This window comes from Actinokineospora terrae (genome assembly GCF_900111175.1).
Lineage (GTDB): Bacteria > Actinomycetota > Actinomycetes > Mycobacteriales > Pseudonocardiaceae > Actinokineospora > Actinokineospora terrae.
The window spans coordinates 513510-570622 of sequence record NZ_FOGI01000004.1 but is presented as its reverse complement, the minus strand read 5'-3'; the positions used below and the strand labels follow the sequence as shown (position 1 = coordinate 570622).

Here is a 57113-nt window from a genome sequence, read left to right as displayed (position 1 = left end):
GTGACCCACGTCGCGCGGGTCACCCGGGTCCCCCGAGCGGTGACCCGGGTTCCCCGCGTCACCCGGGTGCCCCGGTGGGTACCGCCGCCCAGTTGCGTGTCGTCAGCCATTTGGGTGATGATCATTGCCGCGTCGTGGGAAGCGATGGTGTACATGGCGTGGCCTCCTGAGGGCGGTTGCGCGTCGAGAGAAGCGGAGGGGTGGTTTCGCAAGGGCCGTACAGGTGAAAGCTATGACTCGGATCGGTAACCGACAAGACGTCGGTGCCCCCCAAGGGCCGCCACCTGTGCGTTTGAGGCCATTCGCCCCTTGCCGATACGCCCAAAGAGCTACGACTCCGGCCGACGCTCGGCCCAGCAGCCTTACCAGGAGAGCACCAACCGCTCACTCGGCGCGACCGGCGCGGGGTGCTCCCGGAGCAGTGCGCGCACCCGGTCCCCGTCTCGGCCGGTCAGGGCCGTGTCGGCTACCGTATCCGCTGTGACGCTCGTCGAGACCCTGCTCGTCTTCGCGGCGATCCCGCTGGCCATCTACGGCGCGATCGCCCTTCTGACCCTGCGGGAGAAGTTCGCCAAGGCACCCCGGTACCGCCCCGGCCAGGAGTGGGAGCACGACCCGGTGTGGTGGACGGCGAACCCGGCCGGTCTTGGGTCCGCCCACCACGGTGCCGCCGAGTCCGGCGCGACCCCCGTGCACACAGCCAAGGGAGGAGCCCGCGGTGGCTGGTGACCTGGTCCGGCACGATCCGGACGTCCTCGTCGAAGACCCCGAGCACGGCTACGGCGCCGTCCGCACGATCAGCGGGCGCGTGTCGGTGGCCAAGCAGTACCGCCCCGCCGCCCCGGGCCTCCCGTTCTCCACGGTCGCCCTGACCCGCCTGGACGAGGCGCTGACCCTGTCGTCGCGGGCCACCGGCATCGGCTTCAGCGTCTACCTGGGCGACCTCGGCGCCGACACCAGGGCCCGCGCCGAGGAGCTGCACGCCGCCATCGGCACGCACTCCACCGACTCGGTCCTCATCGCCGTCTCCCCTGGCCAGCGCCGCGTGGAGATCGTCACCGGCACCGAGTCCGCCCGCCGCCTCACCGACCGCGGCTGCAACCTCGCCGTCATGAGCATGGTCGCCTCCTTCAAGGAAGGCGACCTCGTCGGCGGCCTCGTCAGCGCCCTGCGCATGCTCGCCGACCAGGCGGGCCACGCCCCCAAGCACTGAGCCCCACCCACGACGACGGCCCCGGACCACTAGGTCCGGGGCCGTTTCTCGTAGCCGAGGGGCGACGGCGCCGGACCCGTGCTGGTCAGGGCTGCTGGCCCAAGCGCGATCTGGGAGTCGGGCTCGATGGGGCGGACTTGTTTCCGCGGGGCCCCTACGACACCCGTGGCAGGACCGCAAAGCAGGGGCCGAAAAGCGTGGCCCTGTCCGCGAACGACGCTACGGGTGTCGTCCCCCCGCGGAAAACAAGTCCGCCCCATCGAGCGGTTGGCACCAGCGACTCCGAGGAGCGCGTGAGGGCCAGCGTCGCAGAGTCCGTACCGACGAACAGCGGCCCCGGACCGCGTTGGTCCGGGGCCGCTGTCGTTGTCACTGTCTAGCCGGTCATGAGCCGTCGAACTCGCGGGCGGCGAGGGCGCGGACGATGCCTGCTCGGCCTTCCGAGACCAGGCGGCGCAGGGCTGGGGGGTGTTCGCCTGCGAGCCACTGGTCGGCGGCGGTCACCGTGTCCGGGTGGACTGCCCAGGCGGGGAACAGGCCGAGGGCGACCGACTGGGCGCGTTCGCTGGAGCGGCGGGCCCAGACGCCTGCCACGTCGGCGAAGTACTGGGGGGCGTACGACTTCAGCAGGGAGCGCTGGGTCGGGTGCGAGAAGCCGCCGATGATGGCCTCGTTGATGGCGTTGGGCAGGTCGTCGTCGTGGATGGCGCGGCGCCAGGCCTCGGCCTTGCCCGCCTCGGTGGGGCGCAGCGACCGGGACCGCTCCGCCTGCCGCTGTCCGGCCGCTGTGGAGTCGCGCTTGAGCTCGGCGTCGATCTCCTCGTCCCCGGCCGCCCCGTGCGCCACGAGGGCGTGCAGCAGCCGCCAGCGCAGGTCCGTGTCGACGACCAGGCCCTCCAGTTCGGCGGAGCCGTCCAGCCAGCCGCGCAGCACGCCCAGCTTGGTCTCGTCGAGCACCGCGCCGGTCAGCGAGTTCACCAGCGCCAGCTGGTGGTCCGACCCGGGCTGCGCGGCCAGGGCCAGCTCCAGCACCCGGTCGGTGAACTGCTGCCAGCCGGTCGGCGCGAAGGCCGGGTCGGCGTAGGAGTTCAGCGCGGTCTGGGCCTGCAGCAGCAGCCGCTGGACCACGCCGACCTCGGTCTCGGCGTCGAGGCCGTGGCAGACCAGGGTGACGAAGTCGCGGGCCTTCAGCTCGGCCTCGCGGGTCATCTCCCAGGCCGCCGACCAGCACAGGGTGCGCGGCAGCGGCTCGGTGATGTCCCCGATGCGGTCGATCAGCGTGGTCAGCGAGCCGGGGTCGAGCCGCATCGTGCAGTAGGTCAGGTCGTCGTCGTTGACCAGGACGAGCTTGCCCGCCTCGATGCCGACGAGCTCGGGCACGTCGGTGCGGTCGCCGTCGACGTCGATCTCCACCCGGTGGGTGCGGACCAGCTTGCCGACGGTGTCGGTGGCGTCGTCGTACACGCCGATGGCGACCCGGTGCGTGCGCAGCTCGCCCTTGCCCGGCTTCGCCCCGCCCTGCAGGACCGCGAACTCGGTGAACCTGCCCTCGGCGTCGACCTCGAACCGCGCGCGCAGCGAGGTGAGACCCGTGGTCTCCAGCCACTGCGCGCTCCACCAGGACAGGTCCCGGCCGGAGGCCTCTTCCAGCGCGGCCAGCAGGTCCGACAGGGTCGCGTTGCCCCACGCGTGCTTGCCGAAGTACACCCGCAGTCCGGACAGGAAGTTGTCCAGGCCGACGTAGGCGACCAGCTGCTTGAGGACCGCGGCGCCCTTGGCGTAGGTGATGCCGTCGAAGTTGACCTCGACCGCCTGCACGTCCGGGATGTCGGCGGCGACCGGGTGCGTCGAGGGCAGCTGGTCCTGCCGGTAGGCCCAGGACTTCTCGATGTTGGCGAAGCTGGTCCACGCGTGCTCGTACTCGGTGGCGCTGGCCTGCGCCAGGACGCTGGCCCAGGTCGCGAACGACTCGTTGAGCCACAGGTCGTCCCACCAGCGCATGGTGACCAGGTCGCCGAACCACATGTGCGCCATCTCGTGCAGCACGGTCTCGCACCGGCGCTCGTAGGCGTAGCGGGTGACCCGGCTGCGGAAGACGTAGTCCTCCAGGAAGGTCACGCAGCCCGCGTTCTCCATGGCGCCCGCGTTGAACTCCGGCACGAAGCACTGGTCGTACTTGCCGAACGGGTAGGCCACGCCGAAGTTGTCGTGGAAGAACGCGAAGCCCTGCTTGGTCTCGGTGAACAGCCGCTCGGCGTCCATGTGCTCGGCCAGCGAGGCGCGGCAGTAGATGCCCAGCGGGATCGTGCCGTGCTCGTCGCTGAACTCGTCGCGCCACTCGGCGTACGGACCGGCCACGAGCGCCACCAGGTAGGTGGAGATCGGCTTGGTGGTCTCGAACACGTGCCGCGCGGTGCCCTCGACGCCCTCGACGTCGCTGATCGACTCGGCGGCGGCGTTGGAGACGACCTTCCACGAGCGCGGCGCGGTGACCGTGATCGCGTAGGTCGCCTTGAGGTCGGGCTGGTCGAAGCAGGCGAACATCCGCTTGGCGTCGGCCGTCTCGAACTGCGAGTACAGGTAGACGCCCTTGTCGACCGGGTCGACGAAGCGGTGCAGGCCCTCACCGGTGTTGGTGTAGAGGCAGGTGGCGACGACGGTGAGGACGTTGTCCTCGGCGAGCCCGGTCAGCTCGACCCCCTGCTCGGGGGTGTAGCCGGAGACGTCGAGCGCGACGCCGTTGAGCTCGGCGGACACCACGTTGTCGGCCACGATGTCGATGAACGTGCTTGCGCCCACCTCACGGCTGGCGAACCGGATGGTGGCGGTCGAGGCGAAGGTCGTCTCGCCTGGCTGGCCGACGCCGTCGGTGAGGTCCAACTCGACTTCGTAGGACTCCACCTCCAGCAGCGCGGCGCGCTGTTGGGCTTGGTCTCGGGTCAGGTTGGGGGCGGCCACGGCGAACACCTCGGCGAACTCGTCGGTCGGACTGGGGCGGGGGGACTGCGGGCACTGCCGGGCCACGGGCGGGTGATCTCCCCGTCGTGGCCCGTTGCTGACTTGGCACTGGGTGGAAACTGGCTGGAGCTGACTGGCGACTCGGTGCTGACAATCGCATCCAATCACGCTCCGGTGCCCGGCGGTGCCCCCATCCTCGGGGAAGCATTCCCAAGCGGGCCGCGTTGCACCGGCGGGGGAGGCCGCGCGCACCCGACGCACGCGGCGAAGATCCAACTCTGGAGACGTTTCATGACCGCAGCACAGCACGCCGACACTGGGAACAAGACCAGGGTCGACTTCTACTTCGACCCGATCTGCCCGTTCGCCTGGATCACCTCGCGCTGGATCCTCGAGGTCGAGAAGCACCGCGAACTCGACCTCCGGTTCCGCGTGATGAGCCTCTCGGTGCTCAACGCCGACAAGCCCGACCTGCCCGAGCAGTACCGCGAGCTGCTCTCGCGCGGCTGGGGTCCGGTCCGGGTCGCGATCGCCGCCGCGCAGCACCACGGCGAGGAGGTCCTGCGCGACCTGTACACCGCGCTGGGCACCCAGATCCACAACAAGGGCGTCAAGGACTACTCCGAGGCGATCGCCGCCGCGCTGGCCGAGGTGGGCCTGCCCGCCGAGCTCGCCGAGGCCGCGACCAGCACCGAGTACGACGAGGCGCTGCGCAAGTCGCACCACGAGGGCATGGACCCGGTCGGCCAGGAGGTCGGCACCCCGACCATCCACATCGACGGGGTCGCGTTCTTCGGCCCGGTCCTCACCGAGATCCCGCGCGGGGACGACGCCCTGCGGGTGTTCGACGGCGCGGTGGCGCTGGCGAGCTACCCGAACTTCTTCGAGCTCAAGCGCACCCGCACCGGCGACCTCAAGTTCGACTAGGTCCCGGGGGTTCGACCAGGCCCCGGCCCACCCACCCGGGTCACGTCCACCCGGGTGGGGCGCCCCGGCCGTGCGCGCGGCGGCCTCGATGTGACACTCTGACCCCGAAACGGTCGTCAGGTGTCACAAGTGGAGGTCGTCATGGCTGCCCCCGTCACCGTCCGCGCAGGTCACGTGCTCGGCGGCACGCTGGTCGAGTCCGCAGGGGAGCGGATCGAGGTGGTGAACCCGGCCACCGAGGAGGTCATCGCCACCGTCCCCGCGGGCACCCCGGCCGACGTGGACACCGCCGTGGTCGCCGCGGCGGAGGCGTTCCCCGCCTGGGCCGCCCGCGACCCGCGCGAGCGCGCCGCCGTCGTCCGCAAGGTCGCCGAGGGCCTCGTCGCCCGCCGCGCCGAGATCGCCGCGCTGATCACCGCCGAGATGGGCTCGCCGATCGGGTTCGCCACCAAGGTCCAGGCGTCCCTGCCCGCCGCGACCACCGCGGGCATCGCCGACCTGCTCGACGGCGGCTACGCCTTCACCGAGGAGATCGGCAACTCCCTGGTGGTGCGCGAGCCGATCGGCGTGGTCGGCGCGATCACCCCGTGGAACTACCCGCTGCACCAGATCGCCGCGAAGGTCGCCCCGGCGCTGGCCGCGGGCAACACCGTGGTGCTCAAGCCGAGCGAGGTCGCCCCGCTCAACGCCAACCTGTTCCTGGAGATCCTCGCCGCGGCGGGCGTGCCGGACGGCGTGGTGAACCTGGTGCACGGCACCGGTCCCGTCGTCGGCGCCGCGATCGCCGCGCACCCCCGGGTCGACATGGTCTCCTTCACCGGCTCCACCGCCGCGGGCAAGGCCGTGTCCGCGGTGGCCGCGCAGACGGTCAAGCGGGTCGCGCTGGAACTGGGCGGCAAGTCGGCCAACGTGGTCCTCGACGACGCCGACCTGGCCAGGGCCGTCAAGATCGGCCTGGCGAACACCTACATCAACGGCGGCCAGACCTGCACCGCGTGGACCCGCATGCTGGTGCCCGCCGACCGGCACGACGAGGCCGTCGACCTGGCCGTGGCCGCCGCCGCGAAGTACACCGTCGGCGACCCGCTCGACGAGTCCACCCGGATCGGCCCGATGGCCTCGGCCGCCCAGCGCGACCGCGTGCTCGACTACATCCGCGTCGGCGTCGAGGAAGGCGCGACCCTCGCCCACGGCGGCAAGACCGACGACCTACCCGAGCGCGGCGCCTACGTGCCCGCCACGATCTTCGCCGGGGTCCGCTCGGACATGCGGATCGCCCAGGAGGAGATCTTCGGCCCGGTGCTGTCGATCCTGCCCTACGCCGACGAGGACGAGGCCGTGGCGATCGCCAACTCCACCGTCTACGGCCTGGCGGGCGCGGTGTTCGGCGCCGACCAGGACCGGGCGGTCGCGGTCGCCAAGCGCTTGCGCACCGGCCAGGTCGACGTCAACGGGGGCGCCTTCAACCCGGTCGCGCCCTTCGGCGGCTACAAGCAGTCGGGCAACGGCCGCGAACTGGGCCGCTTCGGGCTGGAGGAGTTCCTGGAGGTCAAGTCCATCCAGCGCTAGCGGCTACGCGACCCGTCCCCGTTCCAGCGCGGGACGGGTCGCCTCCTCCGGATAAGGGCTCTGCGCAACGGCTTCGTCCACGGTGAGGGTCCCGCTGCGCACGCCGTCGAACAGGCTCGCGATCACCGCCAGCTCGGCCCGTTGCCCGCGAACGAAACCCGGGTCCACTGGCTCGCCGTGACCGGGCACGATGACCCGCGGTCCCAGGTCCAGCAAGGCGTCCAGCGCGGACGGCCACTTGAGCGGGTAGCCGTCCCCGCCGATCGACGGCGGGGCGCCCTGTTCGACGGTGTCGCCCGCGAACAGCACGCCCTCGTCGGGCACGTGCACCACGATGTCGTTGTCGGTGTGGCCGTACCCGGGGTGCAGCAGCGTCACCGCGCGGCCGCCGAGGTCGAGGTCGACGCGGTCGGCGACCTCGTGCGTGGGCAGGACGACCCGCGCGGCCAGCAGGCGCTCGGCGAGGTCGTCGCGGCCGGATTCCCGATATCGCGCGGCCCAGGACTCGGCCTGCGCGCGGGCGCCGTCGACGATCTCCGCGGTGCACCGGGGGTGCGCCCAGACGTCGGCGCCGGGGAACGCCGTCGTGCCGAGGAAGTGGTCCCAGTGCGCGTGGGTGATCGCGACCGTCCACGGCAGATCGGTGACCTCGCGGACCGCGGCGGCCCACTGCGCGCCGTGCGCCTCGTCGGTCCCGGTGTCGATCACCAGACACCCGGTGTCGCCGACGACCAACCCCAGCGTCTGGTCCAGTTCGGTGTAGCGGCAGGCGAACACCCGGTCAGCAAGTTCGATCCATCGCATCCCGGGTTTCTACACGATCCGGGGCAATCCGCCTGTAACCCCGACCACGCCGCCCGCGCCCGGTTGGGGCTCGACGGGCCGCTGATGGCACACTCAGCGCCGTGCGCGTATACCTGGGATCCGACCACGCGGGCTTCGAACTGAAGACCCACCTCGTCGAGCACCTCACCGCCGCGGGCCACGACGTCGTCGACGTCGGCCCGCACGCCTACGACGCCCTCGACGACTACCCGCCGTTCTGCGTGGAGACCGCGCGCCGCGTGGTGGCCGACCCGGGCAGCCTCGGCGTGGTGCTCGGCGGCTCCGGCAACGGAGAGCAGATCGCGGCCAACAAGGTGCCCGGCGCCAGGGCCGCCCTCGCCTGGAGCGTGTCCACCGCGCAACTGAGCCGCGAGCACAACGACGCCCAACTCATCGGTGTCGGCGCCCGCCAGCACAGCACCGAGGAGGCCACCGCCATCGTGGACGCCTTCCTCGCCACCCCCTTCTCCGGCGACGAGCGCCACCAGCGCCGCATCGACCTGCTCACCGAGTACGAGCGCACCGGCGAACCGCCCGCCCTGCCTGCCTGACTCGACTTGCAATGCTCGATGGGGCGGACTTGTTTGCGCGGGGTGGCGGCGTCCGTAAGCTCGCCGCGCGGGGAGGGCCGCTTTTCAGGCCCCGCCTTTGTGCTCTTCCCAGGACGCCGCAGGGGCCCCGCGCAAAACAAGTTCGCCCCATCGAGCCCACCGCACCACCTTCCGCTCGATGGGGTGAATCTCGCGTGCCCGAAGGGCATACGCTGCATCGCTTGGCCCTCCAGCATCACAAGGCTTATGCGGGTACGCCGGTTCGGGTGAGCAGTCCGCAGGGGCGGTTCTCGGCTGACGCGTCGCTTGTGGACGGTTCGGTGCTTGAGCTGGCCGAGGCGCACGGGAAGCACCTGTTCCACGTGTACGGGCCTGACCGTGTCGTCCACGTGCACCTGGGCCTCTACGGCACGTTCACCGACGGCGAGCCGCCCGCCCCCGACCCTGTGGGCCAGATCCGCATGCGGCTGGTCGGCGGGACACAGTGGACGGACCTGCGCGGCCCGACCCGCTGCGAACTGCTGACCGACGTCGAGGTCGACGCCCTGCGCGCCCGCCTCGGCCCCGACCCGCTGCGCGACGACGCCGACCCGGAGCGGGTGTGGGCGCGGGTCTCCCGCTCGCGGGCCGCGGTGGCGGTGCTGCTGATGGACCAGTCCGTGATCGCCGGCGTCGGGAACGTGTACCGGGCGGAGTTGCTGTTCCGCCACGGCATCCACCCGTCCGTGCTCGGCCGCGACCTCGACCGGGCGCTGTGGGACGAGATGTGGCCGGACCTGGTCGCGCTCATGGAGTTGGGCGTCCACAGAGGACGAATCGACACGGTCCGCGACGAGCACCTGCCCGAGGCGACCGGGCGCGCGCCCCGGCAGGACCGGCACGGCGGCGAGGTCTACGTCTACCGCCGCACCGGGATGCCCTGCCTGGTCTGTGGAACCCCTATCCGCACCGAGGTTCTAGCAGCGCGCAACAACTACTGGTGCCCGACCTGTCAGCCCGCGGTTTAGAAGAAGTCCCCGCCGCCGAAGTCGCTGCCACCACCGAAATCGCCGCCGCCGTAGTCCCCGCCGCCATAATCGCCGCCGTAGTCACCACCAGTGTCACCGCCGTAGTCACCGCCCGAGTCGGCGATCGCGTCAGCCTGGCCCGCGTCGTAGCCCGACTCCCACGCCGCCGCGTCCGGGATGCCCGCCATGCCGGTGAACATCGCGTCGAACAGCAGCACGGTCCCGATGCCCCAGGCGCCCGCCACCAGCGCGGGCTTCCACCACGGCTCGCTGTACCAGCCCTGCGGCACCGGCCTGCCCGCCACGCGGCCACCCGGGTAGTAGTGCGGCGTCCCCCGTCCGGGCATCGGCGACGCCTCGTACGAGTGACCCTCGACGGTCACCCTGCGGTCCTGCTCGACCTTGCCCGCGCGCTGCTGCTCGGGGTCGGCGGGCAGTTCGGGACCGGGGTCCAGGCCCATCGCCAGCCGGGCGGCGCGCACGTAGTACAGGCCCTCCATCGCCGTCTTGGTGACCAGCCTGGCCTGCTCCACGGTGCTCGCCTGCTCCATCTGCGACCCGGCGGCGGTGTAGCGCTCGGCCGCGTCGGCGATCGCCTGCTTGGACGGCTCGTCGGTGCCGGTCAGGTTCATCACCTGCCCGCCCAGCCGCTCGACCCAGCGCCGCGCGTCGGCCTTCGCGTCGTCGAGCGCCCGGGCGGCGCGGTTGCGCGACCACACGACTCCCAGGACCACCACCGCGAGGATGATGACCACCACGATCGCCCCGCCCATGGCGCCTCCTTCGTCCGCTTACCCGGGACAACGTGGAACGCCTCCGCGAGGGTTCCCGGGTATCGCTCAGAACACCTCGCGGCAGGACGGCTCGCGCTCGGCGAGCATCGCGTTCGACAGCGCCGCCGCCGCTCCCACCGTGTGTTCGCGCACCAGGCCTGCGGCGGCAAGAGTGCTCAATCGGATACCGCCTAGGTAGGCCGCGCCTAGATCCCGAACATCCAGCTCTAGGTCCGGTGCCGCTTCGGTGCTCGCCACGGTCATCTGACCACCGTTGGCGACTAGGTGCCACCGACCCGTGTTCCACGGGCAGAACGCGTCAGCCACCTCGACCACGACGTCCACCGGCGCCAGATATCCGCGTAGAGGCAACGCGCGTTCCAGGTCGGTCAGGCGGATGTGCAGCGCGTGAAATCGCTTCCGTAGTGCGATCCGGGAGTCAGGTAGCAGCAACGTCAGCGGGTCGTCTCCACTGCCCTCGTACTCGACCGTAGTCACGAGGTCGATGTCGAGCAGGTAGCGCCATAGGCCGGTGACCGCTTGGGGCGTGTTGGCGATGAACTCGTGCACGAACAGGGTCCCGCCCGGCCCGTTGTCAGTCCACTTCGGTTGCGCCCGGTAGACGGCGTACCCGTCCGGGTGCACGGCGAAGCGGAGCGGCGTGCGCCCCGCCTGCACTCGGGCGGAGTCGTAGAAGTGGTAGTCCCAGTTGCCATCGATGCGCGTCAGCGGCCCCACCGTGGTCTCGGCGAACCGCTCGTAGAGCCCGCGGACCACCGGCATGGCCTCCTCCCGCGGTAGCTCGCGCACCACGGTCGGGTCGGCGTCGACTCCGACTCGGAACGGCACCTTCGTCGGCACCGTGAAGTGGGTGATCTCGCTGGCCACCCCGTACCCGTACCGCCCGTAGATGGCCGATTCCGAAGCCCACAGCGCCGACACCGCCTGGCCGGACCGGGGCAGGACGGCGCGCATGATCTTCGTCAGCACGCCGCGCCTGCGGTGGTCCGGTGCGACCGCCACCGAGGTGAGCCCGGCGACCCGCACCAGTGCCCCGCCCGGGACCCGGAGGCCGCGGTCCTGCACCTGGGCCGCGCCGACCTGGCGGTCGCCCGCGTAGGCGCCCAGGTTCACCGAGTGCTCGGTGAGCCCGACCTCCTTGGCCCGGATCTCCTCGATGCTGTGGTTGGCCAGGAACGCCGCCGCCAGCACCGCTGGTGTCGTCGCCGCCTCGTCGGTGGTCTGCTGCCGCACGGTGTAGGTGTCCACGACCGGGTGTTTACGGCAGATCCCCGGAGCCCGCCAGGGATTTCCGCCCCGGGGCCGGGATGGGCGTACGCGACTACCGGGACGGGGACTCGGTCCACGGTGTGGCGTACGCGCGTCACCCGGCCGGGCGAGTGTTGATCACGTGAAGTAGGTCTCGCCGTCGAGGCTGTGCTCGATGACGGTGCGGGTGGCCTCGGACACCGGCAGCTCGTGCAGCCGCTCGGGCTCGAGCCAGGCCGCCCGCGCGGACGACAGCCGACCGCCGACCGGGCGGCCGCGGAAGCAGATCGCCAGCTCCGCGCTCCACGGCTCGCCGGGATCGGTGAACACCCCGACCAGGCCGGTGATCTCCACCCACACCCCGGTCAGCGCCTCGACGGCCCGCACGGCCGCCACCGGGAGCGCCTCGGTGGCCGGTTGCGGCTTGCCGGGCAGCCGGTACCCGCCGTCCGCGCGGACCAGCAACACCAGCCCGGCGTCGTCGAGCACCACCACCCCCGCCCCGACCACGGTTCTCCGAACGGACAAGGACTTCGCTAGGTCGAAATAGCCGGATTGCGACATGGTCCCTGCCTACCGAACAAGCGGTCACCGGCACCACGGCCGTTGACCCGTTCTTCACGCCCGTGACCGAAAATCACCCGCCTGGCTGTGGCTCACACCACACCCCCCGACGATTCAACGGCGACGGTCGCCCCTTCCCAGGGAAACATGGGCTGGGAACGTTCCCAAGTGACGAAAGCCGATGAGACCTGATAATGGCCTGCCGGGACGACCGGGCTGAGTCGCCGGATCCACATCGGGACGTCCCGCGCCGTGGGGTCCGGGGGTCGCTCCCGGAAATGAGGTGCGAGATCGGCAGGCCCGCGCATTCCGCGGGCGCATGCCGACCCCGATCGAGCGGGCGACGGGAATCGAACCCGCGTAGCTAGTTTGGAAGACTAGGGCTCTACCATTGAGCTACGCCCGCGTACGTGTCTTGGGGTACCACGCGTGAATAAGCCTAGCGCGTGCCGCTAGGCTGGGTGACACACACCCCGGGCTGTGGCGCAGCTTGGTAGCGCATCCGCTTTGGGAGCGGAGGGTCGCAGGTTCAAATCCTGTCAGCCCGACAGGCGACGGGCGACCCGTGTCCACGGAACAGCGTGGACCGGGTCGCCCGTTTTTCATTCCCGGGGGCCGAGCCCCCGGCGCCCCCACGGTGCGTGCTCGTCGCCTTGGCGAGGGCGTGGCGTCGCGGGTGACCAGCACGTCACCAGGACTGGCGACGGTGGTCCTGTGCCACGGGACGGCAGGGGGCGGCGGGGCGGGAGGTCGCTTCCCGCCTGGTCCGCCCGCCCCCTGCCTGGCCTAGCAGTCGCGGAGCTCGGGGGACTGGTTGAGGAGTTGGCCGCGCGGGGAGATGAACGCGCGGTAGCGGTCGCCGTCCACCGCCGACGGGGTGAAGGCGGCGACGCGGTGGCAGTTCTGGAAGGCGAGCTTGACGCCGAAGTGGCGCTCCAGGCCGCCCCGGATCGCGTCGGAGGCGAGCGCGCGCAGCAGTTGGCCGCGCTCGGCCTCGCTCGGCGGGGGGATCTCGTTATCGGCGAACCCGGAGGCGTCGACCGAGGTCGCCACCGACGAGATCACCTCCCAGGCGTAAGGCAGCGAGTCGCGGACCACGGCGACGAAGTCGGCGTCGTCAACGGGGCCCGCTTCGGCGCGTGCCAACAGGTCGGCAGGCACATCGAGAGACATCCGCACCTCCAGGTCATGGGCGGCGGGAGGGCCGCTGGTACTGCGTACCGCGTTCGTTGAACACCGGACAAGACCCGCCACCGGTTCGGCCCAGTCGCGATCACCCGGCTGCCGCTTGCCCGGCCGCCACCCGGCCCGGTACGAGCAGGAAGGGTGAAACTCGGAGTGTTCCTCCTCGCCGCCCGCTTCCCCGGGCAGAGCGACGCCGATGCCCTCAAGCGCACCGTCGAGGTCGCTGTCGCCGCCGACCGGGCGGGCCTGGCCAGTGCCTGGGTCGCCGAGCACCACTTCATGCCCTACGGCACCTGCCCGGACGCCACGACTCTTGCCGCGCACCTCCTGGGTCGCACTAACCGCATCGAGATCGGGACAGCGGTAAGCGTTCTCACGACAGCGCACCCCGTCGCGTTGGCAGAGCGCGCACGGCTGCTCAGCGTCATCAGCGACAACCGCTTCCGGCTAGGCGTTGGGCGTGGTGGCCCGTGGATGGACCTAGAGGTCTTCGGTTCGTCTCTAGAGCGCTATCAGAACGGCATGCCCGGCGCCCTCGACCTTCTCCTCCGAGCACTGAAAGACCCAACCGTCGAAGGTGATGCCGACTATCCATTTCGGTCAGTCCCACTCGTACCGACACCGCTAACCCCACCGACCGTCCACGTCGCTTGCACCTCTCACGCGACGGTCGAGCTGGCAGCGGCTCGCGGCCTGCCCATGTTGCTCGGCATGCACATGACCAACGAGGAGAAGCGCGCGTTCGTAGACCACTACCGCGCCCAAGGTGGCCCTACCGACGCCGAGCACGTCTCCGCAATCTCCGTCCACGTCTCCGACTCGCGCGAAGAGGCCGTCGCCGAGGTCATGGCCACCGCCCCCGGCTGGCTCGCGGACGGCCTCGCCGCCTACATCAGGGTCGACGGCGGCCCTGGTCCCGACCGAGATCCAGTGGCGTACGCGAGGCACCTGTGCGACCTTCACCCAGTCGGCGATCCCGCCCACTGCGCGCGCGGTCTGCGGGACGCCGCGGCCGTCTCCGGGATCGACCACGTCATCGCGATGGTCGAGCTCACCGGCTCCCCTGACCACGCACTGCGCACCATCGGCGCCCTCGCGGCGGCGCAGCCGACCCCACCCGGTCCCGACCTGGGCAAGCTCGCCTAGACTCGGGGGCTGATCCAGGCCACGCGTGTCCGACCGGGCTGGACCCAGGGGTCCCGAGAGGGTGCTCCGTCACCACAGCAACCGCAGTTGTCGTAGACAGTCGCACGAGGAGAACACGTTGAAAAGCACCGTCGAGCAGCTGAGCCCGACGCGGGTCCGGATCAACGTCGAGGTGCCGTTCGACGAGCTCAAGCCGAACTTCGACCGCGCGTACCGCAAGCTCGCCAGCCAGGTCCGCATCCCCGGGTTCCGCCCGGGCAAGGCGCCAGCGAGGGTCATCGAGTCCCGCATCGGCCGCGCGCCGGTGCTCGACGAGGTGGTCAACGAGGCCATCCCGGCCAAGTACATGGAGGCGGTGACCGCGGGCGAGATCAAGGCCCTCGGCCAGCCCGACATCGAGGTCACCAAGCTCGAGGACGGCGACCACCTGGCGTTCACCGCCGAGGTCGACATCCGCCCCGACATCACCGTGCCCGCCTTCGGCGAGTTCACCGTGACCGTCGACGACGTCGAGCTCGCCGACACCGAGGTCGAGGAGCAGCTCGACGAGCTGCGCGCCCGCTTCGGCACCCTCACCGGTGCCACCCGCCCGGTCGAGGACGGCGACTTCGTCTCCATCGACCTCTCCGCCACGGTGGACGGCGAGGAGGTCGAGGACGCCAAGACCAGCGGCCTGTCCTACCAGGTCGGCTCCGGCGAGCTGATCGACGGCATCGACGAGGCCCTGCTCGGCGCCTCCGCCGGGGACACCAAGACCTTCACCACCGCGCTCGTCGCCGGTGAGTTCGCGGGCCGCGACGCCGACGTGTCGGTCACCGTCCAGTCGGTCAAGGTCCGCGAGCTGCCCGAGGTGGACGACGAGTTCGCCCAGCTCGCCAGCGAGTTCGACACCGTCGAGGAGCTGCGCGCCGACCTGCGCGAGCGGCTGGAGCGGGTCAAGCGCATGCAGCAGGGCGTCCAGGCCCGCGACAAGGTCCTCGACGCGCTGCTCGACGTCGTCGAGGTGCCGCTGCCGGACAAGGTCGTCGAGGCCGAGGTGTCCTCCCGCCAGCACGACGCGGTGCACCCGTTCGACCACGACGAGGAGAAGCTCAACGCCCACCTCGCCACCCAGGACAAGACCCGCGAAGACTTCGACGCCGAGGTGCTCGCCGAGTCGGAGAAGTCGGTCAAGACCCAGCTCATCCTCGACGCCATCGCCGAGTCCGAGCAGGTCTCGGTGTCCGACGCCGAGCTGACCGAGCGGATCATCTACCAGGCCCAGCGCTTCGGCATCAGCCCGGACGAGTACGTGCAGCGCGCCCAGCAGTCCGGCCAGCTCGGCGCGATCTTCGCCGACGTGCGCCGCGGCAAGGCGCTCGCCTCGGTCGTCCGCCAGGCCGACGTGGTGGACGCCTCCGGCAACAAGGTCGACCTCACCGAGCTGTTCGGTGCCGCCGAGGACGACGCGCCCGCCCCGGCCCCCGAGGCCACCACCGAGGCCCCGGCCGAGGAAGCGGCGGCGCGGTAGCCACCCGGAAGGCTGAAGTCGGTTTGACGCTCTGAGCGAAAGTGGGCGGTGTCGGGAAGTCGGCGCCGCCCGCCTTCGTTACTGTCGGTCTAGAGATCTAGTTGTACCCAGGCAGACTTGGAGAAGGCAGGCAGACGTGACGCAGCACCTCTCGCCCCACATGCGGTCCACCGCGGGGCTAACCCTGAACGACTCGGTGTACGAGCGGCTGCTCCGTGAGCGCATCGTCTTCCTCGGTTCCGAGGTCGACGACGAGATCGCCAACCGCATCACCGCGCAGCTGCTGCTGCTCGCCGCGGAAGACCCCGAGCGCGACATCACCTTCTACATCAACTCCCCTGGTGGCTCCGTCACCGCGGGCATGGCGATCTACGACACCATGCAGCTGATCGAGCCGGACGTGGCCACCTGGGGGATGGGCCTGGCGGCGTCGATGGGCCAGTTCCTGCTCGCCTCCGGCACCCCGGGCAAGCGCTACGCGCTCCCGCACGCCCGGATCATGATGCACCAGCCCTCGGCGGGCGTCGGCGGCACCGCGTCCGACATCGCCATCCGCGCGCAGGTGTACGCGAAGTGGAAGTACGAGATGGCGCTGATCACCGCGGAGCAGACCGGCCAGACGGTGGAGAAGGTCACCCTCGACGCGGACCGCGACCGCTGGTTCACCGCGGAGGAGGCCAAGGAGTACGGCTTCATCGACCACGTGGTGAGCCGCGCGGCCCGCGTGGGCTCGGCGAACTGATCCCGGCCGCGGACGCAGAGAAAACAGGAGCACCTCGTGAGTGAGATCCACGTCCCGCACCTCCCGCAGTCCCGCTACGTGCTGCCGTCCTTCGTGGAGCGCACGAGCTACGGGCCCAAGGAGTCCAACCCGTACAACAAGCTGTTCGAGGAGCGGGTCATCTTCCTCGGCGTCCAGATCGACGACGCCTCCGCCAACGACGTGATGGCGCAGCTGATCTACCTGGAGTCGACCGACCCCGACCGCGACATCACCATGTACATCAACTCCCCGGGTGGTTCGTTCACCTCGTTGATGGCCATCTACGACACGATGCAGTACGTCCGGCCCGACATCCAGACGTTCTGCCTGGGCCAGGCCGCCTCCGCCGCCGCCGTGCTGCTGGCCGCGGGCACCAAGGGCAAGCGGTTCGCGCTGCCCAACGTGCGCGTGCTCATCCACCAGCCCTCCACCGAGGGCGTCTACGGCCAGGTGTCGGACCTCGAGATCCAGGCCGCCGAGATCCAGCGGGTCCGCGGCGCGCTGGAGACCACCCTGGCCAGGCACACCGGCAAGGACGTCGACCAGGTCCGCCGCGACATCGAGCGCGACAAGATCCTCACCGCCGCCGAGGCCAAGGAGTACGGCATCATCGACGAGGTGCTGCCCTACCGCAAGCTCTCCACCCAGGGCTGAGTGGGCGAAATCCCTCGCCTGAGGCGGTGAGCGGTCGAAAAGACCCGACACGCGGGCCGTCAGCGGCCTACCGTGGTCGACTAAGGTTCGACACCTGCTCGACATGCGCAGTGCAGCAGATCGGCTCGCGTCGGTCCTTGCTTCTCCCGCTCGGCGGGGGTGGGCGGGTACCGTCGAGGGCAACGGTCGCGACCGGCCCGGTCACGCCGCGGTTCTCCTCGTGCCGCGCGTGACCGGGACCGGACGAGCCGGACACACAGCCAGGCGTGCCGCCCCGGGCGCGCCGGAGGGGACAGAGGTCAGCGGTCATGGCACGTATCGGTGACGGCGGAGACCTGCTCAAGTGCTCTTTCTGCGGGAAGAGCCAGAAGCAGGTGAAGAAGCTCATCGCCGGACCAGGCGTGTACATCTGCGATGAGTGCATCGACCTCTGCAACGAGATCATCGAGGAGGAGCTCGCGGAGGCGGGCGACGTGAAGCTCGACGAGCTGCCCAAGCCCGCCGAGATCCACGAGTTCCTCGACCAGTACGTCATCGGCCAGGACGACGCCAAGCGCTCGCTGGCCGTGGCGGTCTACAACCACTACAAGCGCATCCAGGCCGGTGACCGCGCCCGGCCAGAGGGCCGCGAGTCCCGCGAGGAGACCGTCGAGCTGGCCAAGTCCAACATCCTCATGTTGGGCCCGACCGGCTGCGGCAAGACCTACCTCGCGCAGACCCTCGCCAAGCTCCTCAACGTGCCGTTCGCCATCGCCGACGCCACCGCCCTCACCGAGGCGGGCTACGTCGGCGAGGACGTCGAGAACATCCTGCTCAAGCTGATCCAGGCCGCCGACTACGACGTCAAGCGCGCCGAGACCGGCATCATCTACATCGACGAGGTCGACAAGATCGCCCGCAAGAGCGAGAACCCGTCGATCACCCGCGACGTCTCCGGCGAGGGCGTGCAGCAGGCCCTGCTCAAGATCCTCGAGGGCACCACCGCCAGCGTGCCCCCGCAGGGCGGCCGCAAGCACCCGCACCAGGAGTTCATCCAGATCGACACGACGAACGTGCTGTTCATCGTGGCCGGTGCGTTCGCGGGCCTGGAGAAGATCATCCAGGACCGCATCGGCAAGCGCGGCCTGGGCTTCGGCGCCGAGATCCGCTCCAAGGCCGACATCGACGCCGCCGAGGTCTTCTCCGACACCATGCCGGAGGACCTGATCAAGTTCGGCCTGATCCCGGAGTTCATCGGCCGCCTGCCGGTGCTGGCCAGCGTCACCAACCTCGACAAGCGCTCGCTCGTGCAGATCCTCACCGAGCCGCGCAACGCCCTGGTCAAGCAGTACCAGAAGCTCTTCGAGATGGACGGCGTCGAACTCGAGTTCACCGACACCGCCCTCGAGGCCGTCGCCGACCAGGCGATCCTGCGCGGCACCGGCGCCCGCGGCCTGCGCGCCATCATGGAGGAAGTCCTCCAGTCGGTCATGTACGACATCCCCAGCCGCACCGACGTGGCCAAGGTCGTCATCACCGAGCAGACCGTCCGCGAGAACGTCAACCCCACCATCGTCTCCCGCCAACCCTCCCGCCGCGAACGCCGCGAGAAGTCGGCCTGAGACCCCAGCAAGCAGACTGAGGCCGCCTCCCCGCCCGGGGCAGGCGGCCTCAGCCATTCCCCCATCGGGCGACTCCACCCGCATGCCCTCGACCGGGTGAACCTCCGCTCCGGCCGTAGATCACAGGGGCATGTCTGCCGCCTGCGGTGTCAGGACTTCTGGCCGACGACGCCCGCGAGCACCCTCGCAGCCCGCAAGTCGGCCAACGCCGTGGCCGCGACCGACACCAACCGGTCGAGACCGTCCTCGGTCAGGACGAACTCGACGGCATCGTCCATCTCGCTGCCGAAGTGCAGCGAGACGTCTTCGTGGCTGTTCACCACGTGCGTGATCCGGCAGCCTGGGCCGACTATCGCCCAGGTGTTGACGTCTAGCGCCGTGTGCATGGTGACCTTTCGTCGTCGTCGTGCGATTCCCACGGCCGTGGGTGCGGCCGTCACGCTAGTGGCGACTGACGGTGATGGTTCGGACAAAATGTGTGACCTGGTGGCGGTTAGTCTTGGGGCGTGGAGGACTCGTTCGAGGTCGGTGCGCGGGTGCGGTACTGGCGCGATCGCAGGCGGCTCGGCCGCAAGCAGTTCGCCGACCTCGTCGGCCGGTCCACCTCCTGGCTCGACAAGGTCGAGTCCGGTGAGCGGGCACTCGAACGCCTTCCCCTGATCGAGCGCGTCGCGGAGGTCCTGGGGATCGAGCCGGGTGTCCTCACCGATCGCCGCGCAGCCGACCGCGCGCAGCAGTGCGTCGATCCCACCGAGGTCGCCGCGATCCGCGCCGCTCTCGGCCAGTACGTCGATGACGATCGCCCAGTCGACTTGGCCGCGGTGACGCGTCAGGCGACCTACCTCGACCACGCCTGGTTGTCCTCGCGTTTCACCGTTGTGGCCCGCCACCTGCCCAGCTTGATGGCCGACGCGCGGCGTGCGGTCGTGGCTGCGCCGGACCAGTTGTCAGCGCACCGGGTGAAGGTGTCGACCTACCGGCTGGCCTCGTCGGTGCTGGTGAAGTTCGACTCCACCGATCTCGCGTGGCTCGCCGCCGACCGGGCCATGCACGCCGCGCAGGGGGTTGACGATCCCTGGTCACTGGCGAGGGCGACCAGGAGTGTGGCGCGGGCGATGGGGCGGACGCAGCAGGCTGTCGCGGTGCTGACGGGGGTGGCGGATCGGGTGCGCGGGCAGGTCGTGGCGGACGAGGCGGATTTGCTGGCGGTGTACGGGATGTTGTTCCTCGCCGCCTCGATCACCGCGGCTGATCTGGGCGACGCGGGGTTCGCAGGGGAGATGCACGAGCAGGCGTCCGCGGTGGCGGGTCGGTTCGAGCCGCACTTCGCCGACCACCAGACCTGTTTCGGGGTGGCCAATGTGCGCGTGCACCGCGTCGCCGCGCTGGTCAGGCTGGGGGAGCCCGGGAAGGCCATCGAGACTGCCAGGACCATCGATCCCACTGGCCTCACTCCCGAGCGGAAGGCGAACCTCCTGCTCGACCTCACCGAGGCCCACATCGCCGTCGCCGAGCACCACAGGGCCGCGCACGTGCTCGCCCAGGCTGAGCGGGTCGCACCGGAGGAGGTCAGGTGTCGGCCGGTCGCGCATGGTCTGGTTCGCACGTTGTTGCGCCACACCACGGGTGCGCCAGCCGGTCTTGTCGCCGGGATCGCTGAGCGCGCGGGGGTCGCCGCGTGAGCAAGCCGGTTCTCTACCTGGTGGTCTGCGGTGCCGGTCCGGCCAAGAGCGTTGCCGCCATGGTCGACCTGGCATTGCCCGAGTGGGACGTCTGGTGCCTGGCCACCCCGTCCGCCGTTGAGCACTTCCTCGACCTCGACGATCTCGAACGCCGCACGGGGCACCCGGTCCGCACCACGCACCAGGGGCCACGGCAGCAGGCACTTCCCCAGGCCGACGCCGTGGTGGTCGCCCCCGCGACCTACAACACGATCAACAAGTGGGCCGCCGGGATCGCGGACACCTACGTCCTGATCCAGCTCGCCGAACTCACCGGCCTCGGCGTGCCCATCGTGGCCATGCCGTACGTGAACTCGGCGCTGGCCGGGAACCGGGTGTTCCACCGGAGCGTGGCTGAGCTGCGGGAATCGGGTGTCACTGTTCTGCTCAACGAGCCGCACGCGCCCCGGACGCCCGCCGATTACCCCTGGGCGGCGGCGTTGGGGGCGTGCTTGCCGAGGAAGTCGAGCACCGAGGGGACCACGCCGCGGTAGAAGGAGTCGCCGTGGCCGCCGGGGCCGGTGTAGGCGACCTCGGGCTTGGCCAGGCGGATGAACTTGCGGGTGCCCTCGATGAAGTGGTCCTCGGTGCCGCACCAGATGCCGACCGGGGTGCGGCCGAGCTTGTCGATGTTGCGCAGCGGGTCGAGCGCGGTCCACTCGGTGTTGTTCTTGAAGGCGCGGCGGGTGCTCATCTCGCGCCAGGACATCAGCAGACCGGGGGAGATGGCGGCCACGGCGTTGAGCGGCCTGCCCAGTTCGGCGCGGCGGCGGGCGTAGAGCAGGGCGCCGAAGCCGCCCATGGAGACGCCCGCGCAGGCGAACGGGTCGGTCGAGAGGCCGCGCTGGGCCAGCCAGCGGGGGATCTCGTCGAGCAGCATGGCCATGGAGTTGTCGCCGACGTGGTTCTCGTGCCAGTAGTTGTCGCCGCCGTCGATGGCGACGAAGGCGAACGGCGGCAGCGTGCCGTCGGCGACGCGCTTGGCCAGCGTGCGGGCCAGCCCGGTGGGGGCGGCGCGGCGGGCGTTGCCGCGCAGGCCGTGCAGGAACAGGCAGACGGGCAGGTTCCGCGCGGGCAGTTCCGTGGGCAGCATGGTGACCAGGTCGACATCGGTCCCCCGCGCCGTCGACCGCACCCGCTCGGTCCGGATCACCGGGTCGACCCCACCGACGGCCTCGGCGAGCGCGGTGAGCACCGGCAACGCACCGGTCGCCGCCCCGAGCGCGATCCCCCCGGTCGTGGCAGCAGCGGCCCCCGCGACGAGCAGCGTCCGCCTGCTCACCCGCACCGACCCGAATCCCGCCATGGTCCCTCCCCGAACCTTTGACGGACCCCAGCCGCGCCCGGGTTCGTCACCCCACTCAATCGTGTCCGGCGCCGCCGACGTTTCTCGGTTCAGACACAGACTGTGCGCACCCCCCGAAAATGACCCCCCGACCAGCCGAGCGGGTCGCGCGATGTTGCCGACATCACCCCCCAGACACGCAGGTCAGCGACCCGCCCCCGACCGCCACACCCTGCACTGCCAGCCCGAACCTCGCGTGGAAACTGGCCCGCGCCCTGGACACCACCTCGTCGGCGGTCAATCGATCGGAGTACGGCCGGAGTCACGCCCACCACCCCGCTCCCTACACCCCGGCGGCCGCCGCCCACCATGATCAACTCCGCTCCCGGGGCCCTCCCTCCCGGGGCCCGGGGGCCCATCTCTGAACCTATCGAACCCGGTGGTTTGTCAATAGGGAGCGCGGAAGGGCTGTGGATGGTTCGGGGGCATGTGGATGGATCGACGCCGGCACGGCAGTCGAGGCCCGTCGCGAGGCCCGTCGCGAGGCCCGTCGCGAGGCCCGTCGCGAGGCCCGTCGCGAGGCCCGTCGCGAGGCCCGTCGCGAGGCCTGTCGCGAGGTCTGTGCCGACCGTGCGCGCCGAGCGGGCGAGGGTGGGCGTGTCGGACGGCGGCGAGGTCACTCGACTCGTGTGTCGCCGGTGTAGAGGTTCATCGTCTCGCCGCGCAGGAACCCGACCAGCGTCATCCCCTGCTCGTCCGCCAGTTCCACCGCCAGCGACGACGGCGCCGACACCGCCGCCAGCACCGGCACGCCCGCCATCGCGGCCTTCTGCACCAGTTCGAACGACGCCCGCCCCGACACCAGCAGCACCGTCCCGGCGAGCGGCACCAGTCCCTGCTGCAGCGCCCAGCCCAGCACCTTGTCGACCGCGTTGTGCCGCCCGACGTCCTCCCGGACCACCAGTGCCCGACCGTCCGGGGTGAACAGTCCGGCCGCGTGCAGGCCCCCGGTGCTGCCGAACACCTTCTGCTTCTCGCGCAGCACGTCCGGCAGCCCGGCCAGCACGTCCACCGATACCCGCACCGGGTCGGCGGCGGGGGAGTACCGCGTCTTGAGCCGGACCGCGTCCAGCGCCGCCTTGCCGCAGACCCCGCAGGACGAGGTCGTGTAGAAGTTCCGTTCCACCCCTACATCCGGCGGCGGGACACCGTCGGCGAGGGCGATGTCGAGCACGTTGTAGGTGTTGCGCCCCTGGTCGTCGACGCCGTCGCAGTAGCGGGCGACCGCGATGTCGGCCCGGTCCCCGATGACCCCCTCGGTCAGCAGGAACCCGTGCGCCAGTTCCACGTCGTGCCCCGGGGTGCGCATGGTGACCGCCAGGGCCCGCCCGCCGACCCGGATCTCCAGCGGCTCCTCGGCCGCCAGCGCGTCCGGCCTGCTCCGCCGCCCGTCCGGACCGACCCGGACCACCGGCCTGCGCACCGTCACCCGTCCCATGCGCCCAAGCCTAGGCCCGGAAATGAAAGGTGGGCCGCTCCCGACGCCTGCGTTCGTCGGGAGCGGCCCGCTCAGGGGGTTACCGCGTCAGTCCTGGGTCAGGACCGTGCCCACAGCGACGGCACGTTCGGCGGCTCCCAGCCAGGCAGGGAGTAGTGACCCTGGATGGCCCGGTAGCTGGCGCCGCCGTAGGTGACAGTCGCGCCAACCGCGTAGTTGGTGTAAGCGGCCCAGGTACCGCCACCGGGGTTACCGGAGGTGGTCGTGGTGGGGTTGGTGGTCGGGTTCGGACCACCCTGGGTCAGCAGGCGCAGGCTGTAGACCTGCAGGATCTCGTTGACCGGCTGGAAGTAGAAGGTGCCGCCCTGGCTGCAGTTGCCCGAGCCACCGGAGGTGACGCCCTGCGCCTGGTCGCCCGCCAGCCACGAACCGCCCGAGTCGCCCGGCTCGGCGCACGCGCTGGTCCGGGTCAGGCCGGTCACGGTGCCCTGGGGGTAGGTCACCGAGGAGTTCTTCTGCTGGATGGTGCCGCAGCGCCAGCCCGTGGTGGAGCCGGAGCGGCAGACCGACGCGCCGACGGCGGCCTCGGTGCTGCCCGCGACGGCCACGTTCTGGCCGCCGGAGTAGCGGTTGACCAGCGGCCGGGGGGTGTTGCCCGCGGCGACGCGGACCCAGCCGTAGTCGTTGCCGGGGAAGCTCGACGCGACGACCGACCCGCTGGGGTTGGTGGTCTGGGTGCCCGCCGTGCCGCAGTGGCCCGCGGTGACGAACCCGCCCTCGACCGAGAACCCGATCGAGCAGCGGCTGCCGCCGAAGCTGTAGGCGTTGCCACCGATGACGTCGATGAACGGCCGTGGCTCCTCGGCCGAGGTCTCGAAGCGCACGGCGGCGGTGTCGAGGCCGCTGGCCTTGACCCACGCGGCGGCGGCGTCCTGTCCGCCCGCCTTGGTCAGCACGACCACCGCGTTGGTGGTCACGTCGACGTACCAGCCCGGGACGGACTTGGGCACCTTGCGCGCGTTGTCGTCGAGCCGGGACTTGGCCGAGTCCAACTGCGCCTGGCTGCGGCTGACGACCTTCGGCACCGCGCCGAGGCCGCGCACCTGGTCCGCCTTGGCGGCGTCGGTGACCGCGACGGTCAGCGTGGTGGCGCCCGCGTCCAGCCAGGCACCGCCGAAGTTCGCGCCGAGGGTGCCGCGCAGGGCGCTCTCGGTCTTGGTCGCCTTGTACTCGCGGTTCAGGCGCTGCTTGGCCTGCTCCGTGGTGATCTTCAGGTCCCGGGACATGGCGCTGAGGACCTCGGGCGAGGTCGAGTCGGCGGCGGTGACAGCGGGGGCGGCCTGGCCCGCGGTCGCCGCCGGGGTCATGGCGATGGCCGTGGACAGGCCTGCCGCCGTGAGTGCTGCCAGTGCGGCAGCGGTGAACTTGCGATTCATCACGCTCTCCAATTGAGGGCGAGTTGTGCAGGGTAAGTCCCGACGGTAGGAGGGGGATCACCCATATTGGTACATACCAATGAGGTCATACCTCCCATTTCGACCGCTACTGGGAAGGTGGGAACATGAATACTGGGAACAACTCCGGCGCCGAGGGCACCCGGCCACCACGCCGCGTACTGGTTACCGGCGCGTCCGGTGGTATAGGCGCCGCCGTGGCCCGCGCTTTCGCCGCGCTGGGTGACCGGATCGCGGTGCACTACTCCAGTCGGGTGGATCGGGCCGAGCGGCTCGTCGCCGAGTTGCCCGGCGATGGTCATCTGGTCGTCGGCGCCGACCTGTCGGACCCGGCCGCCATCCCGCCGTTCGTCGAAGCCGTCGTGGACGGTCTTGGTGGCGTGGACGTGCTGGTGAACAACGCCGCGGTGCTCACCCCGGCGCACCCGCCGGTGACCACGTCGTATGAGGAATGGACCAAAGCCTGGCAGGACGTGCTCGCGGTCAACCTGCTCGGCGCGGCCAACCTGACCCACCAGGTCGCGGTGCGGATGATCGAGCAGGGCGGCGGCGGCCGGATCGTCAACGTCGGTTCGCGGGGTGCCTTCCGCGGCGAGCCGCAGCACCCGGCGTACGGCGCGAGCAAGGCCGGTCTGCACGCGCTGGGGCAGTCCCTGGCGGTCGCGCTGGCCCCGCACGGGATCGCGGTCACGTCGGTGGCGCCGGGGTTCGTCAACACCGAGCGGGTGTCCGAGCGGCTGGCGGGGTCGGCGGGGGAGGCGATCCGCGCGCAGAGCCCGTTCGACCGGGTCGCGACGCCGGAGGAGATCGCCGGGGCGGTGGTCTACCTGGCGTCGGCGGAGGCGCTGTGGGCGTCGGGGACGATCCTTGACCTCAATGGGGCCTCTTACCTGCGCACATAGGCTGTTCGCCCGCGGGCCAGTACGGTCGGCTGGGTGGACGCATATGACGTTGTCGTGGTGGGCGGCGGGCACAACGCTCTAGTCGCCGCCGCCTACCTCGCCCGCGCCGGACGCTCGGTACTCGTAGTGGAACGGCTCGGTCATGTCGGCGGTGCCGCTGTTAGCGCTAGCCCGTTCCCTGGGGTGCGCTTGTCGCGGTACTCCTACCTTGTCAGCTTGCTTCCGGATCAGATCGTGTCCGACCTTGGCCTACGGCTGACACTGCGCTCTCGGTCGGTTTCCTCTTACACCCCAGTTGAACGCGACGGCGTGCATACCGGTCTGCTGGTGGGTGGTGCTGACACGGCGGAGTCGTTCCGCGCTCTTACCGGCTCTGACGCTGAGTACGACCGCTGGCGCGAGTTCTACGGTGCTATGGCACGGCTGGCGGAGGCTGTCGCGCCGACGATGCTGGAACCGTTGCCCAGTCGTGAGGCTCTCCGCGAGCTCGTGATCTCCGCCGCGGGCTCAGACGCTTGGCGGTGGGTGTTCGAGCAGCCCTTGGCCGAGACGTTGGAAGAGGTCTTCACCAACGACGTCGTCCGGGGCGTCGTCGCCACTGACGGCCTGATCGGCACCCACACCTCGCTGGCCGACCCGGACCTCGCCGCGAACCGCTGCTTCCTGTACCACGTCATCGGCAACGGCACGGGCGACTGGCGCGTCCCGGTCGGCGGCATGGGCGCGGTGACCAGCGAACTGGCCCGCGTCGCCCGCGAGTCCGGCGCCCGGCTGCTGACCGACGCCGAGGTCGTTTCCGTTGCCGCGGACGGAGTCACCGCCGAGGTCGTCTGCCGGCACGCCGACGAGGAGATCACCGTCGGCGCCCGCCACGTCCTCGCGGGCGTCGCCCCCTCGGTGCTCGACCGACTGCTGGGTCGACCCGCCCGCCCGGCCGCGCCCGGTGCCCAGCTGAAGGTCAACCTCCTGCTGGACCGCCTGCCCCGCTTGAAGTCCGGCGTCCGCCCGGAGGACGCCTTCGCGGGCACCTTCCACCTGGACGAGACCTACGACGACCTGGAAACCGCCTACCGCGAGAGCGCGTCCGGTCGACTGCCAACCCGCCCACCGGGCGAGATGTACTGCCACACCCTCACCGACAGGTCCATTGTGGACTCCCCAACCGCCCACACCCTGACCCTGTTCGGCCTGCACACCCCCGACACCCTGTTCGCCGACCCGAACGCCCGCGACGAACTGGTGAACCGCTACCTCGCCGGCCTCAACCGCTACCTCCTGGACCCCGTCGAATCCTGCCTCTCCACCACCAACGGCGTCCCCTGCCTGGAAGCCCGCACCCCGCAAGACCTGGAAGCCGAACTCGCCATGCCCCGCGGCAACATCTTCCACGGCCCCCTGACCTGGCCCCACGGCACCGGCTGGGGCGTGGAAACCGACACCCCCAACCTCCACCTCTGCGCCAGCGCCACCCAACGCGGCGGCGGCGTGAGTGGCCTGGGCGGCCACAACGCCGCCATGGCCCTCCTCCGCGCCTAGTCCCGAGGCCCCTTCTCGGCCCAGCACGGGTGGGTGAGCGGGTCTGCGGTGCGGAGATGGTCCTCGTGCGGGCGTGCTGGGGAACCGGCAGGCTTGTCGGGGTGACGACAAGCGGCCGGGCCACCAGGTGGAGCAATCGACGGGCGGCGCGCAAGGTGGTGCTGGGGTACATCGCCGTCATCACCGTGGTGTTCGCCGTCGTGGCCGTGGTGCTGGCGGTCAACGAGTCCGCCGACGCCTCGTTCGCGCCGGTGCTTGCTGTGGCGGTGACCCTGCCCGCGTCGCTGCTGATCATCCTGGTGCCCGAACTACCCCACCCCTGGGACGGCATCACCGCGAGCGCCACCCTCGTCGGCGCGGCCCTCTTCCAGGCCTGGCTGCTCTGGCTCCTCTTCCGAGGCCACCGGACCGCCTGACGTCCGGACCGCCTGACGTCCGAACTACCGCCCGGGCAACCCGACCACTCGCGTCGGTGCGCCGATCACGCGGGATGGTGGTTGTCCCACCACCCCGCAGCGGTCCGCGTTGACTGAGCCCGGCTCAGCCCAGCTCTGCCTTCACCTGCGCCAGTGACGGGTTGGTCAGCGCGGCGCCGTTGGGGAAGTGCAGGGTCGGGACGGTCTGGTTGCCGCCGTTGACGGACATGACGTACTCGGCGGCGCCCGGGGTCTCCTCGATGTCGACCTCGACGTACTCGATGCCCTCGGCGTCCAGTTGCGTCTTGAGCCTGCGGCAGTAGCCGCACCAGGTGGTGGAGTACATGGTCAGCGTCTCGGGCGCGGACATCGAGGGCTCCCTCATCGGCGAGTCGGTCGGTCACCAGCATCAACGCCAGGACCGTCACTCCGATGCCACCCAACCATGAGGCGCACGTCACACCGCGACCGGTACCCGGGCCGTTGTCACACCACCTCCGCTTCCAGGCGCACGACGACCGACTTCGACGTGGGGGTGTTCGACGTGTCGGCGGTCGAGTCGAGCGGGATCAGGGAGTTCGCCTCGGGGAAGTAGGCGGCGGCGCAGCCCCGGGCCGTGTCGTAGGCGACCACGCGGAAGCGGTGGGCGTGCCGTTCCGTCACCCCTGTCGGGTCGTCCGGCCACTCGCTGATGAGGGTGACCAGTTGACCGTCGGCCAACCCCAGTGCCGTGATGTCGGCGGGGTTGACCAGCACCACGCGGCGCCCGTCCTTGATGCCGCGGTAGCGGTCGTCGAGGCCGTAGATCGTGGTGTTGTACTGGTCGTGGCTGCGCAGGGTTTGCAGCAGCAGTCGACCGGGCGGTACGCGCAGCACTGTCAACGGGTTCGCCGTGAACACTGCCTTCCCCGTGCGCGTACCCGTGAACTCCCGCGAGTCCCGCGGCGCGTGCGGCAGCACGAACCCGTCCGGCTCCCGCACCCGCGCGTTGTAGTCGGAGCACCCCGGCACCACGCGCGAGATCCGATCGCGGATCAGGTCGTAGTCGCCCGACAGCGACGCCCACGGCACCGAGTGCGAGGCCCCGAACAGCGCCTGCGCCAGCCCGCACACGATCCCGACCTCCGACATCAGGTCCGGCGACGCGGGCTCCAGCCGCCCACGGGACCGGTGCACCACCGACATCGAGTCCTCGACCGTCACGAACTGCTCGCCGGACGCCTGGGTATCGCGTTCGGTGCGCCCCCGGGTCGGCAGGATCAACGCGGTGCGCCCGTGGACCACGTGCGACCGGTTCAGCTTCGTCGACACGTGCACTGTTAAGTCGCACGCCCGCAGCGCCGCCTCGGTCACCGCGGTGTCCGGGCTGGCGGAGGCGAAGTTCCCGCCGACCGCCATGAACACCTTCGCCTTGCCGTCGCGCATCGCCCGGATCGCGCCGACCGTGTCCAGCCCGTGCGAGCGCGGCGAGGTGATGCCGAACTCGGTGTCCAGCGCGGCCAGGAACTTCTCCGGCATCTTCTCCCAGATGCCCATGGTGCGGTCGCCCTGCACGTTCGAGTGCCCCCGCACCGGGCACAGCCCGGCCCCCGGCTTCCCGATCATCCCGCGCAGCAGCACCACGTTGGCGATCTCCCGGATCGTCGGCACGGAGTGCTTGTGCTGGGTCAGCCCCATCGCCCAGCACACGATCGTCCGCTCCGACTCGGCGAACATCCGCGCGACCTGCTCGACCTCGGCCCGGTCGAGCCCGGTGGCCGCGTCCACCTCGGCCCAGTCCAGGTCGGCGACGTGCGCGGCGTACTCCTCGAACCCCTCGGTCCGCCCGCTCACGAAGTCCTGGTCCACCACCTGACCGGGCCGCTCCCGCTCCCACTTCAGCAGCAGGTGCCCGATGGCCTGGAACAGCGCCTGGTCGCCGCCGAGCCGGATCTGGCAGAACACGTCCGCCAGCGCCGTGCCCTTGCCCAGCAGCCCCCGCACCTTCTGCGGGTTCTTGAACCGCAGCAGCCCCGCCTCCGGCAGCGGGTTGACCGCGATGATCCGCGCCCCGTTCGCCTTCGCCTTCTCCAGCGCGGTCAGCATCCGGGGGTGGTTGGTCCCCGGGTTCTGCCCGACCACCACCAGCAGGTCCGCCCGGGTGATGTCCTCCAGCGTCACCGATCCCTTGCCGACGCCGGTGGTCTCGGCGAGCGCGGCACCGGAGGACTCGTGGCACATGTTCGAGCAGTCCGGCAGGTTGTTGGTACCGAACGACCGCACCAGCAGCTGGTAGAGGAACGCGGCCTCGTTGCTGGTGCGCCCCGAGGTGTAGAACAGCGCCTCGTCCGGTGTGGACAGTGCGCGCAGCTGCCCGGCGATCAGCTCGAAGGCCTCCGACCAGTCGATCGGCGTGTAGTGCGTCGCCCCCGGGCGCAGCACCACCGGCTGGGTGATCCGGCCCTGTTGGCCCAGCCAGTAGTCCGTGCGCTCGGCCAGCTCGGCCACCGGGTGCTCGGCGAAGAACTCCGGCCCCACCCGCCGCCGGGTCGCCTCCTCGGCCACCGCCTTGGCGCCGTTCTCGCAGAACTCGGCCGCCGCGCGGTGCCCGCGCGGCTCCGGCCAGGCGCAGCCGGGGCAGTCGAACCCCTCGCGCTGGTTCAGTAACCGCAGCGTGGCGCCCGTGCGCAGGGCGCCCATCTGCTCCACGCCCCGGCGCAGCGATGTGGCGACCCCCGGGATCCCGGCGGCCCACGTCTTGCGCTCGGTGACATCCAGCTCGGCTTCGTCGACGTCGCGTTCTGGCGGTGTGCTGACCATGCGACTCATCGTCGGCTATCTGTGTCAACCCTGCAAAAAGTTGTCCACAGGTGCCTAGCTGGGGCAGCCGCTTTCCAGCGGGATGTCGGCTTCCGGGTCGAAGTACGTGACCTTGTCGTGCTTGGCCTTCGTCCGCGTCGGCGTGCGGTCGTGGTAGTCCGAGGCGATGAAGCCCTTGGCGTAGGCGTCGCAGGAGATCGAGTAGTAGAAGCCGTCGACCTTCTCGTACCACAGCCCCAGGCTGCCCGGCGCCCACCGCGCGCCCTTGCGCATCACGTACTCGATGTCGGCGCGGACCACGACGATCACGCTCATCGGGTCCAGCGGGAGGGCGACGTCGTCGGCGGTGAAGGCGTAGGCGAACACGTAGTTGGTGTGCACCACCAGCTCGCCCGCCTTGCCCGCCTCGACCCGCATCGAGCCCTTGACCTTCGGCGCCGCGGGCAGCAGCCGGGAGCCGTTGTCGATCATGCTGACCAGGGCCTGGACCTGGCGCTCGTTGCCGGAGCCGAACAGCGGCCGCAGCTGCCTGGCCACGTCGGGGGCGAGCATGCCGAGGTAGCGGTCGGGGTTGTGGTCGCGCAGCATCGCCGGGTCGAGCCTGCTGGCCACCAGCACGTCCTTGACCTGGCGGGTGGCGTCGGCGACCTCCTCGGCGCTGAACTCGCCGACCTGCATCGCGGGCGGGGTCGTGATCCCGGCCTCGCCGTCGGCCCAGTGCGCGGCGGGTGTCAGCGCGAACGGGCGGTTGAGGTCGACCACGTTCTCGGCGCCCGGTTCCTCCCCGGCGCCGCCCGGCTGCCCGGGGTGGCCGGACCGGTCGAACACCCCGACCCCGGCCAGCAGCATCACCACGGCCACCACGGCGACCAGCAGCATCGACGTCACGAGCCAACGCTCAAGACGGCGACGTCGCGTCCTGCGCAGCATCGCCTTCACGTCGGCTTGCGCCGACGCGCGCACTCGGCGGCGCCACGCGGCATCTTGTAACGCCGCGTGATCGCCGTACTCACGTTGGTCCACCGGCCCCCAAGGGCGATCCAACCCGGCGTGCCGGGCTGGTTGAGGTGTCGACTGCCTGGTGAACTCCTCATCGATATGGCCACAGCCCGTGTTAACAGGATGCCCGCGCGGACCGCTCGTGCTGCGGTGAGCGGCGGCCGAGGCCGGACCAACGGTCACGATCGCCGCTCAGCCGTCGCGCAGTGTCACCCGAACGGCGCAGACCGCCGCCACGCCTCCGTGGCGGGTACACAGCGCGTAGGTGCACACCCGCCCCGGAGTGGATCACCAGGGGTGGACGTGGTCCAGGTCACAGCGCTACTCGGCCGCCAGCGTGGCCTGGACCTCCACCCGATCATCATCCGAACGGGCGTATTTGATCGTCTGGATGGCCCCGGCCGCTCGTAGGTCACCCTCCGCAGCCGTGAGCGCCGTCACGCGAGCGTCCGAGCAGGTCACGATCACTTCGTCGACCCGCCACCGCAGTGATCTCCGGGCCTCGGACTTGACCCGCCGAACCGCGGCGAGCACCGTCACCGTGGTTCGGAGAAGACCGATGTCCCCGCTACTGCCGGTCACCACAGGCCAGGGCGCGGTGTGCACCGAACCCTCTTGCCACCACGACCACGATTCCTCGGTCGCGAACGGCAGGAACGGGGCCAAGAGGCGCTGCACCGCCGACAGAGCTATACGGAGAGTTGCTCTCGCGGAGTCGTCTTCGCCGTAGGCCCTGTCCTTGACCAGTTCGATGTAGTCGTCACACCAGAACCAGAAGAACCGCTCCACCAGTTCCAACGCCTCGGCGTAGTCGGACGCCTCTAGAGCCGCCGTCGCGCCCGCCACCACCTCGTCCAATTCGGCGAGCAGTGCTAGATCCAGCGGGGCGGTCGGCTGGCCGCCCGCACCCATGCCCAGCGCGAACCGGCTGGCGTTGAGCAGCTTGGTCGCCAGCCTGCGCCCCACGCGCATCTTGGCCTCGTCGAACACGGTGTCCACGCCTGGCCGCGCTGACGCTGCCCAGTACCGCACTGCGTCAGCGCCGTATCGGTCGAGAAGGTCATCCGGTGAGGTAGCGCTACCGGACTTCTTGCTCAGCTTGTGCCGGTCAGGAGTCACCACCCAGCCAGAGATCGCCGCCCGCCGCCACGGCAGCACACCCGTCTCGGTGTGGGCGCGCAGGACGGTGCTGAACAACCAGGTGCGGATGATCTCGTGAGCCTGTGGCCGCAGATCCATCGGATAGGTCTTGGCGAACAAGTCAGGATCATCGTCAGCCCCACACACAAGCAGCGGCGTTAGCGATGACGTCGCCCAGGTGTCCATCACGTCCGGATCGGCGGTGAACCCACCGGGCACATCGCGCTGATCGGCCGTGTAGCCGGGTGGGGTCTCGGACGCCGGATCGACCGGAAGCGCTGTAGGCAGGATCGGGCTGCCGTGGTCCGGTTCCCCGTCCGAGTCCAGCGGGTACCACAGCGGGAACGGCACGCCGAAGAACCGCTGACGGCTCACCAACCAGTCGCCCGCGAGGCCGTCCACCCAGCTCTCGTAGCGCGCGTGCATCCGCGCGGGCTGCCAGTCGAGTTCGCGGCCGCGCTCCCGCAGGACTTCCCGATGTCCGGCTGATCGGACGAACCACTGCCGCCCGGACACGATCTCCAACGGCTTGTCACCGCGCTCGTAGAACGCCACCGGCCGCTCCACCGGCCGCGGCTCACCCACGAGAGACCCGTCCGCGCGCAGCAGCGACACCACCCGCTCACGTGCCGTGTGGACGGTCGCGCCCACGAGCGCCGAGTACGGCTCTTGCGGCACACCTTCGGGAGCATCGGGCAGGAAACGCCCATCGCGGCCGATCGCCGCCCGCACCGGCAGGCTCAGTTCGCGCCACCACCGCACATCGGTGAGGTCACCGAAGGTGCAGCACATCACCAGCCCGCTACCGCGCTCCGGATCCGCCTCGTGGTGGGCCAACACAGGCACAGGCACGTCAAACAGCGGCGTGCGCACGGTTGTCCCGATCAGCGCTCTATGCCTGTCGTCGTCAGGGTGAGCGATGAGCGCCACGCACGCAGGTAGCAACTCCGGCCGCGTTGTCTCCACCTCGATGCCATCGCCGAACCGCAGCGTGTGCCAGGCACCCTTGAACGGCCGGTGCTCGACGTCTGCCTGGGCCACCGCCGTCCCAAACCCGACATCCCACAACGTCGGCGCCTCAGCCTGGTAGGCCTGACCCGCCGCGAGTAGTCCCAGGAACGACCGTTGCGACAACCGCTGCGCCCGCGCACCGATGGTCGTATAGGTCCGTGACCAGTCGACGGACAGCCCGAGGCGCCGCCACAAGGCTTCGTAGGCCTGCTCATCCAGCGCGGTCTGCTGCGCGCACAACTCCACGAAGTTCCGCCGCGACACCGCAGTCGGCTTGCCCGTAGGCACAAAGCCAGGCTCGTAGGGCAGCGAAGGGTCACACCGCACCTTGTGCACCAACTGCACGCGCCGCTCGGTAGGCAGACCGTTGTCGTCCCACCCCATCGGATACAGCACGTCCTTACCGCGCATCCGCTGGTACCGGGCGATCACATCCGTGTGCGTGTACGAGAACACGTGCCCGATGTGCAAGCTCCCACTCACCGATGGCGGTGGTGTGTCGATGGAGAAGACCGACTCCCGATCCCCGTCTCCCCGGAACGCGTAGACGCCTACCTCGTCCCACCGAGCCGCCCAGGTCGCTTCCAGCCCGTTCAACGACGGGCGCTCAGGGAGTTCCGGTGTATGCGCCATGCGCGGAGGGTAGTCACCACCGAGCGCCCGGTTCGACTTGTTTTCGCTGGCCTTCGTAGACTCGTGCCGTGACTGATAACCCCACCTTGCCCAGCTCTGACCTTCCCCCGGCCTGGGAGCCGGCAGCGGTAGAGGCGGAGCTGTACGAGGGCTGGGTAGCGGCTGGGTACTTCACCGCGGACGCCGCGAGTGAGAAGCCGCCGTTCACGATCGTGCTGCCGCCGCCTAACGTCACGGGCAGTCTCCACATGGGGCACGCGCTCAACCACACGGTGATGGACGCGCTGTCCCGGCGGCGGCGGATGCAGGGCTACGAGGTGCTGTGGCTGCCCGGCATGGACCACGCGGGGATCGCGACCCAGAACGTCGTGGAGCGGCAGCTGGCGAGCCAGGGGCTGTCGCGGCACGACCTGGGGCGGGAGAAGTTCGTCGAGCGGGTCTGGGAGTGGAAGGCCGAGTACGGCGGCAAGATCCTCGACCAGATGCGGCGCCTCGGCGACGGCGTCGACTGGTCGCGTGAGCGCTTCACGATGGACGAGGGCCTTTCCCGCGCCGTGCAGACCGTGTTCAAGCGCCTCTATGACGACAAGCTGATCTACCGCGCCGAGCGCATCATCAACTGGTGCCCGCGCTGCCGCACCGCGCTGTCCGACATCGAGGTGGAGCACTCCGAGGACGAGGGCGAGCTCGTCTCCATCCGCTACGGCGACGGTGACAACGCCATCGTGGTCGCCACCACACGCGCGGAGACCATGCTCGGTGACACCGCCGTCGCCGTGCATCCGGACGACGAGCGTTACCGCCACCTCATCGGCACCGAGGTCGCACTGCCGCTGACCGGTAGGCGTATCCCGATCGTCGCGGACGAGCACGTGGACCCCGAGTTCGGTACCGGCGCCGTCAAGGTCACCCCCGCGCACGACCCCAACGACTTCGAGATCGGCCGCCGCCACGACCTGCCGTCGCTGACGGTCATGGACCTGACCGGCGTGATCACGGTCAAGGGCCCGTTCGAGGGCCTGGACCGCTTCGAGGCGCGCCCCGCCGTGGTGGCCGCGTTGCGCGAAGAGGGCCGCATTGTCGCGGAGAAGCGCCCGTACCTGCACTCGGTCGGGCACTGCTCGCGCTGCGACACCGTTGTCGAGCCGCGCCTGTCGTTGCAGTGGTGGGTCAACGTCGAGCCGCTGGCCCGCGCCGCAGGTGACGCTGTCCGCGACGGTAGGACCCAAGTGCACCCGCCGGAGTTGGCCAAGCGCTACTTCGACTGGGTCGACAACATGCACGACTGGACCATCTCGCGGCAGCTGTGGTGGGGCCACCGCATCCCGGTTTGGTACGGGCCCAACGACGAGGTCGTGTGTGTGGGTCCCGACGAGGAGCCCCCCACCGGCGACGGCTGGACGCAGGACCCGGACGTCCTCGACACGTGGTTCTCCTCGGGCCTCTGGCCCGTGTCGACGCTCGGCTGGCCTGCCAGCACCGATGACCTCGCCAAGTTCTATCCGACGAGCGTCCTGTCGACCGGCTACGACATCCTCTTCTTCTGGGTCGCCCGGATGATGATGTTCGGCCTCTACGCGATGGACGGCAAGCAGCCGTTCGACCACGTGTACTTGCACGGCCTTATCCGCGACGCACAGGGTAAGAAGATGTCCAAGTCGCGCGGCAACGTGCTCGACCCCCTGGACTGGCTCGACCGCTTCGGCGCCGACGCCACTCGTTTCACCCTCGCGCGCGGCGCGAACCCCGGTAGCGACATGGCGCTGGCGGAAGAGTGGGCCGCCGGGTCGCGCAACTTCGGCACGAAGCTGTGGAACGCCAGCCGCTTCGCCTTGATGAACGGCGCCACCACCGCCATCCCGGTGCCCGCCCGCGACCAGCTGACGGACGCGGACCTGTGGATCCTGGACAAGGCCGACGCGCTGGTGTCCGAAGTGGATGCCCTGTTCGAGAAGTTCGAGTTCGCGAAGATCTGCGACGCGCTCTACCACTTCACGTGGGACCTCTACTGCGACTGGTACCTCGAACTGACGAAGGTGCAGATCGCCGAGGGTGGCGCGCGCGCCGAGGCCACCCGCGCGGTGCTCGGTCACGTGCTCGACACCGTGCTGCGCCTCTTGCACCCGATCACGCCGTTCATCACCGAGGTGCTGTGGAAGGCGTTGACGGGCAAGGAGTCCATCGTCGTCACCGAGTGGCCTACCGCCTCCGGTAGTGCTGCCGACGCCGACGCCACCCGCCGGGTCGAAGGCGTGCAGAAGCTCATCACCGAGATCCGCCGCTTCCGCGCCGACCAGGGCGTCAAGCCTAGTCAGCGCGTCGCGACCCGGTTGTCCGGTGTGGACGAGGCAGGCCTGACGGCGCTCGTTGGCGCTGTCACGTCGCTGGCACGGTTGGACGTTCCCGGCGAGGACTTCACCGCGAGCGCTTCGCTGGAAGTGTCTCTCGCGGGTGGTAGCGTCACCGTCGAGCTGGACCTGTCCGGCGCGATTGACGTTGCGGCGGAACGCAAGCGGCTCACCAAGGACCTGACGGTCGCCGAGAAGGAACTCGCGCAGTGCGAGGCCAAGCTGGGCAACTCCAAGTTCACCGACAAGGCCCCGGCCGACGTCGTCGCCAAGATCCAGACCCGGCGCGACGCCGCCCAGGCCGAGATCGCCCGCGTGCAGGCCAGGCTCGCCGCCCTGCCCGCGGGCTGACCCCGCTCGGTTGATCCCTACGCGGACTTAGCGAGCTGGTCGGGGTCCTCGTCGACCCACCGGACCTCGACCGGCCTGCTGCCCGCCAACACCCGCGTCGCCGACTCGGCGGACTGGAACTGCCCGCGCAGCCGCGCGCCCTTGTGGTCGGGCATGCCGAACAGCTCGACGTAGTCCTCGCCGAACCCGTCCGCGATCTCCATGCCCCAGCCGAGCACGGCGAAGTCCAGCGCCTGCCCGTCCGCGTCCCGTTGCACCTGGTAGACGGCGAACCGGCGCGGCGCGCACTCGGCCGTGACCTGGGCGATCTGCTGCTTGAGCTCGTCCTCGGGAATGATCGTCTGCACTTGTACCTCCACGATAGCAACGTTGCGATGCGACCCTAGGCAGCATCGCATCACGATGGGTCGGATCACAATGACGCCATCGAGTGAATGATTTTGCTCTTCAGATGCGAGAGACTGTCGCCGTTGGCCCAAGATCAGGAGGGATGGACATGGCTACTTCGAAGCAACCCACTGTCATCGGCAGGGGCCTCGGCGGCGAACTGCGGGTGCTGCGCGAGGGCCGGAAGATGAGCTGCAAGGAGGTGGCCGACCTGCTGGGGTGGCAGGCGTCCAAGATCTCCCGGATGGAGACCGGCAAACAGGGAATCAGGCCCGCCGACGTCGCGTCCCTACTCGTGATCTACCGAGTGATCGGAAGGGATCGAGACCGTCTGGTCAAGTTGGCCGAACGTTCCGATGACATAGGCTACTGGGAGAACCAGGCAGCCCTGTCGGCGGAGTCCAAAACCCTCATGCGCATCGAGCGTGAGGCCACCTCGATCACGACTTCTCAGCCGTTGTTGATCCCGGGCCTGGTCCAAACTGGTGACTACATCCGAGCCCTCATGCGGGTATGCAACGTGTCGGATGTGGACATCGACTCTCGTGTGGCTGCACGGCTTGCTCGCCAAGTCATCCTCACCAAGGACGAGCCACCCACGCTGCACATGATCGTTGACGAGTTGGTCCTGCGACGCGTGCTGGGCAGCCCCAAGGTCATGGCGCGGCAGTTGCGACGACTTCTGGAAGTGGCAGAACAGGCGACGACGTCTCTCCAAGTGTTGCCCGCATCGCTACGTGGCCACTCCGGTCTTGACGGTTCATTCACGCTGTTGGACTTCGAGCGCAACAAGCCGGTGGTCTACTTGGATCACAAGATTTCCGGTCTCTTCCTGGAAGAACCCGAACAGGTCGAGTTCTTTCGGACTGAGGCCGATACCCTGAGCGGGTTGGCTCTGAGCCCCGCCAAGTCGGCGGAACTCGTTGCGACCATCGCACGGGAGCACGACCGAGAGTGAGGATCTTGATGAACGCGGTGGACCGGGCTTCGATCGTGTGGCGCAAGTCCAGCCGGAGCGGCTCGAACGCTGACTGCGTCGAGGTGGGCTTCGTCTGGCGCAAGTCCAGCCGTAGTGGCACCAACGCCAACTGCGTCGAGGTTGCGCAGAGCCCGGCCGTGACCGCTGTGCGGGACTCCAAGAACCCCGACGGCCCCGCCCTGGCCTTCCCCGTCGCCTCGTTCGTGCGGGCCCTCCGTACGCTCTAGGCGTGAGTCTGGAAGAACTGCGTCAGGTCGAGTCGGAGCTGGACACCCGCTGGCCGGAGACCAAGATCGAGCCGTCGCTGGCGCGCATCGCCGCGCTGGTCGACCTGCTCGGGTCTCCGCAGCGGGCGTACCCGGTGGTGCACATCGCGGGGACCAACGGCAAGACCTCGGTCACCCGGATGATTGACGCACTGCTCACCCGGCTGGGGGTGCGCACCGGTCGGTTCACCAGCCCGCACCTACAGTCGGTCACCGAGCGCATCAGCCTGGACAACGCGCCGATCGACCCCGAGCGCTACGTCGAGGTGTTCCGCGACATCGAGCCGTACATCGCGATGGTCGACGCGGGCTCGGACATCCGGCTGAGCAAGTTCGAGATCCTCACCGCGATGGCGTACGCCGCCTTCGCCGACGCCCCCGTCGACGTCGCCGTGGTCGAGACCGGCCTCGGCGGCGCGTGGGACGCCACCAACGTCGCTGACGGCAAGGTCGCGGTGATCACCCCGATCGGCATCGACCACGTCGACTACCTGGGGCCGGACATCCTGGGCATCGCGGGGGAGAAGGCCGGGATCATCAAGCCCGACTCCATCGCGCTGCTCGCCGAGCAGACCCCCGAGGTCGCCCGGGTGCTGATCGAGCAAGCGACGAAGGTTGACGCCACCGTCGCCCGGCAGGGCCTGGAGTTCGGCGTCCTCAACCACGACGTAGCAGTCGGCGGGCAGGTCCTACGCCTACAGGGCCTCGGCGGCGTCTACGACGAGATCTTCCTACCGCTGCACGGCGAGCACCAGGCCACCAACGCCGCTCTCGCTCTAGCCGCTGTCGAGGCCTTCTTCGGTGCTGGAGCTCAACGGCAGCTGGACGTCGAGGCCATCCGCGAGGGCTTCGCGTCCGTAGTCAGCCCGGGCCGCCTAGAGCGTGTCCGCACGGCCCCGAGCGTCTTCGTGGACGCGGCCCACAACCCCCACGGGGCGGCCGCCCTGGCCAAGGCCCTCGACGCCGAGTTCGGCTTCCGCAAGCTCGTCGGCGTAGTCAGCGTGATGGCCGACAAGGACGCCGCAGGCATCCTCTCCGCGCTAGAGCCCGTGCTCACCGAGGTAGTCATCACCACCAACTCGTCGACCCGCGCGATGGACCCGGACCACCTCGCCAACATCGCCACCGACATCTACGGCGACGAACGCGTCAGCGTGTACTCACACCTGACGAGCGCCGTCAACGCTGCCATCGAACTCGCCGAAGAGACCGAAGACCCCGACGAACCCCTCTCCGGCACCGGCGTCATCGTCACCGGCTCGGTCGTCACCGCAGGCGAGGTCCGAGCCCTCTTCGGCAAGGACCCCGCATGACACCCCCCGACCCCATGAAGGGCTTCCGCGGCGTCATGTCCGCGGTCCTCATCCTGGAAGCCCTCGTAGTACTCCTGGCCCTACTCGTAGTCGCCAAGTCAGACGGCGGCCTAGCCACCTGGCAGGGCTGGTCAGTCGGCATCATGGCTCTAGTCCTGATCCTGGCCTGCGCCTTCGTAGGCCGCCCCTGGGGCCTCTATCTGGCCGCGGGCCTACAGATCGTCATGCTCGGCGGCTTCTTCATCGACTCCGCCCTAGGCATAGTCGCCGTCGTCTTCGCCCTAGGCTGGACCTGGATGCTCTGGGCCCGCCACGACGTCCTCAAACGCCTCACCGAAGGCCGCCTCGCCAGCCAACAACCCCCGCCTGACCAGGCTCACACGAACTGACTCATCCACGGCGGTTGAGCCGCGGATGAGTCAGTCGGTCACGGTCGTGACGGATCGGTCATGGGCGGATCTCGGTGTAGAATTCGTCGTTCTGGTAGTAGAGGACCCTGTCGCGGAAGTAGTACCAGTTCAGCAAGCCGCCGGCGGAGCGGTTCTGCGCGCGGGGCAGGGCACGGACCGAGAAGTCGTAGAAGTAGTTCGCCGCACCTTCCTCGGTGGTGGCGAACGGGTACTCGTCGCAGTCCTCCACACCCGACACCGGCGGCACCGGCAGCCCGGTGTTCTCGTACGGGGGAGTCCGCAGGCAGGCGGCATCCTTGAGCCGGGTGTTGTCGGCCTTGATCGAACCGTCACCCGGCACCCGGTGCAGACCAGGAGCCTCGCGGTTCCCGGTGAACTTCCCGGGGATGAGCTTGGCGTGGTCCTCGGTCGGGTACGTGGTGTCCGGCCGGTCCTGGGCGTCCCGGATGTGCTGCGCGACCGTCGTGACCCGGCTGTCGCCGACGTCGTACTGCAGGTGCGGGACGACGTCGTTGAAGATGCAGGCTGCCGGGTACCGGAAGCCGAACAACGAGAAGTAGTCCGCCGAGTCACAACGCAGCCCGTAGTCCTGGGACAACGCCGGGGTGTAGACGAAATCCCCGCCCGAGCCCTCCCCGTGCCAGTGCCAGTCGTGGTAGAGCACCTTGTCGGGATCAGCCGGGTCGGCGCCCTTGGCGTTCGACGAGATAGTCCAGTCCACCCACGGGTTGTTCGAGTCCCACGTCTGGAAGCTGTGCGCGGTCGCCCCGTCACTGGCGAAGCAGTATTGGTCGGTCTGCGTGCAGTCCGGCAGCACCGCCCAGTTCAGGTACGGCGCCACGGTGTACCGCTCGATCAGCGACCAGCCGGTGTACCGGACCGATCCCGGCACATTGCGGAAGTAGACCTTGATATCGCGGGAGTTCGGACTCCCGATACCCACCGCCTCGAAGGTGAAATAGCTCCGACCGACTTCCACGGGCCGCCCCTCGACCAGCCGCTCGTAGATGTTGCCGGTGATGTAGCGCTGGCACCAGACGAACCGGTTGTGGACACGCCCCGCTTCCCCGAAAACCCCAGGCTGCTGCAGGCACTCCCTGCCCACCTGCGGCGGGGTCGCCGCGGTGATGGGGACGGCATCGGTTTGGCTCGACGGGACCAACGCGCCGGACTGGTCGAGCGGTACGGCCGAGGTGTCCCGGTACGAGAACTGCTTGGTCGCGAGCGCGCGATCCCGTGACCGCTTCCGCGCCTGCGCCGGGTCCAGTCGGGCATCCAGTTTGGCGGGCGGCTTCGGCGGCAGGCCGAAACCAGTCAACGAGCCACCGCTCGGTTGGTACGCGTGGCCGAGATGGCCAGGCTCGGTAGCAGGTGCCGCGGGTTCCGCGGCGGCCGTCGCCGGGATGCCGGCCAGTGACGAGCTGGCTATCAGAACGGCCAGGAACGTCAGGAGACTTCTTCTGTGTGTACGTGCTTGGGCGATTCGCAAAGAAATTCCTCCGGTCCTCAGATTCCTTGAGGATTTTTCATTCCGGATGGGTCTGCTGGTGTTCGCCGACGCACGCTAGCCCCCTGTGAAGCTCACTCGCAACCGGCAGGAATTCAACTTCCGGTCGGTCGTGCTAAATTTAGTCACCGCGCGCGGTAAATGCCGCAAGTCATACTGCTCGTCAGCGGAGACCGGTGAGTGGTGGGCGTACCCTGGTGCGCGCACTGGCCGAGACAACCATTGATGTGCGAGGGGATCGGATGTCGGAACAAACCTACGAGTGGTTCGGTGCGGACTACCAGTGGTTGGCTGAGTCGGGCTGCCTCACACTGGTGAAGGCACTCGACGAACGAGAGGCACTCCTGAGGTTCGGGGCCGATGTCGCCACCGCACGGCTGATGACCTTCCAGGACGCGGCCGCCGAGGTGATGGCATCCGGTGGCAGCGCGGCTCTCGCGCTGGCGGTCGCTGTCGACGGCGGCACGCTCGTGGTCGAGTACAACCAGTTCCACGGCGAGGAACCCGCGGTACTCATCGCGCTCTCCGCGGGTACCACCGCGTCCTCGGTCGCGCGCACCATCAACGGCGCGGGCTCATTCACCCACGCGCACAACGGATCCATCCGAACCGCGTTTCCCCTCGGCCACCCCGACCGCCGAACCGGCACCGCCCCCGACGAGCTGCTCGAACACCTGCCGCCTCCCGGAGACGAACCGGACCCGTTCCTCACCGCGCTCGGCCTGGCCACCCGAACCACCTCGGTCAGCTTCAACGCGACCGCCCTCCAGGGCGAGTTCCTCGGCGCCGAGCTGACCTGAAAGGCGACGCCGGGTGGTCGATCCGGACCGAGGTGGGATCCGAATCGACCACCCGGCGGTCAGACCGACTGGGACAGGTTCGCCTCGAGATCGTTGAGCAGGGCGTGGATCGGCGCCGCGCGGTGCGCAAGGCGCGCGCAGAGGTGTACAGATGAAATCCAGTTCGACCAGCAGGCACGGCTACGACGACGAAGTCAACAGTGCCGTCAGCACTGGTTCTGGCGGCAACGGCGGCGGCGGTACGGGAGACCGCTCCTTCTGATACCAGCCCCGCAGGAGGCTTCCGACTGCCGCTCTCCGACCAGCGTGGTGACGTGGGCGGGCTGGGGTCACCCGGTCGATGTCTCGGCCGGATGACCCCAGCCCGCCGCCTGCCCGGAACCGTCATCCACTGGTCAACTCGGGTTGGCCCGAGGGCTGCGGTGGGCGATTACAAACCGGCGCATGACCGAACTGAACCGTAGGGCTCTGTTGCGCGCAGGCGGGATCGGCGCTGGTGTGGTTGCCGCTGGGGTCGTGCTGCCCGGGGTCGCGTACGCGACGCCGAAGGCGCGGCCGGTGTTGACGCACGGCGTGCAGACCGGGGACGTGACCAGCGACGGCGCGATCCTGTGGACGCGGGCCGACCGGCCGTCGCGGATGCTGGTCGAGGTTTCCCGCGACCCGTCGTTCCGGCACGCCCGGTGCCTGCGCGGCCCCGTCCTCACCCCCACCACCGACGGCACCGGCAGGCTCCGGCTCACCGGCCTGCCCGCGGGCGACGAGATCCACTACCGGGTCCGCGCCGAAGACCTCGACGGCCGCACCGCCAGCGCGCCGCTGGTCGGCTCCTTCCGCACCGCCCCGGTCGGCCGCGCCGACGTCCGGTTCACCTGGTCCGGGGACGTCGCGGGTCAGGGCTGGGGCATCAACCCCGACATCGGCGGCATGACCGCGTACGCCGCCATGCTCGCCCGGCGGCCCGACTTCTTCCTGCACAGCGGCGACACCGTCTACGCGGACGGCCCGCTCAAGGAGTCGGTGACGCTGCCCGATGGTCGCGTCTGGCGCAACGTTGTGACCCCGGAGAAGCTGAAGGTCGCCGAGACCCTCGCCGAGTACCGCGGCCAGTTCGCCTACAACCTGCTCGACGAGAACGTCCGCGCGTTCGCCGCCCGGGTGCCGTCGATCGTGCAGTGGGACGACCACGAGGTCACCAACAACTGGTACCCCGGCGAGATCCTGGACCTGCCGCAGTACACCGAGAAGCGGGTCGACGTCCTCGCGGCCCGCGCCTCGCAGGCCTTCCACGAGTGGCAGCCCATCGACCAGCGCCGCGCCGCGGACGGCCGCGTCTACCGCAGCTTCGCCTACGGCAAGCACGTCGAGGTGTTCGTGCTGGACATGCGCACCTACAAGGACGCCAACACCGCCGACAAGAACGGCCAGGGCCACGTCCTCGGCGAGCGCCAGGCCCGCTGGCTCGTCGACGGCCTCACCCGCAGCCGCGCGACGTGGAAGATCGTCGCCGCCGACCTCCCCATCGGCCTGATCGTCCCGGACGGCAAGGACATCGAGGGGGTTGCAAACGGCCTACCCGGCGCCCCCGCAGGCCGCGAGTTCGAACTCGCCTGGGTGCTGCGCACGCTCGCCCGCCGCAACATCCGCAACGTTGTCTGGCTGACGGCGGACGTGCACTACACCGCCGCCCACCACTACTCCCCAGACCGTGCGGCCGTGGGCGACTTCGACCCGTTCTGGGAGTTCGTGTCCGGCCCACTGCACGCGGGCGCATTCGGTCCCAACGTGCTGGACCCGACGTTCGGGCCAGAGGCGGTGTTCGTACACGCACCACCGGTCGCGAACACGTCGCCGCTGGAGGGTTTCCAGCACTTCGGAGAGGTCCAAGTGGACGGCCGCTCAGGCGACCTCACCGTGTACTTGCGCGACGGTAAGGGGACCTCGCTCTGGTCCAAGACCTTGAAGGCTTGACCTGACGGCGGAGTCGGCGCTATCGCGTCGACTCCGCTGGTCCGGTGCTCATCGCTGGTAGGCATAGGCGTCGGCTAGACGCGCCTCCCACGTGGGTGCCAGGACGGTGGGTTGCCCGAAGGTGTCCCGGAGGTAGGGGCGTCCGAGCGCAACGGTGGTCTCACGCCAGCGCTGCACAATCCAGCCGCCCAGCCTGCTGATGCGAAGCGCTTCGGTCGCCGACTCGGTGGGAGCGACGAGGTTCCCGACACGTGCGAGGTGCTCCAGTTGTTCGACCGTCGCCGGTAGCGGGTCGGGCAGATCGATCGACCACTCCAGGTCAGCGATGCTCTTCTTGGACGCCTTCTCCTCGGCGACACGCTTGGCATAGGAGGTCCGGGTGTCGGCTACCTCGCTGAGCAGTTCGGGCAGGGTGACACCGCAGTCGTTCCAGTTCGTCGGAGCGACGTCCGCCACCTGTTCGAGCGCGCGCAGAGTCTCGATGGCTTCGGCCAAGTCCCACGCGAGTACCGCCTTGCGCTTGCACAGGCTGAGCATGCGCAGGGAGGTCTCCGGCTCGGTCATTGCCTCCGCAGCGGGGGTCACCCACGCCCCGGTCCGCGCGCCTTCGGTGTCGAGGTGCCAGATGGCGATCGACTCTTCCTGACCGGATCCGGCCCGGCAGACGACAACGTGGCCGATCATGGTCCGGCCATCGCCCGCCCGAGTGGACAGCAAGCCGAGTGAACCGGGCTTGAGCTGATCGGTGGTCATCACCCCTCCTGCGCCGCTGCTGACGATCTTCGCTCGCGACAGTCCATCGCTGGTGCGCGCCGTTCGTTTCACCGCACGCGGTGATCTCGGTCGGGTGCCCTGTCCGACGCGTTTCCGCCACCTCACTGCCTGCGCGTAACTCTTGATCGACTTATCTCGACGCACTGCCTACGCGCCTGGACGCCCACTCGTCCCGTCCTGGCCGCGGGTGAGGAGATCATGAGCAGGGAATGGGTTGCGATCGACTTCGAGACCGCCAACTCGTCGCGGGGAAGCGCTTGCGCGGTCGGCATGTGCTTGGTGCGAGACGGAGTTGTCGTCGACCGGTGGTCCACCTACATCCAGCCCCCGGGCGACGGCGGTTTCGACTCGTTCAACACAGCGCTGCACGGCATCACGGCCGAGGCGGTTCGCTCCGCCCCGACCTGGCCGCGCGCGCTCGCACAGATCGTGGACTTCGCAGCCGGTCGCCCGCTGGTCACCCACAACGCCGCCTTCGACGTCGGTGTGATCCGCGGTGCCTGCACGGCGAGCTCCCTGCCGTGGCCAGAACTGAGTTATGTCTGCACCCTGGTCATTTCCCGGTTGACCTGGCAACTGCTGACATACCGCCTGCCGTTCGTAGCGGCCGCCGCGGGTATCGCGATGAGCGGGCACCACGAAGCCCAGGCCGACGCCGACACGGCCGCCCAGGTCATGCTCGCGGCGATGCGGTTTCACCACGTCGACACGGTCGACGACTTGCTCGATACCTTGCGCATCCCCTACGGGCGGTTGACCAGGGACTCTTGGACGGGCTTTCGACAACGCGGTTCGTCCACCACGCGCCGCGAGATCCCCGCGGCCAACCTCGACGCCGACCCCAGCACCATGCTCTACGGCCTCAACGTGTGTTTCACCGGCACCTTGACGACCATGACTCGCGCGGAAGCCCAGCAGCGCCTCGCCGAACGGGGCGGGCAGGCCGTGTCCGGAGTGTCCAAGAGAACTGACTTGCTCGTGGTGGGTATGGCCGACCCGGCCCGGTTCGCCGTGGGGATGGAGGTGAGCGGCAAGCACCGCAAGGCCCAGGAACTGCTCGGCCGAGGGCACAAGATAGAGATGATCGGCGAGATCGACTTCGTGGAATGGCTCGGCAGCTGATCCGTTGGCACACGGGATGTGAGCTGCCGCTTGCCTGTCAGCGTCGGCAGCTGGATTGACCCAGGTCAGTACGCGGCCGAGATGTTGTTGGCGAAGAGGGACCAGAGGGCGTAGGCGGTACCTGAGTGGATGGTCGCCGCGGTGGTTGGGGTGGAGAGGCCTCCTGAGCGGGTTCGGAGTTCCACGCCGTTGGGGCCGTTCTCTAGGGAGAAGACGATGCTTCTGCCTGTGGGGAGGGAGAGGAACGTCCACGAGTTGGTAGTTCTGTCGATGATCTGCACCGGGTAGCTCTGCCCGGCCGAGTAGAGGTCGCAGTGGCCGCCCACTGGGGGGAGCGTGGGGCAGTTGGAGTCGAAGGGGAAGAGGCGGCCGAAGTCGGCGGTGATGGCGGTCGTTAGGACTGCCGGGCTGGCGTCGGTCTCTAGGCGAAGGGTGTAGCGGTAGGAGTACGAGAGATCGGCACAAGCGGGTGTGGCGGTGGCTAGAACCACGACCGCTGCTAGAGCTGTCGACTTGAACATGAGGCCAACGGTGGTCAGCTAAAGAGGAGCCGGACAAACGGTGCCACCGCACCGGGTTACCCTGCTCACACGCTCGTGTGGTCCACACGACGCTGGAAACCGTGAAATGGAGTACCGAGAGCCGTGAGTGAGCGCACCCTGGTCCTGGTCAAGCCCGACGGCGTGAGTCGTGGGCTGGTCGGTGAGGTCATCTCCCGCATCGAGCGCAAGGGCCTGTCCCTGGCCGCACTCGAGCTGCGCACCGTGGAGCGCTCGGTCGCCGAGCAGCACTACGCCGAGCACGCCGAGAAGGGGTTCTTCGGCGACCTGCTCGACTTCATCACCGGCGGCCCGGTCGTGGCGCTGGTCGTCGAGGGGCCGCGCGCGATCTCCGCGTTCCGGCAGCTCGCCGGTGGGACCGACCCGGTCGACAAGGCCACCCCGGGCACCATCCGCGGCGACTTCGGCCTGGAGGTCCAGTACAACCTGGTGCACGGGTCCGACTCCACCGACTCCGCCGAGCGCGAGATCAAGATCTGGTTCCCGAACCTCTGAGGCACCCGGGCCGCCCGGGCGAACACCGGGCGGCCCGAAAACCCGGCGGGAATTGTCGGTGCGCCCGGCTATCGTGCCCGACGTGGTGGCGGAAACGGCGGTACGAGACGGCGGGCTGGTCAGGGCCAGGGGCCTGACCAAGCAGTTCGGGGACTTCGAGGCGGTCAGGGGGATCGACCTCGACGTCGAGCCGGGGGAGGCGTTCGGGTTCCTCGGGCCCAACGGCGCGGGCAAGTCCTCGACCATGCGCATGGTGTCCTGCGTGTCCCCGCGCACCGGCGGCGACCTGACCGTGCTCGGCATGGACCCCAGGACCCAGGGCCCCGACATCCGCGCCCGGCTCGGCGTGGTGCCCCAGCAGGACAACCTGGACAACGAGCTGACCGTCCGGCAGAACCTGCACATCTACGGCCGCTACTTCGGACTGTCCAAAGCGCACGTCCGGGCCAAGGCCGTCGAGCTGCTCGACTTCGCCCAGCTCACCGACCGCGCCGACGCCGAGGTCGAGCCGCTCTCCGGTGGCATGAAGCGCAGGCTCACCATCGCCCGCTCGCTGATCAACGACCCCGAGCTGCTGCTGCTCGACGAACCGACCACCGGCCTCGACCCGCAGGCCCGCCACCTGCTCTGGGACCGGCTGTTCCGGCTCCGCCAGCAGGGCGTCACGCTGATCATCACCACCCACTACATGGACGAGGCCGAGCAGCTCTGCGACCGGCTCGTGGTCATGGACGGCGGCAAGATCGTCGCCGAGGGCAGCCCGGGGGAGCTGATCGCCCGCTACTGCAGCCGCGAGGTGCTGGAGCTGCGGTTCGTCACCGACAAGCCGGACGCCGCGGCCGCCGAGGGGCTCGCGGACCGCATCGAGGTGCTGCCCGACCGGCTGCTGCTCTACACCTCGGACGGCGAGGCGTCCCTGGCCGCCGCCCACCAGCGCGGCCTGGCCCCGGCGTCGAGCCTGGTCCGCCGCGGCACCCTCGAGGACGTCTTCCTGCGCCTCACCGGCCGGACGCTGGTGGACTGATGACGACCACCACCCGCGAACGGGCACGCGTCTGCCCCACCCCGACCGCCGTCTGGCTGGTCGTCGAGGGCCTGTGGACCTGGTACCGGCGCAACTGGCGCTCCTCGGCGGTGTCCAGCGTCGTCGAGCCCGTGCTGTTCCTGCTGGCCCTCGGCCTCGGGTTCGGCTCGCAGATCCAGCCCAGCGCCGCGACCGGCGGGCTGCCCTACGTGCAGTACCTCGCGCCCGCGTTGGTCGTGGCGTCCGCGTTGCAGACCGCGGCGTTCGAGTCGACCTACCCGGTGCTCGCGGCGTTCAAGTGGAACCGCACGTTCCTGGGCATCGCCTCGACCCCGATCACCTCCAGGCAGCTCGCCATGGGCCAGCTGCTCTGGATCTTCTTGCGGCTGTCGGTCTCGTCGGCGGCGTTCCTGGTGGTCGCCGCCCTGCTCGGCGCGGTCACCAGCGTCGGTGTCATCGGGTCGCTGTTCGCCGCCCTGCTCACCGCGATGGCCCTCGCCGCCCCGCTGGTCGCCTACTCGGCGAGCCTGGACACCGAGGGCCAGCAGTTCAGCGCCATCTTCCGGTTCATCGTCGTCCCGATGACGGTGTTCGCGGGCACCTTCTTCCCGGTCGACCAGCTGCCCGCCTGGGTGCGGCCCATCGTCTGGCTGACCCCGCTGTGGCACGGCACCGAGCTCTCCCGCGCCTCCGCGTTCGGCACCGGCGAGCTCTTACCCGTGCTCGGCCACTTGGTGTACCTGACCGCGCTTGTCGTCATCGGTGCGCGCCTCGCCGTGCGCACCTTCACCCGCAGGCTGGAGGTCTAGGTGTCCACGACCACGCAGGCCCCCGAGACCACCCGCACCGGTCTGCTGCTGCGCGTGCTGCCGGTCGGCATGTACGCGGGCCGCTCGCGCGCGCTCGTGGAGCGCTCGTTCCTGGTCAACCGCCGGACCTGGCTGCAGGTGGTGTCCGGCTTCTTCGAGCCGCTGTTCTTCCTGTTCGGCCTCGGGTTCGGCTTCGGCAAGCTCATCGGCGACGTCGTCGGCCCCGGCGGCGAGACGATCAGCTACGTCGCCTACGTCGCCCCCGCGCTGCTCGCCGCCTCCGCGATGAACGGCGCCGTCTACGACGCGACGTTCAACCTGTTCTTCAAGCTCAAGTACGCCAAGCTCTACGACGCCGTGCTGGCCACCCCGCTCGGCCCGCTCGACATCGCCATCGGCGAGATCACCTGGGCGCTGATCCGCGGCGCGCTCTACGGCACCGGCTTCCTGACCGTCATGCTCGGCATGGGGCTGCTGACCTCGCCGTGGGCGGTGTTCGCGTTACCGGCGGCCATTCTGATCGCGTTCGCCTTCGGTGCGCTGGGGATGGCCTGCACCACCTTCATGCGGTCCTGGCACGACTTCGACCTGGTGCAGCTCGCGCTGGTCCCGATGTTCCTGTTCTCGACGACCTTCTACCCGATCACGGTGTACCCCGGGGCCGTCCAGTTCGCGGTCAAGTGCTTCCCGCTCTACCACGCCATCGAGGTCATGCGGGCCCTGTGCACCGGGTACGTGGACGCCTCGATCGTGGGCCACCTCGCCTACTTCGTGGTGATGGCGCTCGTCGGGGTCGTCGTGGCGTCCCGGCGGCTGGGCAAGCTGCTGCTCGCCTGAGCGAAGGGCGCCGCGCGCACCGGGTTACCCTGGTTCGCTGTGAGCGTCCAATCGGTCTTCCCCCAACTCGAGCCGCTGCTGCCCAGGGTGTCCAAGCCGGTCCAGTACGTCGGCGGGGAGCTGAACGCCACCGTCAAGGAGTGGGACAGCACCACCGTGCGGTGGGCGCTGATGTACCCGGACGCCTACGAGGTCGGGCTGCCCAACCAGGGCGTCATGATCCTCTACGAGGTGCTCAACGAGATCGCCGACGTGCTCGCCGAGCGCACCTACGCGGTGTGGCCGGACCTGGAGAAGCTCATGCGGGAGCACGGCGTCCCGCAGTTCACCGTGGACGGCCACCGCCCGCTCGGCGCCTTCGACATGCTCGGCGTCAGCTTCTCCACCGAGCTGGGCTACACGAACATGCTCACCGCGCTCGACCTGGCAGGCATCCCGCTGCTGGCCGCCGACCGCACCGAGGACCACCCGGTCGTGCTCGCCGGTGGCCACTCCGCGTTCAACCCGGAGCCCATCGCCGACTACATCGACGCCGCGGTGCTCGGTGACGGCGAGGAAGCCGTCATCGAGATCTCGGACATCATCCGCGCCTGGAAGGCCGAAGGCCGCCCCGGCGGGCGCGACGAGCTGCTGACCCGCATGGCCGAGACCGGCGGCGTCTACGTCCCGCGCTTCTACGACTTCACCTACCGCCCCGATGGCCACATCGACACCGTTGGCCCTAACCGGCCCCGTGTGCCCGAGACCATCGCCAAGCGCACCACCATGGACCTCGACGCCTGGCCCTACCCGAAGAAGCCGCTGGTGCCGCTCGCGGAGAGCGTGCACGAGCGGATGAGCGTCGAGATCTTCCGCGGCTGCACCCGGGGCTGCCGGTTCTGCCAGGCGGGCATGATCACCCGCCCGGTGCGCGAGCGGTCCATCGAGGGCATCGGCGCGATGATCCAGACCGGCCTGGAGGCCAGCGGCTTCGAGGAGGTCGGCCTGCTCAGCCTCTCCAGCGCCGACCACTCCGAGATCGGCGAGATCACCAAGCAGCTCGCCGACCGCTACGAGGGCACCAACACCGGCCTGTCGCTGCCCAGCACCCGGGTCGACGCGTTCAACATCGACCTGGCCAACGAGCTCTCCCGCAACGGCCGCCGCTCCGGGCTGACCTTCGCCCCCGAGGGCGGCAGCGAGCGCATCCGCAAGGTCATCAACAAGATGGTGTCCGAGGAGGACCTCATCAAGACCGTCAGCGCCGCGTACGCGCAGGGCTGGCGGCAGGTGAAGCTCTACTTCATGTGCGGGCTGCCCACCGAGACCGACGACGACGTGCTGCAGATCGCCGAGATGGCCAAGAACGTCATCCGCGCCGGTCGGGTCGCCAGCGGCCGCAAGGACATCCGCTGCACCGTCTCCATCGGCGGGTTCGTGCCCAAGCCGCACACCCCGTTCCAGTGGGCCGCGCAGTGCGACCCCGACACCGTCGACTCCCGGCTGCGCAAGCTGCGCGAGGCGGTCAACTCCGACCGCGACCGCAGCATCGGCCGCAACATCGGCATGCGCTACCACGACGGCAAGCCCAGCATCATCGAAGGCCTGCTCTCGCGCGGCGACCGGCGCGTCGGCCGGGTCATCGAGGCCGTGTGGCGCGCGGGCGGCCGGTTCGACGGCTGGAGCGAGCACTTCTCCTACGAGCGCTGGACCACCGCCGCGGCCGCCGAACTGGAGCCGCTCGGGGTGTCCCTGGACTGGTTCACCACCCGGGAGCGGACCGAGGAAGAGGTCCTGCCCTGGGACCACCTCGACTCCGGCCTGGAGAAGAACTGGCTGTGGGACGACTGGCAGGACGCCCTCGACGAGCGCGAGCAGGACGACTGCCGGTGGACCCCGTGCTTCGACTGCGGTGTCTGCCCCGCGATGGGCACCGACATCGAGATCGGCCCCACCGGGCGCAAGCTGCTGCCGATCAGCCCGGTCGGCGTCGGCTCCCCGGTGCGCAACCCGGTCCTGTCGGCCCCGTGATCGTCCGCAAGGCCACCGACGCCGACATGGCGTCGGTGGCTTTCTTGCGCCGCCAGGCAGGCGAGGAGGACGGGCCGGTACCCGATCCGGGGTTCGAGGCCGAGTTCGCCCGGTGGTGGGAGCGGGAGCGGTCCTACCGCGAGTTCTGGCTCGCCGAGGTCGACGACAAGCCGGTCGGGTTCTGCTGTCTGGTCGAGGTCACCCGCATGCCCAAGCCAGGCATAAGAGGCGGCGCCTGGGGTTACCTGAGCAACTTCTTCGTCTTACCCGAGCACCGCAACGCCGGCGTAGGGGCCGCGTTGATCGCCGCGCTGCTGCGGCACGCCGAGGACCTCGGATACCCCCGCGTGGTGCTGACCCCGTCCGAGCGCGCGATCCCGTTCTACGAGCGCGCCGGGTTGAGCCCCGCGGACGCGTTGATGCTGCGCGTGTTCGCTACGGAGTGACGGCGGCGAGCGCGTCGACCATGCCGTGCCCGTAGAAGCTGTTGAACGGCGCGTACCCCGAGCAGTACGCGTCCTGCCCGCCCGTGCCGTCGAGGTCGTAGTCCGTCGGACAGGCGATGCTGGTCGCCTGCGAGGTCAGCAGCCGCATCAGCTGCTGTGGTGACGCACCGGGGTGCGTGGAGGCCAGCAACGCGGCCACCCCGGACACGTGCGGCGCCGCCATGGACGTCCCGCACACCTGCGCGTACCCACCGGGCACCGTCGACAGGACGCACCGACCGGAGGACTGCTCACCACCCGGTGCGGTCACGTCGATCACCCCGAGCCCGTACGCGCTGTACCCGGCCTTCACCCGATCAGGGCCGACCGCCGACACCGCGACCACGCCGCGCAGCCCCGCGGGCAACACCCGGCAGCTGCTGTCCAGCGTCCGCCACTGCCCGCCTGGCCCGGCCGTCTGCCCGCTCGGCGACGCCAGGTCACGCTCCTCGTTCGACGCCGCGGCCACGGTGAGCACACCCCGGCTGGTGGCGTGGTCGGCCGCCCGCCGGACCGCCTCGAAGACCACGTGCTCCTCGCCCCGGTCGCAGGTCAGCGGCCACGGGTCCACGAAGTAGCTGTTGTTGGCGACCGCCATGCCGTTGGCCGCGGCCCACATCAGCCCGCACACCACCGACTCCGGCCGCACCGTCCCGTCGTCGTCGACCACCTTCACCGAGGCCAACCGCACCCCGGGGGCCACGCCGGTGATCCCCAGGCCGTCGTCGGCCGCCGCGATGATCCCCGCCACGTGCGTGCCGTGCACCGACGTCGTCGGCGCCCACGCCTGCGGGCTCTGGTCCGCCTTGCCGCTCACGCACCCGGCCGACTTGCTCGGGTCGACCGCGTGCGCCAGGTCCGGGTGCGTCGCGTCGATGCCCGAGTCGAGCACGCCGACCAGCACGCCCTTGCTGCCCGTCGACACCGCGTGCGCCGCGCCCGCCTTGATGAGGTCCATGTCCCACTGCTCGCCGGAGCGGTCGACGGCCGTGTCGTCCCCGCCACCGGTCGTGACCGGGGCCGCCTGCCTGCCGTGCCGCCCGGACGCCGCCTCCACCGCCTCGGTGCTGAACGCCCGGTCCCGGCCGATCCGCTCGGCGAACCTCGGGTCGCCCGACGTGGCCACCCCGACGGCGATTTCCGGGTAGTAGGCAACCGTCGACCCGCAAGCCAACGTCATCTCGTGGGAGGCGCCCTCGGGGCTGGTGACCTCGGTGAACAGGACCAGGTAGCGCGACTGCGCGCCCGTCGGGTGGCAGGGCAGCGAGCCGTCCTCCAGGGGTTCCCCGTCGGCGATGAGGGGGACGGCGAGTGCTGCCGCGACCATCACGGCGCTGACCGCTGCCGCCTTGGTCAGGCGGAGCAGAGGCACGGGCGACCTCCAGTGCATTCCCTCGGCGCGGGTTGACCACTCCGTGCGGACGCTAGCCGGCCCCCGAGTGGGAAACAAGCTCGCGAGCCGAATTGGCGCTCCCGGTACGGTGCCACCAACGGTGGTGGGCTCACCACCGGAGCACGACCAGACCACCAGAAGGAGTAATCCTGAGCCGCCAGGACCAGCCCAACCCCTCGGCGCCGCCGGTGCAGAAGATCCGGCTCCGCTACGCCAAGCGGGGCAGGCTCCGCTTCACCTCCCACCGAGACGTGGCCAGGGCCTTCGAGCGGGCGCTGCGCCGCGCGGGCGTGCCGATGGCCTACTCGCAGGGTTTCAACCCGCACCCGAAGATCTCCTGGATCGGCGCCGCGCCGACCGGGGTGGCCAGCGAGGCGGAGTACGTCGAGGTCTCGCTCGTCGAGCGGGTCGACCCGGCCAGGCTCGCCCAGGTGCTCGACGCGGCCCTCGCCCCCGGGCTCGACGTGCTGGAGGCCGTCGAGGCGGGCCCCGGCGGGCTCGCCGAGCGGATGGAGGCCAGCGACTGGCACATCGAGCTGCCCGGTGTCGCCCCGGCGGACCTGCGCGGCGCGGTCGAGCAGCTGCTGGCCACCGAGCACGTCGAGGTCGAGCGGCTGACCAAGGACGGCAGGCGGCTCATCGACGCGCGGCCCGCCGTCGTCAGGGCCGTGGTGCTGGAGGGCCCGGTGGGGTCCTCGGCCGAGGACGGGTCCGGCTCGCCCGAGACCGAGGACACCCCTATTGATGACGACGCGCCGAGCCGTGTGGGCGTCGACATGTCCTACCCGGAGCGTTCGTGTGGGATACTGCGTGTGGTCGTCCGGCAAACAACACCTGCCGTTCGACCCGACGACGTACTGAGCGCGCTGCGTGTCGTCGCCGCTCTGGAACCACCGGTCCCCGCGAAGGCGACCCGGTTGGCCCAGGGGCGGCTTGACGACGATGGCGGCCTGTCCGACCCGCTGGCCCTCGACAGGCAGGCGGGCCTCGGGTAGTCCATCGGGGAATCGGAGCGCCTCTACCGCCGTCGAACGACCTGCCGCAGGCGGGCCGTGGTCGGTGACGACCACGCCGCGGCGGTGTACAGGCGAGGATTCCCGCCGCCCCAGCGCGGTGGAATGACAACTAGGCCCCTGAGCGGCTCGCGTCTGGACGACGCGCCCGGGGGCGGAGGAGCTACATGTCGGATATGTCCACCCCTGCCGGAAGTGCCGGCGGGGCTACCACCACACCCAGCGACCAGGCCCTGGCCGAGTTGCTGGCCCAGGTACCAGCCAAGGTCCGCGTGCACGCGCTGGCCAAGCTGCTCGAGGTGAGCAGCAAGGACGTCATCGCGGCCCTGGAGGGGCTCGGCGAGGCGGTGCGGGGCGCGCAGTCGAGCGTGTCCAAGGACACCGCGGCGCGGGTCGCCAGGGCGCTGCTGGCGCCGGAGCAAGCCGCTGACGAGCCGCGGGAGCCCGAACCCGAGCCTGAGCCGGTCGTCGCTGACGAGCCGGTCGAGCCCAAGCGCCGCCGCATCCCCCCCACGCCGGTGTTCGCCTCCGCGTCGCCGTTGTTCCTGCCGCCGGAGCCCCCCGTCGCCCGGCCCGCCCCCGCCCAGCCGGTGGTCGCGGAGCCCGAGCCGGTCGAGGCCGAGGTCGTCGAGCCCGAGCAGCCCGACCTCGACCTGAACGACGACGACGACGAGGACGGCGGCTCCGGCCGTCGCCGCCGCCGTGGTCGCCGTGGTCGCGGCCGGGGCAAGGGCGCCGCTGACGAGGCGGGCGAGCAGAACGAGGAAGAGACCCCCGCCGCCGAGGAGCCCCAGGAGGAGCCCGAGGCCGACGAGGACCAGTCCGAGGCCGGTGACGGTGGCAACCGCCGCAGGCGCAGGCGCCGTCGCCGCAAGGGTGGCGACGACGACAGCGCCGACGCCGGTGACGACCCGCCCAACACGGTCGTCCACGTCCGCGAGACCCGTGAGGCGCGCGACCCCAGGGACACCCGCGACGCCCGCGACGACAACCGCGGCGAGATCGCCCGCGACGAGGTGCGCAGCGTGCGCGGCTCGACCAGGCTCGAGGCCAAGCGGCAGCGCCGCAGGGACGGCAGGGAGGCGGGCCGCAGGCGCGCCCCGATCCTGTCCGAGGCCGAGTTCCTGGCCCGCCGCGAGGCCGTCGACCGCGCCATGGTCGTGCGCGAGCACGGCGACCGCACCCAGATCGGCGTCCTCGAGGACGGCGTGCTCGTCGAGCACTTCGTCACCTCGTTCGGCACCGGCTCGCTGGTCGGCAACGTCTACCTGGGCCGCGTGCAGAACGTGCTGCCCAGCATGGAGGCCGCCTTCGTCGACATCGGCCGCGGCCGCAACGCCGTGCTCTACGCCGGTGAGGTCGACTGGGACGCCGCCGGGCTCGAGGGCAAGGCCCGCAAGATCGAGCAGGCGCTGTCCACCGGCGACAGTGTGCTGGTCCAGGTCACCAAGGACCCGGTCGGGCACAAGGGCGCCCGGCTGACCACCCAGATCAGCCTGCCCGGCCGCTTCCTGGTGTACGTGCCGGGCGGCGGCGCGACCGGCATCTCCCGCAAGCTGCCCGAGAACGAGCGGCGCAGGCTCAAGGACCTGCTCAAGCGGATCGTCCCCGAGGACGCCGGTGTGATCATCCGCACCGCCTCGGAGGGCATCAGCGAGGAGGAGCTCGGCCGCGACGTGCGCCGGCTGCAGGCCCAGTGGCAGGTCATCAAGGAGAAGTCCGGCGGCGGCGGCAAGCGCAGCAGCGCCCCCGTGCTGCTCTACGAGGAGCCCGACCTGCTGGTCAAGGTCGTGCGCGACCTGTTCACCGAGGACTTCACCTCGCTGGTCGTGCAGGGCGACACCGCCTGGGAGACCATCGACGCCTACGTCCGCCACGTCGCCCCCGAGCTGCTCGACCGGGTCCGCAAGCACGTCGGCGTCGCCGACGTCTTCGCCACCCACCGGGTCGACGAGCAGCTGCTCAAGGCGCTCGACCGCAAGGTCTGGCTGCCGTCCGGCGGCTACCTGGTGATCGACCGCACCGAGGCGATGACCGTCATCGACGTCAACACCGGCAAGTTCACCGGCTCCGGCGGCAACCTCGAGGAGACGGTCACCCGCAACAACCTGGAGTCGGCCGAGGAGATCGTCCGCCAGCTGCGGCTGCGCGACATCGGCGGCATCATCGTGATCGACTTCATCGACATGGTGCTGGAGTCCAACCGCGACCTGGTGCTGCGCAGGCTCACCGAGTGCCTCGGCCGCGACCGGACCCGCCACCAGGTCGCCGAGGTCACCTCGCTCGGCCTGGTGCAGATGACCCGCAAGCGGGTCGGCACCGGTCTGCTGGAGGCGTTCAGCACCACCTG

51 protein-coding genes and 2 tRNA genes (1 of these 53 only partly in view) are annotated in these 57113 nt (G+C 70.0%); 33 read left to right on the top strand and 20 right to left on the bottom strand.

All coding sequences use genetic code 11. The features are described from left to right. The first annotated feature begins 480 nt into the window (after nt 1-480). Nucleotides 481-729 (top strand): aa3-type cytochrome oxidase subunit CtaJ, encoded by a 249-nt coding sequence (gene ctaJ, locus BMY07_RS11230; protein WP_092777195.1) that lies wholly within the window; start codon nt 481-483, stop codon nt 727-729. Further along, a complete protein-coding gene (locus BMY07_RS11225) occupies nt 719-1213 on the top strand; it encodes a DUF5130 family protein (RefSeq protein ID WP_177215526.1) in 495 nt (164 codons plus the stop codon). The genes ctaJ and BMY07_RS11225 overlap by 11 nt, the downstream gene beginning before the upstream one ends. 384 nt (nt 1214-1597) lie before the next feature. Here BMY07_RS11225 and pepN read toward each other — a convergent pair whose 3' ends face one another. Then, nucleotides 1598-4171, bottom strand: a complete 2574-nt coding sequence (gene pepN, locus BMY07_RS11220; protein WP_092777394.1) for an aminopeptidase N — start codon at nt 4169-4171, stop codon at nt 1598-1600. A gap of 291 nt (nt 4172-4462) precedes the next feature. Between pepN and BMY07_RS11215 the strand changes: the two genes are divergently transcribed. Continuing rightward, nucleotides 4463-5098, top strand: a complete 636-nt coding sequence (locus tag BMY07_RS11215) for a mycothiol-dependent nitroreductase Rv2466c family protein (protein ID WP_092777193.1) — start codon at nt 4463-4465, stop codon at nt 5096-5098. 141 nt (nt 5099-5239) lie between these two features. After that, entirely contained in the window at nt 5240-6667 is a 1428-nt protein-coding gene (locus tag BMY07_RS11210; protein ID WP_092777390.1) for an aldehyde dehydrogenase family protein, read from the top strand. A gap of 3 nt (nt 6668-6670) precedes the next feature. On the opposite strand, the gene BMY07_RS11205 is transcribed toward BMY07_RS11210, so the two are convergent. Then, the gene (locus tag BMY07_RS11205) at nt 6671-7471 is read right to left on the bottom strand and encodes an MBL fold metallo-hydrolase (protein ID WP_092777191.1); all 801 of its coding nucleotides are present in this window, start codon (nt 7469-7471) and stop codon (nt 6671-6673) included. Nucleotides 7472-7572: 101 nt separating this feature from the next. Here BMY07_RS11205 and BMY07_RS11200 point away from each other — a divergent pair, with 101 nt between their 5' ends. Both BMY07_RS11200 and BMY07_RS11195 read left to right on the top strand, forming a co-directional pair. Next, the gene (locus BMY07_RS11200) at nt 7573-8043 is read left to right on the top strand and encodes a ribose-5-phosphate isomerase (RefSeq protein WP_092777189.1); all 471 of its coding nucleotides are present in this window, start codon (nt 7573-7575) and stop codon (nt 8041-8043) included. A gap of 194 nt (nt 8044-8237) precedes the next feature. Continuing rightward, the gene (locus BMY07_RS11195) at nt 8238-9050 is read left to right on the top strand and encodes an Fpg/Nei family DNA glycosylase (RefSeq protein ID WP_092777187.1); all 813 of its coding nucleotides are present in this window, start codon (nt 8238-8240) and stop codon (nt 9048-9050) included. On the opposite strand, the gene BMY07_RS11190 is transcribed toward BMY07_RS11195, so the two are convergent. From BMY07_RS11190 to BMY07_RS11175, 4 genes are all read right to left on the bottom strand, one after another. Next, complete coding sequence (locus BMY07_RS11190; RefSeq protein ID WP_092777185.1) at nt 9047-9823, bottom strand: hypothetical protein; 777 nt, start codon at nt 9821-9823, stop codon at nt 9047-9049. The genes BMY07_RS11195 and BMY07_RS11190 overlap by 4 nt on opposite strands. 66 nt (nt 9824-9889) lie before the next feature. Next, the gene (locus BMY07_RS11185; RefSeq protein ID WP_177215525.1) at nt 9890-11092 is read right to left on the bottom strand and encodes a GNAT family N-acetyltransferase; all 1203 of its coding nucleotides are present in this window, start codon (nt 11090-11092) and stop codon (nt 9890-9892) included. Between the two features lie 138 nt (nt 11093-11230). Then, entirely contained in the window at nt 11231-11656 is a 426-nt protein-coding gene (locus BMY07_RS11180; RefSeq protein WP_177215524.1) for an NUDIX hydrolase, read from the bottom strand. Between the two features lie 335 nt (nt 11657-11991). Next, nucleotides 11992-12062, bottom strand: a tRNA-Gly gene (locus BMY07_RS11175). Nucleotides 12063-12130: 68 nt separating this feature from the next. On the opposite strand from BMY07_RS11175, the gene BMY07_RS11170 reads away from it, so the two are divergent. Continuing rightward, nucleotides 12131-12204 (top strand) — tRNA-Pro (locus BMY07_RS11170). A 238-nt stretch (nt 12205-12442) separates the two neighbouring features. Here BMY07_RS11170 and BMY07_RS11165 read toward each other — a convergent pair. Continuing rightward, a complete protein-coding gene (locus BMY07_RS11165) occupies nt 12443-12829 on the bottom strand; it encodes an SCO5389 family protein (RefSeq protein ID WP_092777179.1) in 387 nt (128 codons plus the stop codon). Between the two features lie 153 nt (nt 12830-12982). Here BMY07_RS11165 and BMY07_RS11160 point away from each other — a divergent pair, with 153 nt between their 5' ends. The 5 genes from BMY07_RS11160 (at nt 12983) to clpX (ending at nt 18515) form a co-directional block, all read left to right on the top strand. Continuing rightward, nucleotides 12983-13987 carry an LLM class flavin-dependent oxidoreductase gene (locus tag BMY07_RS11160; RefSeq protein WP_092777177.1) on the top strand — a complete coding sequence of 335 codons (1005 nt, stop codon included), beginning with the start codon at nt 12983-12985 and terminating at the stop codon, nt 13985-13987. 118 nt (nt 13988-14105) lie between these two features. Continuing rightward, nucleotides 14106-15497 carry a trigger factor gene (tig, locus tag BMY07_RS11155; RefSeq protein WP_092777175.1) on the top strand — a complete coding sequence of 464 codons (1392 nt, stop codon included), beginning with the start codon at nt 14106-14108 and terminating at the stop codon, nt 15495-15497. Between the two features lie 160 nt (nt 15498-15657). Continuing rightward, nucleotides 15658-16239 carry an ATP-dependent Clp protease proteolytic subunit gene (locus BMY07_RS11150; RefSeq protein WP_092777388.1) on the top strand — a complete coding sequence of 194 codons (582 nt, stop codon included), beginning with the start codon at nt 15658-15660 and terminating at the stop codon, nt 16237-16239. A 45-nt stretch (nt 16240-16284) separates the two neighbouring features. Further along, nucleotides 16285-16914 carry an ATP-dependent Clp protease proteolytic subunit gene (locus BMY07_RS11145; RefSeq protein WP_177215539.1) on the top strand — a complete coding sequence of 210 codons (630 nt, stop codon included), beginning with the start codon at nt 16285-16287 and terminating at the stop codon, nt 16912-16914. Nucleotides 16915-17222: 308 nt separating this feature from the next. Then, on the top strand, nt 17223-18515 hold the full coding sequence (clpX, locus tag BMY07_RS11140) for an ATP-dependent Clp protease ATP-binding subunit ClpX (RefSeq protein ID WP_092777171.1): 1293 nt from the start codon (nt 17223-17225) through the stop codon (nt 18513-18515). A gap of 149 nt (nt 18516-18664) precedes the next feature. Here clpX and BMY07_RS11135 read toward each other — a convergent pair whose 3' ends face one another. Then, complete coding sequence (locus BMY07_RS11135; protein WP_092777169.1) at nt 18665-18901, bottom strand: hypothetical protein; 237 nt, start codon at nt 18899-18901, stop codon at nt 18665-18667. Between the two features lie 120 nt (nt 18902-19021). Here BMY07_RS11135 and BMY07_RS11130 point away from each other — a divergent pair, with 120 nt between their 5' ends. Together BMY07_RS11130 and BMY07_RS11125 are read left to right on the top strand one after the other, a co-directional pair. Then, nucleotides 19022-20197 (top strand): helix-turn-helix domain-containing protein, encoded by a 1176-nt coding sequence (locus tag BMY07_RS11130; protein WP_092777167.1) that lies wholly within the window; start codon nt 19022-19024, stop codon nt 20195-20197. Continuing rightward, nucleotides 20194-20730: a flavoprotein gene (locus tag BMY07_RS11125; protein ID WP_177215523.1), complete on the top strand. Its 537-nt coding sequence runs from the start codon at nt 20194-20196 to the stop codon at nt 20728-20730. Before BMY07_RS11130 ends, BMY07_RS11125 begins: the two co-directional genes overlap by 4 nt. On the opposite strand, the gene BMY07_RS11120 is transcribed toward BMY07_RS11125, so the two are convergent. From BMY07_RS11120 to BMY07_RS11105, 3 genes are all read right to left on the bottom strand, one after another. Beyond that, on the bottom strand, nt 20658-21542 hold the full coding sequence (locus BMY07_RS11120; protein WP_092777165.1) for an alpha/beta hydrolase: 885 nt from the start codon (nt 21540-21542) through the stop codon (nt 20658-20660). The two genes, BMY07_RS11125 and BMY07_RS11120, sit on opposite strands and share 73 nt — an antisense overlap. A 655-nt stretch (nt 21543-22197) precedes the next feature. Next, on the bottom strand, nt 22198-23019 hold the full coding sequence (gene fdhD / locus BMY07_RS11110; RefSeq protein ID WP_092777161.1) for a formate dehydrogenase accessory sulfurtransferase FdhD: 822 nt from the start codon (nt 23017-23019) through the stop codon (nt 22198-22200). Between the two features lie 98 nt (nt 23020-23117). Continuing rightward, on the bottom strand, nt 23118-24455 hold the full coding sequence (locus BMY07_RS11105) for an alpha-lytic protease prodomain-containing protein (protein WP_092777159.1): 1338 nt from the start codon (nt 24453-24455) through the stop codon (nt 23118-23120). Nucleotides 24456-24580: 125 nt separating this feature from the next. Here BMY07_RS11105 and BMY07_RS11100 point away from each other — a divergent pair, with 125 nt between their 5' ends. The 3 genes from BMY07_RS11100 to BMY07_RS11090 are packed head-to-tail and all read left to right on the top strand — an operon-like array spanning nt 24581 to nt 27327. Beyond that, entirely contained in the window at nt 24581-25375 is a 795-nt protein-coding gene (locus BMY07_RS11100) for an SDR family NAD(P)-dependent oxidoreductase (protein ID WP_092777157.1), read from the top strand. A 33-nt stretch (nt 25376-25408) separates the two neighbouring features. Further along, nucleotides 25409-26911 (top strand): phytoene desaturase family protein, encoded by a 1503-nt coding sequence (locus BMY07_RS11095; RefSeq protein ID WP_092777155.1) that lies wholly within the window; start codon nt 25409-25411, stop codon nt 26909-26911. Between the two features lie 56 nt (nt 26912-26967). Next, a complete protein-coding gene (locus BMY07_RS11090; RefSeq protein ID WP_143073436.1) occupies nt 26968-27327 on the top strand; it encodes an SCO4225 family membrane protein in 360 nt (119 codons plus the stop codon). A gap of 124 nt (nt 27328-27451) precedes the next feature. On the opposite strand, the gene BMY07_RS11085 is transcribed toward BMY07_RS11090, so the two are convergent. The 4 genes from BMY07_RS11085 to valS all read right to left on the bottom strand — a co-directional run bounded on the left by BMY07_RS11085 (nt 27452) and on the right by valS (nt 33909). Next, nucleotides 27452-27697 carry a mycoredoxin gene (locus BMY07_RS11085; RefSeq protein ID WP_092777151.1) on the bottom strand — a complete coding sequence of 82 codons (246 nt, stop codon included), beginning with the start codon at nt 27695-27697 and terminating at the stop codon, nt 27452-27454. Between the two features lie 116 nt (nt 27698-27813). Then, nucleotides 27814-30126 carry an FdhF/YdeP family oxidoreductase gene (locus BMY07_RS11080; protein WP_092777149.1) on the bottom strand — a complete coding sequence of 771 codons (2313 nt, stop codon included), beginning with the start codon at nt 30124-30126 and terminating at the stop codon, nt 27814-27816. A gap of 54 nt (nt 30127-30180) precedes the next feature. Next, the gene (locus BMY07_RS11075; protein WP_143073435.1) at nt 30181-31149 is read right to left on the bottom strand and encodes a hypothetical protein; all 969 of its coding nucleotides are present in this window, start codon (nt 31147-31149) and stop codon (nt 30181-30183) included. Between the two features lie 297 nt (nt 31150-31446). Further along, entirely contained in the window at nt 31447-33909 is a 2463-nt protein-coding gene (valS, locus tag BMY07_RS11070) for a valine--tRNA ligase (RefSeq protein ID WP_092777145.1), read from the bottom strand. Between the two features lie 68 nt (nt 33910-33977). Here valS and BMY07_RS11065 point away from each other — a divergent pair, with 68 nt between their 5' ends. After that, a complete protein-coding gene (locus BMY07_RS11065; RefSeq protein WP_092777142.1) occupies nt 33978-36608 on the top strand; it encodes a valine--tRNA ligase in 2631 nt (876 codons plus the stop codon). 17 nt (nt 36609-36625) lie between these two features. Here the strand turns inward: BMY07_RS11065 and BMY07_RS11060 are convergent, their stop codons facing one another. Continuing rightward, nucleotides 36626-36955, bottom strand: coding sequence for a hypothetical protein (locus BMY07_RS11060; RefSeq protein ID WP_092777140.1), 330 nt, complete (start codon nt 36953-36955; stop codon nt 36626-36628). 149 nt (nt 36956-37104) lie between these two features. Between BMY07_RS11060 and BMY07_RS11055 the strand changes: the two genes are divergently transcribed. The 4 genes from BMY07_RS11055 to BMY07_RS11040 are packed head-to-tail and all read left to right on the top strand — an operon-like array spanning nt 37105 to nt 39942. Further along, complete coding sequence (locus BMY07_RS11055) at nt 37105-37953, top strand: helix-turn-helix domain-containing protein (protein WP_092777384.1); 849 nt, start codon at nt 37105-37107, stop codon at nt 37951-37953. A gap of 8 nt (nt 37954-37961) precedes the next feature. Continuing rightward, the gene (locus tag BMY07_RS11050; protein ID WP_092777138.1) at nt 37962-38201 is read left to right on the top strand and encodes a DUF397 domain-containing protein; all 240 of its coding nucleotides are present in this window, start codon (nt 37962-37964) and stop codon (nt 38199-38201) included. Nucleotides 38202-38203: 2 nt separating this feature from the next. Next, nucleotides 38204-39553: a bifunctional tetrahydrofolate synthase/dihydrofolate synthase gene (gene folC, locus BMY07_RS11045; protein WP_092777136.1), complete on the top strand. Its 1350-nt coding sequence runs from the start codon at nt 38204-38206 to the stop codon at nt 39551-39553. Further along, nucleotides 39550-39942, top strand: coding sequence for a DUF4233 domain-containing protein (locus BMY07_RS11040; protein ID WP_092777134.1), 393 nt, complete (start codon nt 39550-39552; stop codon nt 39940-39942). Before folC ends, BMY07_RS11040 begins: the two co-directional genes overlap by 4 nt. A 58-nt stretch (nt 39943-40000) precedes the next feature. Here BMY07_RS11040 and BMY07_RS11035 read toward each other — a convergent pair whose 3' ends face one another. Further along, nucleotides 40001-41281, bottom strand: coding sequence for a NucA/NucB deoxyribonuclease domain-containing protein (locus BMY07_RS11035; RefSeq protein ID WP_177215522.1), 1281 nt, complete (start codon nt 41279-41281; stop codon nt 40001-40003). A gap of 431 nt (nt 41282-41712) precedes the next feature. On the opposite strand from BMY07_RS11035, the gene BMY07_RS11030 reads away from it, so the two are divergent. Both BMY07_RS11030 and BMY07_RS11025 read left to right on the top strand, forming a co-directional pair. After that, a complete protein-coding gene (locus BMY07_RS11030) occupies nt 41713-42270 on the top strand; it encodes a DUF6461 domain-containing protein (protein WP_092777130.1) in 558 nt (185 codons plus the stop codon). 444 nt (nt 42271-42714) lie between these two features. After that, nucleotides 42715-44241, top strand: coding sequence for an alkaline phosphatase D family protein (locus BMY07_RS11025; RefSeq protein WP_092777127.1), 1527 nt, complete (start codon nt 42715-42717; stop codon nt 44239-44241). A gap of 48 nt (nt 44242-44289) precedes the next feature. Here BMY07_RS11025 and BMY07_RS11020 read toward each other — a convergent pair whose 3' ends face one another. Beyond that, a complete protein-coding gene (locus tag BMY07_RS11020; protein WP_092777125.1) occupies nt 44290-44994 on the bottom strand; it encodes a DUF6218 family protein in 705 nt (234 codons plus the stop codon). Between the two features lie 219 nt (nt 44995-45213). On the opposite strand from BMY07_RS11020, the gene BMY07_RS11015 reads away from it, so the two are divergent. Then, complete coding sequence (locus BMY07_RS11015) at nt 45214-46137, top strand: exonuclease domain-containing protein (protein WP_092777123.1); 924 nt, start codon at nt 45214-45216, stop codon at nt 46135-46137. Nucleotides 46138-46202: 65 nt separating this feature from the next. Here the strand turns inward: BMY07_RS11015 and BMY07_RS11010 are convergent, their stop codons facing one another. Continuing rightward, a complete protein-coding gene (locus tag BMY07_RS11010) occupies nt 46203-46658 on the bottom strand; it encodes a hypothetical protein (protein WP_143073433.1) in 456 nt (151 codons plus the stop codon). Nucleotides 46659-46781: 123 nt separating this feature from the next. On the opposite strand from BMY07_RS11010, the gene ndk reads away from it, so the two are divergent. The 6 genes from ndk (at nt 46782) to BMY07_RS10980 (ending at nt 52318) form a co-directional block, all read left to right on the top strand. Next, nucleotides 46782-47192 carry a nucleoside-diphosphate kinase gene (ndk, locus tag BMY07_RS11005; RefSeq protein ID WP_092777119.1) on the top strand — a complete coding sequence of 137 codons (411 nt, stop codon included), beginning with the start codon at nt 46782-46784 and terminating at the stop codon, nt 47190-47192. A 115-nt stretch (nt 47193-47307) separates the two neighbouring features. After that, on the top strand, nt 47308-48216 hold the full coding sequence (locus tag BMY07_RS11000; RefSeq protein WP_092777381.1) for an ABC transporter ATP-binding protein: 909 nt from the start codon (nt 47308-47310) through the stop codon (nt 48214-48216). Further along, nucleotides 48216-49025 carry an ABC transporter permease gene (locus BMY07_RS10995; protein WP_092777117.1) on the top strand — a complete coding sequence of 270 codons (810 nt, stop codon included), beginning with the start codon at nt 48216-48218 and terminating at the stop codon, nt 49023-49025. The genes BMY07_RS11000 and BMY07_RS10995 overlap by 1 nt, the downstream gene beginning before the upstream one ends. Before the next feature lie 69 nt (nt 49026-49094). Next, nucleotides 49095-49862: an ABC transporter permease gene (locus BMY07_RS10990; RefSeq protein ID WP_092777379.1), complete on the top strand. Its 768-nt coding sequence runs from the start codon at nt 49095-49097 to the stop codon at nt 49860-49862. A gap of 39 nt (nt 49863-49901) precedes the next feature. Then, entirely contained in the window at nt 49902-51872 is a 1971-nt protein-coding gene (locus BMY07_RS10985) for a TIGR03960 family B12-binding radical SAM protein (RefSeq protein WP_092777115.1), read from the top strand. Then, entirely contained in the window at nt 51869-52318 is a 450-nt protein-coding gene (locus BMY07_RS10980) for a GNAT family N-acetyltransferase (RefSeq protein WP_092777113.1), read from the top strand. The genes BMY07_RS10985 and BMY07_RS10980 overlap by 4 nt, the downstream gene beginning before the upstream one ends. Here BMY07_RS10980 and BMY07_RS10975 read toward each other — a convergent pair. Further along, nucleotides 52308-53747 carry a S8 family peptidase gene (locus BMY07_RS10975; protein ID WP_092777111.1) on the bottom strand — a complete coding sequence of 480 codons (1440 nt, stop codon included), beginning with the start codon at nt 53745-53747 and terminating at the stop codon, nt 52308-52310. The genes BMY07_RS10980 and BMY07_RS10975 overlap by 11 nt on opposite strands. A 191-nt stretch (nt 53748-53938) precedes the next feature. Here BMY07_RS10975 and BMY07_RS10970 point away from each other — a divergent pair, with 191 nt between their 5' ends. After that, nucleotides 53939-54745: a TIGR03936 family radical SAM-associated protein gene (locus BMY07_RS10970; RefSeq protein ID WP_092777109.1), complete on the top strand. Its 807-nt coding sequence runs from the start codon at nt 53939-53941 to the stop codon at nt 54743-54745. A 185-nt stretch (nt 54746-54930) separates the two neighbouring features. After that, nucleotides 54931-57113 carry the 5' portion of a translation initiation factor IF-2 N-terminal domain-containing protein gene (locus tag BMY07_RS10965; protein WP_092777107.1) on the top strand. Its footprint extends 667 nt past the window's final position, so only the first 2183 of its 2850 coding nucleotides appear in the window; the start codon lies at nt 54931-54933; its stop codon lies off the right edge, out of view.

What these genes read in the sequence shown, in the direction of transcription:
- BMY07_RS11215 (WP_092777193.1), top strand. Translation starts at nt 4,463, where the DNA reads ATGACCGCAGCACAGCACGCCGACACTGGGAACAAGACCAGGGTCGAC.
- BMY07_RS11210 (WP_092777390.1), top strand. Translation starts at nt 5,240, where the DNA reads ATGGCTGCCCCCGTCACCGTCCGCGCAGGTCACGTGCTCGGCGGCACG.
- BMY07_RS11205 (WP_092777191.1), bottom strand. Translation starts at nt 7,471, where the DNA reads ATGCGATGGATCGAACTTGCTGACCGGGTGTTCGCCTGCCGCTACACC.
- BMY07_RS11190 (WP_092777185.1), bottom strand. Translation starts at nt 9,823, where the DNA reads ATGGGCGGGGCGATCGTGGTGGTCATCATCCTCGCGGTGGTGGTCCTG.
- BMY07_RS11180 (WP_177215524.1), bottom strand. Translation starts at nt 11,656, where the DNA reads ATGTCGCAATCCGGCTATTTCGACCTAGCGAAGTCCTTGTCCGTTCGG.
- BMY07_RS11165 (WP_092777179.1), bottom strand. Translation starts at nt 12,829, where the DNA reads ATGTCTCTCGATGTGCCTGCCGACCTGTTGGCACGCGCCGAAGCGGGC.
- BMY07_RS11150 (WP_092777388.1), top strand. Translation starts at nt 15,658, where the DNA reads ATGCGGTCCACCGCGGGGCTAACCCTGAACGACTCGGTGTACGAGCGG.
- clpX (WP_092777171.1), top strand. Translation starts at nt 17,223, where the DNA reads ATGGCACGTATCGGTGACGGCGGAGACCTGCTCAAGTGCTCTTTCTGC.
- BMY07_RS11135 (WP_092777169.1), bottom strand. Translation starts at nt 18,901, where the DNA reads ATGCACACGGCGCTAGACGTCAACACCTGGGCGATAGTCGGCCCAGGC.
- BMY07_RS11120 (WP_092777165.1), bottom strand. Translation starts at nt 21,542, where the DNA reads ATGGCGGGATTCGGGTCGGTGCGGGTGAGCAGGCGGACGCTGCTCGTC.
- fdhD (WP_092777161.1), bottom strand. Translation starts at nt 23,019, where the DNA reads ATGGGACGGGTGACGGTGCGCAGGCCGGTGGTCCGGGTCGGTCCGGAC.
- BMY07_RS11105 (WP_092777159.1), bottom strand. Translation starts at nt 24,455, where the DNA reads ATGAATCGCAAGTTCACCGCTGCCGCACTGGCAGCACTCACGGCGGCA.
- BMY07_RS11100 (WP_092777157.1), top strand. Translation starts at nt 24,581, where the DNA reads ATGAATACTGGGAACAACTCCGGCGCCGAGGGCACCCGGCCACCACGC.
- BMY07_RS11090 (WP_143073436.1), top strand. Translation starts at nt 26,968, where the DNA reads ATGGTCCTCGTGCGGGCGTGCTGGGGAACCGGCAGGCTTGTCGGGGTG.
- BMY07_RS11085 (WP_092777151.1), bottom strand. Translation starts at nt 27,697, where the DNA reads ATGTCCGCGCCCGAGACGCTGACCATGTACTCCACCACCTGGTGCGGC.
- BMY07_RS11080 (WP_092777149.1), bottom strand. Translation starts at nt 30,126, where the DNA reads ATGGTCAGCACACCGCCAGAACGCGACGTCGACGAAGCCGAGCTGGAT.
- valS (WP_092777145.1), bottom strand. Translation starts at nt 33,909, where the DNA reads ATGGCGCATACACCGGAACTCCCTGAGCGCCCGTCGTTGAACGGGCTG.
- BMY07_RS11055 (WP_092777384.1), top strand. Translation starts at nt 37,105, where the DNA reads ATGGCTACTTCGAAGCAACCCACTGTCATCGGCAGGGGCCTCGGCGGC.
- BMY07_RS11050 (WP_092777138.1), top strand. Translation starts at nt 37,962, where the DNA reads ATGAACGCGGTGGACCGGGCTTCGATCGTGTGGCGCAAGTCCAGCCGG.
- BMY07_RS11040 (WP_092777134.1), top strand. Translation starts at nt 39,550, where the DNA reads ATGACACCCCCCGACCCCATGAAGGGCTTCCGCGGCGTCATGTCCGCG.
- BMY07_RS11030 (WP_092777130.1), top strand. Translation starts at nt 41,713, where the DNA reads ATGTCGGAACAAACCTACGAGTGGTTCGGTGCGGACTACCAGTGGTTG.
- BMY07_RS11025 (WP_092777127.1), top strand. Translation starts at nt 42,715, where the DNA reads ATGACCGAACTGAACCGTAGGGCTCTGTTGCGCGCAGGCGGGATCGGC.
- BMY07_RS11020 (WP_092777125.1), bottom strand. Translation starts at nt 44,994, where the DNA reads ATGACCACCGATCAGCTCAAGCCCGGTTCACTCGGCTTGCTGTCCACT.
- BMY07_RS11015 (WP_092777123.1), top strand. Translation starts at nt 45,214, where the DNA reads ATGAGCAGGGAATGGGTTGCGATCGACTTCGAGACCGCCAACTCGTCG.
- BMY07_RS11010 (WP_143073433.1), bottom strand. Translation starts at nt 46,658, where the DNA reads ATGTTCAAGTCGACAGCTCTAGCAGCGGTCGTGGTTCTAGCCACCGCC.
- BMY07_RS10995 (WP_092777117.1), top strand. Translation starts at nt 48,216, where the DNA reads ATGACGACCACCACCCGCGAACGGGCACGCGTCTGCCCCACCCCGACC.
- BMY07_RS10990 (WP_092777379.1), top strand. Translation starts at nt 49,095, where the DNA reads ATGTACGCGGGCCGCTCGCGCGCGCTCGTGGAGCGCTCGTTCCTGGTC.
- BMY07_RS10975 (WP_092777111.1), bottom strand. Translation starts at nt 53,747, where the DNA reads ATGCACTGGAGGTCGCCCGTGCCTCTGCTCCGCCTGACCAAGGCGGCA.